The sequence below is a fragment of the Streptomyces sp. NPDC055140 genome (genome assembly GCF_053607285.1).
Genome location: NZ_JBSGTG010000035.1, coordinates 23,866 through 72,762, shown reverse-complemented (window position 1 = coordinate 72,762; position 48,897 = coordinate 23,866). Strand labels below are relative to the sequence as shown.

At 72.2% G+C, this 48,897-nt stretch carries 48 protein-coding genes and 4 pseudogenes; 26 read left to right on the top strand and 26 right to left on the bottom strand.

The features are described 5' to 3' along the window. From ACWFR4_RS40930 to ACWFR4_RS40920, 3 genes and pseudogenes are all read right to left on the bottom strand, one after another. Nucleotides 1-81 (bottom strand): annotated as a pseudogene (locus ACWFR4_RS40930) (electron transfer flavoprotein subunit beta); the annotation flags it as partial. 168 nt (nt 82-249) lie between these two features. Further along, nucleotides 250-756, bottom strand: a complete 507-nt coding sequence (locus ACWFR4_RS40925) for a flavin reductase family protein (protein ID WP_405483234.1) — start codon at nt 754-756, stop codon at nt 250-252. Between the two features lie 210 nt (nt 757-966). Then, entirely contained in the window at nt 967-1,374 is a 408-nt protein-coding gene (locus tag ACWFR4_RS40920) for a TlpA family protein disulfide reductase (RefSeq protein ID WP_453466716.1), read from the bottom strand. A gap of 76 nt (nt 1,375-1,450) precedes the next feature. On the opposite strand from ACWFR4_RS40920, the gene ACWFR4_RS40915 reads away from it, so the two are divergent. Beyond that, nucleotides 1,451-1,867: a DUF4395 domain-containing protein gene (locus ACWFR4_RS40915; RefSeq protein ID WP_453466714.1), complete on the top strand. Its 417-nt coding sequence runs from the start codon at nt 1,451-1,453 to the stop codon at nt 1,865-1,867. Nucleotides 1,868-2,042: 175 nt separating this feature from the next. Further along, on the top strand, nt 2,043-2,771 hold the full coding sequence (locus ACWFR4_RS40910; protein WP_453466712.1) for a lysophospholipid acyltransferase family protein: 729 nt from the start codon (nt 2,043-2,045) through the stop codon (nt 2,769-2,771). Nucleotides 2,772-2,811: 40 nt separating this feature from the next. Here ACWFR4_RS40910 and ACWFR4_RS40905 read toward each other — a convergent pair whose 3' ends face one another. The 7 genes from ACWFR4_RS40905 to ACWFR4_RS40875 form a co-directional block, all read right to left on the bottom strand. Beyond that, nucleotides 2,812-3,498, bottom strand: a complete 687-nt coding sequence (locus tag ACWFR4_RS40905; RefSeq protein ID WP_453656645.1) for a B3/B4 domain-containing protein — start codon at nt 3,496-3,498, stop codon at nt 2,812-2,814. A 34-nt stretch (nt 3,499-3,532) separates the two neighbouring features. Then, nucleotides 3,533-4,126 (bottom strand): transglutaminase-like domain-containing protein, encoded by a 594-nt coding sequence (locus tag ACWFR4_RS40900; protein WP_453656644.1) that lies wholly within the window; start codon nt 4,124-4,126, stop codon nt 3,533-3,535. A 105-nt stretch (nt 4,127-4,231) separates the two neighbouring features. Next, nucleotides 4,232-5,302, bottom strand: a complete 1,071-nt coding sequence (locus ACWFR4_RS40895) for a threonine aldolase family protein (protein ID WP_326716188.1) — start codon at nt 5,300-5,302, stop codon at nt 4,232-4,234. Next, nucleotides 5,299-6,057, bottom strand: coding sequence for an SDR family NAD(P)-dependent oxidoreductase (locus ACWFR4_RS40890; protein WP_453466706.1), 759 nt, complete (start codon nt 6,055-6,057; stop codon nt 5,299-5,301). Before ACWFR4_RS40890 ends, ACWFR4_RS40895 begins: the two co-directional genes overlap by 4 nt. A gap of 26 nt (nt 6,058-6,083) precedes the next feature. Continuing rightward, nucleotides 6,084-7,502, bottom strand: a complete 1,419-nt coding sequence (locus ACWFR4_RS40885; RefSeq protein WP_382713455.1) for a DUF6421 family protein — start codon at nt 7,500-7,502, stop codon at nt 6,084-6,086. Nucleotides 7,503-7,584: 82 nt separating this feature from the next. Beyond that, nucleotides 7,585-8,586 carry an alpha/beta hydrolase gene (locus ACWFR4_RS40880; protein WP_453466704.1) on the bottom strand — a complete coding sequence of 334 codons (1,002 nt, stop codon included), beginning with the start codon at nt 8,584-8,586 and terminating at the stop codon, nt 7,585-7,587. Further along, a complete protein-coding gene (locus ACWFR4_RS40875) occupies nt 8,583-9,725 on the bottom strand; it encodes an LLM class flavin-dependent oxidoreductase (RefSeq protein ID WP_453466702.1) in 1,143 nt (380 codons plus the stop codon). Before ACWFR4_RS40875 ends, ACWFR4_RS40880 begins: the two co-directional genes overlap by 4 nt. A gap of 154 nt (nt 9,726-9,879) precedes the next feature. Here ACWFR4_RS40875 and ACWFR4_RS40870 point away from each other — a divergent pair, with 154 nt between their 5' ends. After that, nucleotides 9,880-10,464, top strand: a complete 585-nt coding sequence (locus tag ACWFR4_RS40870; protein ID WP_453466700.1) for a PadR family transcriptional regulator — start codon at nt 9,880-9,882, stop codon at nt 10,462-10,464. Between the two features lie 292 nt (nt 10,465-10,756). Next, nucleotides 10,757-11,440 carry a glycerophosphodiester phosphodiesterase gene (locus ACWFR4_RS40865; RefSeq protein WP_453466698.1) on the top strand — a complete coding sequence of 228 codons (684 nt, stop codon included), beginning with the start codon at nt 10,757-10,759 and terminating at the stop codon, nt 11,438-11,440. A gap of 109 nt (nt 11,441-11,549) precedes the next feature. Here the strand turns inward: ACWFR4_RS40865 and ACWFR4_RS40860 are convergent, their stop codons facing one another. Continuing rightward, nucleotides 11,550-12,101 (bottom strand): GNAT family N-acetyltransferase, encoded by a 552-nt coding sequence (locus ACWFR4_RS40860; RefSeq protein ID WP_453466696.1) that lies wholly within the window; start codon nt 12,099-12,101, stop codon nt 11,550-11,552. Between the two features lie 79 nt (nt 12,102-12,180). Between ACWFR4_RS40860 and ACWFR4_RS40855 the strand changes: the two genes are divergently transcribed. Further along, on the top strand, nt 12,181-12,567 hold the full coding sequence (locus tag ACWFR4_RS40855; protein WP_453466694.1) for a VOC family protein: 387 nt from the start codon (nt 12,181-12,183) through the stop codon (nt 12,565-12,567). A gap of 136 nt (nt 12,568-12,703) precedes the next feature. Then, entirely contained in the window at nt 12,704-14,095 is a 1,392-nt protein-coding gene (locus tag ACWFR4_RS40850; protein WP_453466693.1) for an NAD(P)/FAD-dependent oxidoreductase, read from the top strand. A 9-nt stretch (nt 14,096-14,104) separates the two neighbouring features. On the opposite strand, the gene ACWFR4_RS40845 is transcribed toward ACWFR4_RS40850, so the two are convergent. After that, the gene (locus ACWFR4_RS40845; RefSeq protein ID WP_453656643.1) at nt 14,105-15,571 is read right to left on the bottom strand and encodes a PucR family transcriptional regulator; all 1,467 of its coding nucleotides are present in this window, start codon (nt 15,569-15,571) and stop codon (nt 14,105-14,107) included. 89 nt (nt 15,572-15,660) lie between these two features. Between ACWFR4_RS40845 and ACWFR4_RS40840 the strand changes: the two genes are divergently transcribed. The 5 genes from ACWFR4_RS40840 to ACWFR4_RS40820 all read left to right on the top strand — a co-directional run bounded on the left by ACWFR4_RS40840 (nt 15,661) and on the right by ACWFR4_RS40820 (nt 22,232). Next, a complete protein-coding gene (locus ACWFR4_RS40840; protein WP_453466019.1) occupies nt 15,661-16,668 on the top strand; it encodes a DUF917 domain-containing protein in 1,008 nt (335 codons plus the stop codon). Continuing rightward, a complete protein-coding gene (locus ACWFR4_RS40835) occupies nt 16,665-18,020 on the top strand; it encodes a hydantoinase/oxoprolinase N-terminal domain-containing protein (protein ID WP_453466017.1) in 1,356 nt (451 codons plus the stop codon). The genes ACWFR4_RS40840 and ACWFR4_RS40835 overlap by 4 nt, the downstream gene beginning before the upstream one ends. Before the next feature lie 91 nt (nt 18,021-18,111). Next, nucleotides 18,112-19,527: a purine-cytosine permease family protein gene (locus tag ACWFR4_RS40830; protein ID WP_453466015.1), complete on the top strand. Its 1,416-nt coding sequence runs from the start codon at nt 18,112-18,114 to the stop codon at nt 19,525-19,527. Nucleotides 19,528-19,597: 70 nt separating this feature from the next. Beyond that, a complete protein-coding gene (locus tag ACWFR4_RS40825) occupies nt 19,598-21,169 on the top strand; it encodes a hydantoinase/oxoprolinase N-terminal domain-containing protein (protein WP_453466014.1) in 1,572 nt (523 codons plus the stop codon). Continuing rightward, nucleotides 21,162-22,232: a DUF917 domain-containing protein gene (locus ACWFR4_RS40820; protein WP_453656642.1), complete on the top strand. Its 1,071-nt coding sequence runs from the start codon at nt 21,162-21,164 to the stop codon at nt 22,230-22,232. The genes ACWFR4_RS40825 and ACWFR4_RS40820 overlap by 8 nt, the downstream gene beginning before the upstream one ends. Here ACWFR4_RS40820 and ACWFR4_RS40815 read toward each other — a convergent pair. Further along, on the bottom strand, nt 22,211-22,780 hold the full coding sequence (locus tag ACWFR4_RS40815; protein ID WP_453656647.1) for a penicillin acylase family protein: 570 nt from the start codon (nt 22,778-22,780) through the stop codon (nt 22,211-22,213). The genes ACWFR4_RS40820 and ACWFR4_RS40815 overlap by 22 nt on opposite strands. 37 nt (nt 22,781-22,817) lie before the next feature. After that, a pseudogene (locus ACWFR4_RS40810) lies at nt 22,818-24,548 on the bottom strand (penicillin acylase family protein); the annotation flags it as partial. Between the two features lie 148 nt (nt 24,549-24,696). Here ACWFR4_RS40810 and ACWFR4_RS40805 point away from each other — a divergent pair. Then, a pseudogene (locus ACWFR4_RS40805) lies at nt 24,697-24,867 on the top strand (transposase); the annotation flags it as partial. Nucleotides 24,868-24,997: 130 nt separating this feature from the next. On the opposite strand, the gene ACWFR4_RS40800 reads toward ACWFR4_RS40805, so the two are convergent. Genes ACWFR4_RS40800 through ACWFR4_RS40790 form a run of 3 tightly spaced genes read right to left on the bottom strand, consistent with a single transcriptional unit; the run spans nt 24,998 to nt 27,076 of the window. Then, a complete protein-coding gene (locus tag ACWFR4_RS40800) occupies nt 24,998-26,518 on the bottom strand; it encodes a sodium:solute symporter family protein (protein ID WP_453466009.1) in 1,521 nt (506 codons plus the stop codon). Beyond that, nucleotides 26,515-26,838 (bottom strand): DUF3311 domain-containing protein, encoded by a 324-nt coding sequence (locus ACWFR4_RS40795; RefSeq protein WP_453466007.1) that lies wholly within the window; start codon nt 26,836-26,838, stop codon nt 26,515-26,517. The genes ACWFR4_RS40800 and ACWFR4_RS40795 overlap by 4 nt, the downstream gene beginning before the upstream one ends. A gap of 37 nt (nt 26,839-26,875) precedes the next feature. Next, entirely contained in the window at nt 26,876-27,076 is a 201-nt protein-coding gene (locus ACWFR4_RS40790) for a M20/M25/M40 family metallo-hydrolase (RefSeq protein ID WP_453466005.1), read from the bottom strand. A 141-nt stretch (nt 27,077-27,217) separates the two neighbouring features. Here ACWFR4_RS40790 and ACWFR4_RS40785 point away from each other — a divergent pair, with 141 nt between their 5' ends. Continuing rightward, nucleotides 27,218-27,415, top strand: coding sequence for a hypothetical protein (locus ACWFR4_RS40785; RefSeq protein WP_453466003.1), 198 nt, complete (start codon nt 27,218-27,220; stop codon nt 27,413-27,415). A 179-nt stretch (nt 27,416-27,594) separates the two neighbouring features. Here ACWFR4_RS40785 and ACWFR4_RS40780 read toward each other — a convergent pair whose 3' ends face one another. After that, entirely contained in the window at nt 27,595-28,125 is a 531-nt protein-coding gene (locus ACWFR4_RS40780; RefSeq protein ID WP_453466001.1) for a MarR family winged helix-turn-helix transcriptional regulator, read from the bottom strand. After that, nucleotides 28,122-29,852 (bottom strand): FUSC family protein, encoded by a 1,731-nt coding sequence (locus ACWFR4_RS40775; protein ID WP_453465999.1) that lies wholly within the window; start codon nt 29,850-29,852, stop codon nt 28,122-28,124. Before ACWFR4_RS40775 ends, ACWFR4_RS40780 begins: the two co-directional genes overlap by 4 nt. A gap of 216 nt (nt 29,853-30,068) precedes the next feature. Between ACWFR4_RS40775 and ACWFR4_RS40770 the strand changes: the two genes are divergently transcribed. The 3 genes from ACWFR4_RS40770 to ACWFR4_RS40760 all read left to right on the top strand — a co-directional run bounded on the left by ACWFR4_RS40770 (nt 30,069) and on the right by ACWFR4_RS40760 (nt 32,463). Continuing rightward, nucleotides 30,069-30,617 carry a DUF5134 domain-containing protein gene (locus ACWFR4_RS40770; RefSeq protein ID WP_453465998.1) on the top strand — a complete coding sequence of 183 codons (549 nt, stop codon included), beginning with the start codon at nt 30,069-30,071 and terminating at the stop codon, nt 30,615-30,617. 160 nt (nt 30,618-30,777) lie between these two features. Beyond that, nucleotides 30,778-31,713, top strand: coding sequence for a M56 family metallopeptidase (locus tag ACWFR4_RS40765; protein WP_453465996.1), 936 nt, complete (start codon nt 30,778-30,780; stop codon nt 31,711-31,713). Between the two features lie 75 nt (nt 31,714-31,788). Further along, nucleotides 31,789-32,463, top strand: coding sequence for a phosphatase PAP2 family protein (locus ACWFR4_RS40760; RefSeq protein WP_453656641.1), 675 nt, complete (start codon nt 31,789-31,791; stop codon nt 32,461-32,463). A 102-nt stretch (nt 32,464-32,565) separates the two neighbouring features. Here the strand turns inward: ACWFR4_RS40760 and ACWFR4_RS40755 are convergent, their stop codons facing one another. After that, nucleotides 32,566-32,811 carry a DUF2630 family protein gene (locus ACWFR4_RS40755; protein ID WP_356288891.1) on the bottom strand — a complete coding sequence of 82 codons (246 nt, stop codon included), beginning with the start codon at nt 32,809-32,811 and terminating at the stop codon, nt 32,566-32,568. A gap of 29 nt (nt 32,812-32,840) precedes the next feature. Next, a complete protein-coding gene (locus ACWFR4_RS40750) occupies nt 32,841-33,425 on the bottom strand; it encodes a GNAT family N-acetyltransferase (protein WP_453465992.1) in 585 nt (194 codons plus the stop codon). A 210-nt stretch (nt 33,426-33,635) separates the two neighbouring features. Here ACWFR4_RS40750 and ACWFR4_RS40745 point away from each other — a divergent pair, with 210 nt between their 5' ends. Then, entirely contained in the window at nt 33,636-34,331 is a 696-nt protein-coding gene (locus ACWFR4_RS40745; protein WP_453467175.1) for a TetR/AcrR family transcriptional regulator, read from the top strand. Here ACWFR4_RS40745 and ACWFR4_RS40740 read toward each other — a convergent pair. Next, entirely contained in the window at nt 34,319-35,821 is a 1,503-nt protein-coding gene (locus ACWFR4_RS40740) for an LVIVD repeat-containing protein (protein WP_453467173.1), read from the bottom strand. The genes ACWFR4_RS40745 and ACWFR4_RS40740 overlap by 13 nt on opposite strands. Before the next feature lie 117 nt (nt 35,822-35,938). Between ACWFR4_RS40740 and ACWFR4_RS40735 the strand changes: the two genes are divergently transcribed. From ACWFR4_RS40735 to ACWFR4_RS40725, 3 genes are all read left to right on the top strand, one after another. After that, a complete protein-coding gene (locus ACWFR4_RS40735; RefSeq protein ID WP_453467171.1) occupies nt 35,939-36,583 on the top strand; it encodes a DUF305 domain-containing protein in 645 nt (214 codons plus the stop codon). A gap of 95 nt (nt 36,584-36,678) precedes the next feature. Continuing rightward, nucleotides 36,679-38,028, top strand: coding sequence for an FAD-dependent oxidoreductase (locus ACWFR4_RS40730; protein WP_453656640.1), 1,350 nt, complete (start codon nt 36,679-36,681; stop codon nt 38,026-38,028). 161 nt (nt 38,029-38,189) lie between these two features. Continuing rightward, complete coding sequence (locus tag ACWFR4_RS40725; protein ID WP_453467167.1) at nt 38,190-39,551, top strand: nucleobase:cation symporter-2 family protein; 1,362 nt, start codon at nt 38,190-38,192, stop codon at nt 39,549-39,551. Here ACWFR4_RS40725 and ACWFR4_RS40720 read toward each other — a convergent pair. Beyond that, entirely contained in the window at nt 39,507-39,896 is a 390-nt protein-coding gene (locus tag ACWFR4_RS40720; RefSeq protein WP_453467165.1) for an ArsR/SmtB family transcription factor, read from the bottom strand. The genes ACWFR4_RS40725 and ACWFR4_RS40720 overlap by 45 nt on opposite strands. A gap of 163 nt (nt 39,897-40,059) precedes the next feature. Here ACWFR4_RS40720 and ACWFR4_RS40715 point away from each other — a divergent pair, with 163 nt between their 5' ends. Further along, on the top strand, nt 40,060-41,139 hold the full coding sequence (locus ACWFR4_RS40715) for an NADH:flavin oxidoreductase/NADH oxidase (RefSeq protein WP_453467163.1): 1,080 nt from the start codon (nt 40,060-40,062) through the stop codon (nt 41,137-41,139). A gap of 50 nt (nt 41,140-41,189) precedes the next feature. Here the strand turns inward: ACWFR4_RS40715 and ACWFR4_RS40710 are convergent, their stop codons facing one another. The 3 genes from ACWFR4_RS40710 to ACWFR4_RS40700 form a co-directional block, all read right to left on the bottom strand. Continuing rightward, nucleotides 41,190-41,444 (bottom strand): type B 50S ribosomal protein L31, encoded by a 255-nt coding sequence (locus tag ACWFR4_RS40710; RefSeq protein ID WP_116500281.1) that lies wholly within the window; start codon nt 41,442-41,444, stop codon nt 41,190-41,192. Between the two features lie 136 nt (nt 41,445-41,580). Next, a complete protein-coding gene (locus ACWFR4_RS40705) occupies nt 41,581-43,128 on the bottom strand; it encodes a M81 family metallopeptidase (RefSeq protein WP_453467161.1) in 1,548 nt (515 codons plus the stop codon). Next, complete coding sequence (locus ACWFR4_RS40700; protein WP_453467159.1) at nt 43,125-44,306, bottom strand: ROK family protein; 1,182 nt, start codon at nt 44,304-44,306, stop codon at nt 43,125-43,127. Before ACWFR4_RS40700 ends, ACWFR4_RS40705 begins: the two co-directional genes overlap by 4 nt. A 225-nt stretch (nt 44,307-44,531) precedes the next feature. Between ACWFR4_RS40700 and ACWFR4_RS40695 the strand changes: the two are divergent. The 5 genes and pseudogenes from ACWFR4_RS40695 to ACWFR4_RS40675 all read left to right on the top strand — a co-directional run. Continuing rightward, a pseudogene (locus ACWFR4_RS40695) lies at nt 44,532-44,747 on the top strand (oligopeptide/dipeptide ABC transporter ATP-binding protein); the annotation flags it as partial. Between the two features lie 92 nt (nt 44,748-44,839). Continuing rightward, nucleotides 44,840-45,928, top strand: a complete 1,089-nt coding sequence (locus ACWFR4_RS40690; protein ID WP_453467157.1) for a WD40/YVTN/BNR-like repeat-containing protein — start codon at nt 44,840-44,842, stop codon at nt 45,926-45,928. 34 nt (nt 45,929-45,962) lie between these two features. Then, the gene (locus tag ACWFR4_RS40685; protein WP_453467155.1) at nt 45,963-46,640 is read left to right on the top strand and encodes a uracil-DNA glycosylase; all 678 of its coding nucleotides are present in this window, start codon (nt 45,963-45,965) and stop codon (nt 46,638-46,640) included. Further along, the gene (locus ACWFR4_RS40680; RefSeq protein WP_453656639.1) at nt 46,637-47,689 is read left to right on the top strand and encodes an N-acetylglucosamine kinase; all 1,053 of its coding nucleotides are present in this window, start codon (nt 46,637-46,639) and stop codon (nt 47,687-47,689) included. The genes ACWFR4_RS40685 and ACWFR4_RS40680 overlap by 4 nt, the downstream gene beginning before the upstream one ends. A gap of 132 nt (nt 47,690-47,821) precedes the next feature. Beyond that, a complete protein-coding gene (locus ACWFR4_RS40675) occupies nt 47,822-48,772 on the top strand; it encodes a sirohydrochlorin chelatase (RefSeq protein WP_116500265.1) in 951 nt (316 codons plus the stop codon). Nucleotides 48,773-48,897 lie beyond the last annotated feature (125 nt).

Below are 48,897 nucleotides of genomic sequence, written 5' to 3'. Positions count from 1 at the left end.
CACCGTCAGGTCATCAGCGAAATGCCGGTCCCCCGTCGCATCCGGCACATACTTCACGGTGACAACGATCCTCAAGCTCACGCCGGCTCTCCTACTGCAATCGTCTTTACTGGGCGGCCTTGCTCCCTGCAGGCAGCATAGGCGTCCGAAGCGGACTCTCCCGGTCGGGGCGGCCCGCGCCCCGAACGAAATATTACTCGTCAGTACACCCAGCATCTGCCCGCTAAGCAAGCGCTTTGAACTGTGATCCTAGTCGCGCAGACCGTTGAAGCGGCCCTGGTGGTAGACGAGCGGCCGGCCGGTCCCCGCGGGGTCCCCGACGACGGCCTCGGCGAGCACGATGCGGTGGTCTCCGGCGGGCACGCGCGCGATCACCCGGCACACCAACCAGGCCAGGACGCCGTCGAGTACGGGCACGCCCTCCGGGCCCTCGTACCAACGCGTGGGCTCCCCGAAGCGGTCGGCGCCGCTCTTCGCGAACGTGGCGGCCAGATCCTGCTGGTGCTCGCCGAGTATGTGCACGCCGATGTGTTCGGCTTCGGAGACGACGGGCCAACTGGAGGCGCCCAGGCCGATGCCGAACGAGATGACGGGAGGTTCGGCCGACACCGACGTCAGGGAGGTGGCGGTGAAGCCCACGGGTGCGGCGCCCCGGGCGGTGATCACCGCGACTCCGGCCGCGTGCTGCCGGAAGACCGAGCGCAGCAGGTCGGGCGATGCGGTCGTGGCGGTGCGGAGATCGGGCGTGGCCGTCATGGAGTTGTCCTTCTGCCGGAGGGGTGCGAGCGGGATCCGTGGCTGCTCAGGAGCCGGGACAGCGCGCACTCGCGCAGCGGGCGAGGTCCACATGGACACGCTCGAAGAGAAGGAGTTCCGTGGGCATACAGTCAGGCTGACGATAGGTGGTGCGTGCAGTCAAGTGCGTCCCGCCATCTGGGAGAAGCGTCACCACGAAGTCACCACCCGTCAGACCGCCTCCCCGAGCGCGGCGATGACGTCGGCCTTGCGCGGCTGGCCGGAGGCGCGGCGCACGATGTGTCCGGCCGCGTCGAGGACGAGCACGGTGGGCGTCTTGAGGATGCCGAATTCCCGTACGAGGTCGAGCCGGTCCTCGGCGTCGATCTCCACGTGGGCCACACCGGGAACCATTTCGGCCACTTCGCCGAGCACGCGCCGGGTGGCCCGGCACGGGGCGCAGAAGGCGCTGGAGAACTGCACGAGCGTGGCCCGCTCCCCCAGCTCCTCGCCCAACTGCGCCGCTCCGAGAGCCGCTTCGCCCTGCCGCACCTTCATCCTCCCGCTCCGCCACCGTTGCATCAGCCCGAAGGCGCTCGCCACGGCGAGCACGGCCACACACACCACAAGTCCGGTCATCGTTCCAGTGCAGCATTCACGAGATCGCAAAGATTCCCCGGGTCCGCGTAGCGCGCCGTTGCGGAATGCTGGGTTCATGGACATCGATGTGAGAGGGCCGCGGTTCGGCGCCGCGGTCACGACGGTCGTACTGGCCCTGGTGCTCGTCACGGGCAGCGCCTGGCTCCTGGCGTGGCAGACGCTGTGTTTCGCGCTCGGCGCGGCGGGCGGGGTGGGGCGTTCTCCCTATGCGTGGCTCTTCCGTACGGCGGTGCGGCCGCGGCTCGGGCCGCCCACGGAGTTCGAGGCTCCGCAGCCGCCGCGGTTCGCGCAGGTCGTCGGACTCGTCTTCGCGTTGGCGGGTCTGGTGGGTCTGGTGTGGGGGCCGGGCTGGCTGGGGCTCGGGGCGACGGCCTGCGCACTGGCGGCGGCGTTCCTCAACTCGGTGTTCGGCTACTGCCTGGGGTGCGAGATGTACCTGCTCCTGCGGCGTGGCGCGGCACGATTTGGCTGATCAACGGGTTGCGGGGAGCGCGTGGGAGTGACGAGGATCTCGCGCCCTGCCGGAACCAGGACTGGCTACTCAGCCGTTGATGGGGCACGATCTGCGCAAGCCACAAAACCTACGGCTGCGTAACTTCCCGCCGGGAGCCCCCTCCCCAGGCAGAGATGAAGGGTCCTCCCCCTCCATGGCAGAGCTCGTCTACCGTCCGGTCATCGGCGCGGCCCGCACGATGTTCAAGGCGCTCGATCTGAAGATCGACGTCAAGGGTGCGGAGAACATCCCGCGCTCCGGCGGCGCGGTCCTGGTCAGCAATCACATCAGCTACCTGGACTTCATCTTCGACGGTCTCGCAGCGCTGCCGCAGAAGCGCCTGGTGCGCTTCATGGCGAAGGAGTCGGTCTTCCGGCACAGGATCTCCGGTCCGCTGATGCGCAGCATGAAGCACATCCCCGTGGACCGGAAGCAGGGCGAGGACGCGTATGCGCACGCCCTCGACTCGCTGCGCTCCGGTGAGGTCATCGGGGTGTTCCCCGAGGCGACGATCTCGCAGTCGTTCACGCTGAAGAGCTTCAAGTCGGGCGCCGCGCGCCTGGCCCAGGAGGCCGGTGTGCCGCTGATCCCCATGGCGCTGTGGGGTACCCAGCGCGTGTGGACGAAGGGCCACCCGAAGAACTTCAAGCGTCAGCACATCCCGATCACGATCCGGGTCGGCGAGCCGATGGAGGCCCCGCGCGACCAGTTCGCCGGTGCGATCACGCGGCGACTGCGCGAGCGTGTGCAGGAGCTCCTCGAAGCGGCGCAGCGCGCGTACCCCGTACGCCCCAAGGGTCCGGACGACACCTGGTGGATGCCCGCTCACCTCGGCGGCACCGCGCCCACCGCGGCAGAGGTGAAGGCCGCCGAGGCGAGCTGAATCGGTACTGCAGACGTGCCGCGGGCCCGCCGCGGTGCGTCTACTCCGGCGCGTGGACGGTGATCCGCGCGCCGGGGCTGAACTTCTCCAGGAGTTCGGCGAGTTCGGTGCCGGCGGCCGCCACGTCGCAGTGCGGCCCCATCGCCTCCAGCAGGAAGAGCGCGTTGACCGATTCCTCGGTGAGGCGCGTGCGCGTGCCCTGGCGCCAGTTCCAGCGGCGGCAGGTCACGCCGTCGTCGTCGCACCAGACGACCTCGCCCGCATCGGGGTGTTCCACGAGTTCCGCTCCCCCGGCCACGGTGGCGAAGCCCTCTTCGCCGGTGGCCCTGACGAGGCGCATCCCTCCCTTGATGTGGTCCAGGTCCTCGCCGCCGACCGGGATCAGATGGGCCACGCTGATCGCGTTGTAGACGTCGACCAGGGTGTTGATCCGCGGCAGTCCGCCGTCCGCGAGGGCTCTCTTGGCCAGTGCCTCCGCGGAGTTGCGGGTGCGGGAGGGCTTGGCGCCGAAGGCCGTGTAGGCGGCGCGCCAGGCCACCATGTGCGGGTCCTCGTGCGGGGCGCGTCCGTCGAGGCGTGCGGCGAGGCGGCGTGCGGCGTCATCGAGAAGGGCCGAAGGCCCTTCCCCGCTCGGGCCGTTGACCAGCCCGTACGCCTCGATGGCGACGTGCCGGAACTGGGGTGCGAGGCTCCGTACCTCGTCGGACACGGTGAGATGGAGGGTCATCGTCCGCCTTGCTGTTCGGGGTGCGCTTGCTGTTTCAGAGTGCGTCGGGGAGGTGTTCCCACAGGTACGGCCGGTCGGGGGCGTCTCGCAGGGCGCGCAGAACGGCCGGGTTCGGTACATCAAAGAGTACCGGATAGTCCACCTCATTGGACTTCACGTCCACTGCGAAGGCCAGCCGCTCGCCGTCGAGGGAGAACTGGGCGTCGACCCCGGGCTTGTTCCCGCGGCAGTCCTGCCGATGCCAGGCCCCGTGGAAGCGCACGGCGACCATGCCGTGCAGCACGTGCCCGGCCCCGGCGTCATGCGTCAGCCTCTGATAGCAGAGCGCGGCAGGGATGTCCTCGGCACGCAGGAGCGCGGCCAGCGCGTGGGACTTGGCGTGACAGATGCCCGTGCCCTGCTCCAGGACGTCCGAGGCGCGCCAGGTGACGCGGAGATCCCCGCTGTCGGCGGAGTGCGGAATGGTGTCACGCACGAACTCGTAGGCGACCTGCGCGTATGAATATGAGTCGGAGGCCTGGGAGGCGAGGCGCTCGGCAGTCTTCCGTACCAGCGGGTGGTGATGGTCGATGGCCTCGTCGGCCGCCAAATAGGCGGACAGGTCAAGGTTCTTCTGGATCAGCCGCATGGACCGGGAGCATAGAAATGCGACCGACCGCGCGTCAATGACTTTACGGTCGATCGCATATCTATGCAGCGTGCGGGAGTCAGGTGAGTCCGGAGGGGCGGCCGCCTAGCGGGCCATTTCCTCCTTGAGGGCGGCGACGAAACCGTCGACGTCCTCCTCGCGGGTGTCGAAGGCGCACATCCAGCGGACGTCGCCGGCCGCCTCGTTCCAGAAGTAGAACCGGTAGCGCTTCTGGAGGCGCTCGCTGACGTCGTGCGGCAGCCGTGCGAAGACGGCGTTGGCCTGCACCGGATAGAGGATCTCCACGCCGTGCACGGCGCGGACCCCCTCGGCGAGGCGCTGGGCCATCTCGTTGGCGTGCCGCGCGTTGCGCAGCCACAGGTCCTTGGCGAGCAGGGCCTCCAACTGCACCGATACGAAGCGCATCTTGGAGGCGAGCTGCATCGACAGCTTGCGCAGATGCTTCATGTGGCTGACGGCGTCCTGGTTGAGGACGACGACGGCCTCGCCGAACAGGGCGCCGTTCTTCGTGCCGCCCAGCGACAGGATGTCGACGCCGACCGCGTTCGTGAACGTGCGCATCGGCACGTCGAGGGAGGCGGCCGCATTGGCTATGCGGGAGCCGTCGAGGTGCACCTTCATGCCGCGCTCGTGAGCGTGGTCGCAGATCGCGCGGATCTCGTCGGGCGTGTAGAGCGTGCCCAGTTCGGTGTTCTGCGTGATCGAGACGACCTGCGGCATCGCGCGGTGCTCGTCGTCCCAGCCGAAGGCCTGCCGGTCGATGAGCTCGGGCGTGAGCTTGCCGTCCGGGGTCGGCACGGTGAGCAGCTTGAGGCCGCCCATGCGCTCCGGGGCCCCGCCCTCGTCCACGTTGATGTGCGCGGACTCGGCACAGATCACCGCGCCCCAGCGGTCGGTGACCGCCTGGAGCGCGACGACGTTGGCACCGGTGCCGTTGAAGACCGGAAACGCCTCGGCCGTGGGGCCGAAGTGGGCGCGGATGATCTGCTGGAGGTTCGCCGTGTAGTCGTCCTCGCCGTACGCGATCTGGTGACCGCCGTTGGCGAGGGCGAGGGCGGCGAGGATCTCCGGGTGCGCGCCCGCGTAGTTGTCGCTCGCGAAGCCGCGGACGTCCGGGTCGTGATGCCTGCGGGCGTCGGTCTTGGGCGGATTCACGGCTTCTCGGTCAGCCACAGACGGGTCCCGTTCAATTCCTTGGCGGGCCGGTCCCAGACGCCGGCGATGGCATCCGCCAGGTCCGTGACGTCCGTGAAGCCCGCGAACTTCGCGTTGGGTCGCTCGGCGCGCATCGCGTCGTGCACCAGCGCCTTCACCACCAGGATCGCAGCCGCCTGCTGCGGGCCCGCGTCACCCCCCGCCTTGCGGAAGGCGTCACCGAGGGCGAGCGTCCAGGCCTCGGCGGCGGCCTTCGAGGCCGCGTACGCCGCGTTGCCCGCGGTCGGCTTGCTGGCGCCCGCGGCGCTGATCAGCAGGAAGCGTCCACGGTCGCTGCGCAGCAGGGCGTCGTGGAACGCGAGGGAGGTGTGCTGGACCGTGCGGATCAGGAGCTTCTCGAGCAGCTCCCAGTCGGCGAGGTCGGTCTCGGCGAAGGAGGCACTGCCGCGCCAGCCGCCGACGAGGTGGACCACGCCGTCGACGCGCCCGAAGTCCTTCTCCACGTGGTCCGCCCAGGCGCGGGTCGCGTGCAGGTCGAGCAGGTCGACGGTGTCGCCGATGACGGTGGCGCCGCCGTGCGCATAGCGCGCCGCGTCCACGGCCTCCGCCAGGCGTGCGGCGTCCGCGTCCGCTCCGACGACCGTCGCGCCCGCCTCGGCGAGGCGCTGCAGGGTCGCGCGGCCCGCGGGTCCCCCCGCGCCCGCGACCGCGATGACCGCTCCGTCCAGCGTGCCGTTCCCGTTTCCTTCGGCCATGGCTGTCGCCTCCTCGTCGCGAGCGCTCACGCGGCGGCCTGCTCGGCGCCCGCAGCGGTGATCCCCTTGGTGGAGGCGATCACGTTCTTCAGCTTCTTGGACAGTGCCTCATAGAACATGCTCAGGGGAAACTCGTCCGGAAGCACGTCGTCGACGAGCTTGCGCGGCGGCAGGCTCAGGTCGAGGGCGTCGGGGCCCTTGGCCCAGCGGGAGCCGGGGTGCGGGGCCAGGTACTGGGACACCAGGTCGTACGCGGCGAACCAGTGCACCAGCTTCGGGCGGTCGATGCCGTCGCGGTACAGCTTCTCGATCTCGGCGCACAGCTGGTTGGTGACCTGCGGGGCGCGCTCCCAGTCGATCTGGAGCTTGTTGTCGGTCCAGCGCACCACGTCGTGCTTGTGCAGGTACGCGAAGAGGAGCTGGCCGCCGAGTCCGTCGTAGTTGCGCACGCGCTCGCCGGTGACCGGGAAGCGGAACATGCGGTCGAAGAGGACGGCGTACTGCACGTCGCGGCCCTGCGGGAAGCCGTCGGCCTCCAGCTTCACGGCCTCCTTGAAGGCGGTGAGGTCGCAGCGCAGCTCTTCGAGGCCGTACATCCAGAACGGCTGGCGCTGCTTGATCATGAACGGGTCGAACGGAAGGTCGCCGTGGCTGTGGGTGCGGTCGTGCACCATGTCCCACAGTACGAAGGCCTGCTGGCAGCGGTCCTGGTCGGAGACCATCTCGCGGATGTCCTCGGGGAGCTCGAGCCCGAGGATGCCGACGGACGCCTCGGTGACGGCGCGAAAGCGGGCCGCCTCGCGGTCGCAGAAGATGCCGCCCCAGGAGAAGCGCTCGGGAGCCTCGCGCACGGCGATGGTCTCCGGGAAGAGCACGGCCGAGTTGGTGTCGTAGCCGGCGGTGAAGTCCTCGAACGTGATCCCGCAGAACAGCGGGTTGTCGTAGCGCGTCGCCTCCAGCTCGGCGAGCCACTCGGGCCACACCATGCGCAGGACGACTGCCTCCAGATTGCGGTCCGGGTTGCCGTTCTGCGTGTACATCGGGAAGACGACCAGGTGCTGCAGTCCGTCCTCGCGGTGCGCGGCGGGCTGGAAGGCCAGCAGCGAGTCGAGGAAGTCGGGGACCTGGAAGCCCTCCTCCGCCCAGCGGCGCAGGTCGGCGACGAGCGCCGAGTGGTACGCGGCGTCGTGCGGCAGCAGCGGGGAGAGCTGCTCGACGGCGGATATCGCGCGGTCGAGCGTCAGCTCGGCGACGGCCTTGGACGGGGCGCCGTCGGCGGCGAAGTCGATGGAGCCGTCCTTCTGCTGCCAGGGCCGGACCTCTTCCACGGCGGCCTTGAGCAGGGGCCACGCCGGGTGTTCCACCACCCTGCTTTCGGGGCTTCCCCCGACCTTCTCCGGAGGAACCTTCCCCTCCACGCCCGACTGCACAAGAATTTCCGTCATTACCCATCCTCCACGGGAGAACCTCGCGTACAGACACCGTAAACGGGCGAGGTTCTCCACCACAAGGGGAGCCGGGAGGAAGTTATCCTGCGTGACCCCCTGGTTCACCGTCGTTTTTCCTGCCCGACACGGTTGAAACGATGGCCTTCGCCACATCCGCCACGGCAGTACGGGCGTCGCCGAGCAGCTCGGGGAAGCCGAAGAAGCCGTGGAACATCCCCGGGAAGTGGCTCTCGGTGACCTCCACGCCCACCTCCCGCAGGGCCGTCGCGTACGCGAGCCCCTCGTCGCACAGCGGGTCGCAGCCCGCGGTCACGATGTGGGCGGGCGGCAGCGAGGCGAGGTCGGCGAGGAGCGGCGAGACGTGCGGGTGGGACCGGTCGCCGTCCGGGCCGAGGTACTGCTCGACGAACCAGCGGCAGTGCGCGGCCGTCAGGAAATAGCGGTCGGCGTTCCGCGCGAACGACTCCGTCGACTGATGGGCGTCGGTGGCCGGATAGACGAGGGCCTGGAGCGCGATGTGCGGGCCGCCCCGGTCCCGGGCCAGAAGGCAGACGACGGCCGCGAGGTTGCCGCCCGCGCTGTCGCCCGCCACGACGAGGGCGTCCGCGTCGCCGCCCAGCGCGGCGTGATGATCGGCCGCCCAGCACAGTGCCGCGTACGCGTCGTCGACGGCGGCCGGGAACGGCGACTCCGGGGCCAGGCGGTAGTCGACGGAGACGACCACGGCCCCCGCCTCGCGGCACAGCCCGCGGGCGGTGGAGTCATGGCTGTCCAAGCCGCAGATCGCCCACCCCCCGCCATGGAGGAAGACGACGGTCGGGCGCGGGCCCGGCGCGTCGTCGGGGTCCGGGCGGTAGATGCGTACGGGGATCCGGGGCGCTCCGGCCGGGCCGGGGATGTCGCGGTCCTCGACCGAGCCGACGACCGGCGGCGGAAGCGGCGACGCGGGCGCCGCGGCCAGTATGCGGCGGGCCTCGGCGGCGTCGGTGACGGCGCCGCCGAGGTCGGGGAAGAACGCGGTCATCGCGTCGACCAGGGCGCGGACGTCGGGTGCGAGGCGGTCCTCGGGCGCGGGGCTCATGCGGAAACCGCTTGCTGCTCCTGGGCGCGGAAGTGCGGGATGACCTTCTCGCCCCACTGCCGCAGCGTCTCCAGACAGGCCTCCTGGGGAACGGTCCCCATCTGGACGAGGCACATGATCTCGTCGGCGCCCGCGTCGCGCAGGCGCTCGACATAGGCGATGGCGTCGTCGGCGGTGCCGTAGGCGTGGTCGGCGTTGAAGGTGGCCGTGGCGGTGGGGCGAACCGGGATCCGGTGTTCGTGGAGGCGGGCCACGACCTGTTCCGCGGCCCTGCGCATGTCGGCCGCCTCGTCGGCGCCCTCCACCACCGCCTCGTCGGGGACACCCGCGCCGCCGTACCAGTGCCCGATGGACTGCGCGAAGAACCGCTGCCCGCGGATGCCGATGTTCCGGGCCGTCTCCCGGTCGTCCAGGACGATGGTCGGGCACAGGACGGAGAAGTGGTCGTTGACGACGCCGGACACGAAGCGGTCGGGAGTTCGGGCGGCGATCGCGTCGTCGTAGGCGCACCGCATGCCGGCGATGGACTCGGGGCCCGCGAAGCCCATCACCAGGGCGCCGATGCCGAGTTCGGCGGCCTGGGTGAGCGTCTCGGTCCGGCTGCACGCGAGGAAGAGGGGCGGGTGGGGCGTCTGTTTCGGGCGGGGCAGGACGGGGTGCGGGTCGATGTCGAGGAGCTCCCCGTGGTGTTCGAGCTCGTCCTTCTCCCATGCCTTCCCGATGATCCGCAGCGCCTCCTCGACCTCTTGCGTCGTGCGGTCCTTGTCGACTCCGCACAGGGAGGTCTCCTGCTTGGTGCCGCCCCGGCCGGCCCCGAGGTCGAGGCGGCCCCCGGAGAGCAGGTCGAGCATGGCGGCCCGCTCGGCGACCCGCACCGGATGGTTGAAGTTGAAGGGCATACAGACGACGCCATGCCCGATCCGGATGGTGCTGGTGCGGGCGGCGACCCAGGTCAGGAAGATCTCCGGGGCCGACATGTGCGCGTACCACTTGAGGGAGTGGTGCTCGACGGCCCAGATCCGGTCGAAGCCCATCTCCTCGGCGAGGACCGCCTGTTCCACGCAGTCATGGATGACCTGGTGTTCGTGTTCGACGGTGGGGTCGGCGAGCTGCGCCTCGAAGATGACGGAGAATTCCACGTTGCCTCCAGCGAGTTGAGCCACACGCACTATTCCGGTTAGGTATATGACTAACCGTCAGATGATGCGGCGGCAAGACCGGGGACGAGATTCGGCGACAAGGACGGCGCCGGGGGCTTGCGGTGACCGGCTCCCGGTCACTTCAATGCGGCGCATGGCTGACGACCTGCCACCGACCGCCTGGGCCGTCCTCGGGCTGCTGTCCTTCCCCGGGGAACGGACCGGATACGAGCTGAAGAAGTGGGCCGACGCCTCCCTGCGGTTCTTCTACTGGTCGCCCGCCATCAGCCAGATCTACGCCGAACTGCGCCGCCTCGAATCACTGGGCTACGTCACGTCGCTGCACTCCGGAGCCGAGGAACCGCGGGCCAAGCGGACGTACGCGATCACCGAGGAGGGGCGCGGGGCGCTCGCGGTGTGGGCCGGGGGCGGGCAGGGCCTCGGCGCGCCCGTGCTCAAGCACCCCGTACTCCTGCGCGTCTGGCTCGGGCATCTCGCCGCGCCGGAGCACCTGCGGGGCCTCGTGACGGAACACGTGGCCCGCACGAAGGGCGAGCTGAAGGAGGTCAGGGACGCGCTCGGGCGGACCGACGGGGTCGAGGCGTGGGCCCATCCGCAGATCGCGCTGCGCTGGAGCGAACGGCGGCTCGCGGCCGAAGTCGAACTGGCCGAGGCCATGCTGGACGACCTGGACGCGGTGCCCGGTCAACCTCCGGGGAACTCGCCCACCCAGGGGTGATGCTTCCCGCGGCAGGCTGCCAATGGCGGTAGGACGGACCGGTCCCCGTCCTTCCCCTGTCCCTCAGCCCGTCTGGAGCCCCGACCGTGAGCATCCGTGCCGTCCTGGTCGCCGCCGTCATCACTGGACTGGTCCTAGGAATCACCGTAACCAGAGCGGACCACTCCACTCCCTCGCGTCGGACCGGTCCCATCGTGGAGACGGGCCGTTAGGCTTCGGCCGTGCCGCGCGGGCGAGCCCGTCCGTGACCTCGCGCGGGTGCCGAGCCGCCGTCGACGGAAGCGAGACGATCTTGAACTTCCTCACCATCGGGCATCGCGGAGTCATGGGTGTCGAACCCGAGAACACCCTCCGGTCCTTCGTCGCCGCGCAGGGCGCGGGCCTCGACCTCATCGAACTCGATCTGCATCTGAGCAAGGACGGCGCCCTCGTCGTCATGCACGACGCCGACGTCGACCGCACGACGGACGGCCGGGGCCCCATCGCCGACAAGACCCTCGCCGAGCTGCGCGCCCTGGACGCGGGGCGCGGCGAGCGGGTGCCGGTCTTCGAGGAGGTGCTCGACGCCGTCTCCAAGCCGCTCCAGGCCGAGATCAAGGACGTCGCCGCGGCGCGCGCCCTCGCCGACGTCATGCTGCGCCGGGATCTGGTGAGCCGCGTCGAGGTGATCTCGTTCCACGACGCGGCCATCGCCGAGATCGCCCGGCTGGTGCCGGGCGTCCGTACGGCGCTGGTGGCCAGCCGCTACGGCACCGACGTGGTGGAGCGTGCCACCGCCGTCGGGGCCACGTCCCTCGTCCTCAACATCCGGCGCCTGACGCAGGAGATCGTCGAGCGGGCCCGCAAGGCGGACCTGCGGATCATCGGCTGGGTCGTCAACACCCAGGACGATCTGCGCCTGGTGCGGGCGCTCGGCCTGGACGGCGCGACGACCGACTACCCGGAGATCAAACGGACCGGCCGCTTCACGGCCTGAGCCGGCCGAGGGGCCCGAGTCATCCCCGGGCCCCGAGCCGGCCGAGCGACCCGCGTCAGCCGAGCGACCCGCATCAGCCGAGCGGCCCGCATCAGCCGAGGGTTCTGCGTCAGCCAAGAGGCTTGACCAGCAGCTCGAACTGGAGGTCGTCCCGCTGCGGGATGCCGAAGCGCTCGTCGCCGTACGGGAAGGGGGTCATCTCTCCCGTACGGCGGTAGCCCCGGCGCTCGTACCAGGCGATGAGGTCCCCGCGTACGGAGATCACCGTCATGTGCATCTCGCGCACGCCCCACGCCTCGCGGGCCGTGCGCTCCGCCTCCCCGATGATCACCTTGCCGAGCCCCCCGCCCTGGAGGGCCGGGCTCACGGCGAACATGCCGAAGTAGGCGTGCTCCCCGCGGTGCTCCAACTGACAGCAGGCGACGACCGCGCCGTCGCGCTCGACGGTGAGCAGTCGGCTGTCCGGCGACTTGATGACGTCGACGACGCCCTGCGGGTCGGTTCGCTGCCCCTCCAGGATGTCCGCCTCCGTGGTCCAGCCGGTGCGGCTGGAGTCCCCGCGGTACGCCGACTCGATCAGCGCGACGAGCACGTCGACATCGGCGTCGGTGGCGTCCCGGAAGGTGAGGTCGCCGGTCGTGGGGCGGGGAGCGATGGACATGGGACGGTCTCCGATCTCGTGCGCGGCTGTCGGCGCGGGCGCCGTCGAGCCTAACGCCGAGCCTCTACGCTGCGTTGGCATGGTTCACGTACTGAGCAGCAGGACGCTTCTTCGCCCCACCGATCCGGAGCGGTCGCGGGCCTTTTACGGTGAGGCGCTCGGCCTTGCCGTGTACCGGGAGTTCGGGACGGGGCCCGAGCGCGGGACCGTCTACTTCCTGGGGGGCGGCTTCCTGGAGGTGTCCGGCCACTCGGAGGCACCGCCGTCGCCCGGGCTCCAGCTGTGGCTCCAGGTCGCGGACGCGGCGACCGCACACGAGGAGTTGGCGGCGCGCGGCGTCGAGGTGCTCCGGCCTCCGGTCAGGGAGCCGTGGGGGCTGATCGAGATGTGGATCTCGGATCCGGACGGCGTGCGCATCGTGATCACCGAAGTACCCGAGGACCATCCGTTGCGCTACCGGCCTTGAGGGAGCGGGTTTCGGGGTACGCGAGTGGAACGACCCGTTCAGCGTGCGCGGCACCTGCGCGCGGAAGAGTATGGGCGGGACGGCCGGAGGCCGGCCCTTTCGCGTCCGGATGAGCCCGACCCTGGAGAGACATCACATGGCAGCTCCTCGGATCCTGATCGTCGGCGGCGGATTCGCCGGCATGGAGTGCGCGCACAAGCTGGAGAAGATCCTCAAGCCGGGCGAGGCGCAGCTGAGGCTGGTCAGTCCGTTCGACCATCAGCTGTACCTGCCGCTGCTCCCGCAAGTCGCCTCGGGCGTGCTCACGCCGCAGTCGGTGGCCGTTCCGCTGCGCCGCATGCTGCGGCACACCGGCATCGTGCCGGGCGGCGCGGTGGGCGTGGACCCCGAGGCGAAGGCCGTCGTCGTACGGAAGATCAACGGCGAGACGGTGGTGGAGCGCTACGACTACCTGGTCCTCACGCCGGGCAGCGTCACGCGGCAGTTCGACATCCCCGGTGTGGACCAGTACGCGGTCGGCGTGAAGACGCTGGCGGAGGCGGCCTGGATCCGCGACCACGTCATCTCGCAGCTCGACCTGGCCGCGGCCAGCACCGACCCCGCCGAGCGGGAGTCGCGGCTGCAGTTCGTGGTGGTGGGCGGCGGGTACGCCGGCACGGAGACGGCCGCTTATCTGCAGCGGCTGACCACCGCCGCCGCCAAGCGTCTTCGAGGGCTCGATCCGGCACAGATCAAGTGGCATCTCGTCGACATCGCGCCCAAGCTGATGCCCGAACTCGGCGACCGGCTCGGCGAGAAGGCCCTGTCGATCGTGGAGCGGCGCGGGCTGCATGTGTCGCTCGGGGTGTCCGTGGCGAAGGTGACCGAGGACACGGTGACGCTCACGGACGGCCGGGTGCTGCCGTGCCGCACGCTGATCTGGACGGCGGGTGTCGCGCCGAGTCCGCTCATCGCGACGCTCGGTGCGGAGACGAACCGGGGCCGGCTCGTGGTCGAGCCCGATCTGACGGTGCCGGGCCTCGACGGCGTGTTCGCGCTCGGTGACGCGGCCGCCGTGCCGGACCTCGAGAAGGGCGCCGACGCGATCTGCCCGCCGACCGCGCAGCACGCCATGCGGCAGGGCTGGGCCGCCGCGAAGAACGTGGCCGCCGCGCTGCACGGGCTGCCGCTGAAGCCGTACCGGCACAAGGACCTGGGGCTCGTGGTGGACCTTGGCGGTATTCAGGCCGTGTCCAAGCCGTTGGGCGTGCAGCTGACCGGGCTGCCCGCCCAGGTCGTCGCGCGGGCCTACCACCTGGGTGCGCTGCGTACCGGGACGGCCCGGTTCCGTACGGCGGCGAACTGGGGGCTCAACGCGGTCGCCGGCGACGACTTCGTGCGTACGGGGTTCCAGGCGGAGCGGCCCGCGACGCTGAAGGACTTCGAGAAGACGGACGCGTATCTGACGCCGGAGGAAGTGCACGAGATGGTGACGGCGCATGTCGAGGGCCGTTCGACGGCGTCTCCGGTGGAGCCCAAGATCCCGTAGAGACGGCGGTTACGCGGGTCCGGGCGGGGCCGACAGGCGTGCGCGGCAGGCCAGTTGGAGGGCCAGCCTGGTTTCGGGATCGGTGAGGTCGGCGCCCGTGAGGTCCGTGATGCGGCGGATGCGGGCGCCGACGGCGTTGCGGTGCAGATGGAGCTCCTCGGCGGCGCGGGCCGGGGAGTTGTTGTGGTCGAGGTAGGCCTGAAGGGTGCGCAGCAGCGGGTCGGCGCGGTCCGGGCCCAAATCCGTGACGGGCGCGAGGAGTTCGTCCACGGCTTCGCGGGCGGTGTCCGAGGCGTACCACTCCAGGAGCATGCGGTCGAGGCCCGCGGCGTCGTGCGCGGTCACGGGGGCGGTGTCGGCGGTGGCGGGCTTGAGGAGGGCGGCCCTGGCCTCGCGGGCCGAGGTGCGGATGCCCAGGGGGCCGCGGTGGGGGGCGCCGACGCCGCCGCGCAGGTCCGCCTCGGGGTGCAGTCGGCGCAGCCGGTCGACGGCGCGGCGGGCCAGTGCGAGCGCGGTGCGGCGGCCCGGGGCGCCGGGGTCGGTGGGCCAGGTGCCGAGCAGGACGAGCGCGTCGTCGACGAGGGCGGCGTTCCAGTGGACGCCGTCGGGGACATGGCCGTCGGCGTGCTGCCGTATGTCGGTCAGTGTCCTGGGCAGGACGGTGTCGAGGAGCCGGTAGCGGTCCGCGGCGGGCAGCGCCGCGGCCTCGATCCGCAGGGCGATGTGGCGGCCGTCGACGGGGAGGCCGATGGTCCGGCCGCGGGCGGCCAGGCGGGCGGTCCGGTCCTGCGGGGCGACGAGGAGTTCGGCCAGGAGGTGGCCGCGGGAGCGCACGGGGACGTCGCCGTGTCCGCCGCCGGCCGCCGTGAGCGCGGCCAGCGCCAGGACGGAGCGGATCGCGGTGCCCGGGTGACCGGGCCGGGCGGCCGCGGCGAGGCGGACCTCGCCGTCGGGTCCGGCGGCCGATGCGCCCTCCTCCCCGGGGCCGGCGGCGCGGCGCTCGACGGGTGTGCCGAGCAGGCGGGCGGCAATCGCGGCGGCCCGTTCCGGGTCGCCCGCGGCGGAGGGCAGTTCCCGGGCGGCGGCCCCGATCCGGGCGAGGGCGTCGGCGGAGTCCCCCGCGACGGCGCGGTCGACGGCCACGACCAGGGCCGCGAGGTCTCCGTCCGTGGTCAGGACGGCGATCCGGCCGCGCTCTGCGAGGGCGTGTACGGCGATGTCACCCGTCACCTGATCGCCGCCCGGGAGCACGAGTGCCGCGGCGCCGGCCGCCGCGGCGTCCCGTACGGCCACGTCAAGGAGGTGGTCCGGCACGGGCGCGAGGAGTACCGCGACCGTGCCCGCGGGGACGGCCGCGAGCTCGTCGGCGCGGGGTTCGAGGCGGATGCCGGTGACCTCGGTGGCGTCGAGGGGGCCCGCGAGCGGGCGGAGCGTGTCGAGGCCGGGTGCGCTGAGCAGGTCGACGAGGTGCGGCATACGACCATTGTGCTGGAGGCACATCTTGGTGCCAAGGTGTGGGCTTCCAGCCCATTGGTGGACGCGTCCGGGCTCGTACTCTGAGCCGTATGCAGATGGACGCCGGAGTGCTCGCCGACTTCGCGCGGGGCTGTGCCGTCCTGGGTTCGGGAGGCGGCGGTGGCCCCGCCGCCGTGACGTGCCCCGTGGCCGAGCAGGCCATCGAGGAGTGCGGGCCCGTGCAGGTCGTGGCGGCCGGCGAGCTGCCTGAGGACGCGTTCGTCATGCCGGTCGGCCTGATCGGCTCGCCCGCCGTCGCCGAGGAGCGCATCGGCAGCCGGGCCGAGCCCGCGCGGATGCGGGAGCGGGTCGAGGCGCTGCACGGTGTGCCGGTCGCCGCCGTCCTCATCTCGGAGATCGGCGGGCTCAACGGCTGCACGGCCGTCGCCTGGGCGGCCCGGCTGGGGCTGCCGCTGCTCGACGCCGACGCCATGGGCCGGGCGTTCCCGCGTATGGACCAGAACGTCCTCGAACTGGCCGGGCTCCGGCCGGGCCCGACCGTACTCGCGGACGAGTACGGCCGCACCGTCGTCCTCGACCATGTCGACGGCCCCTGGCTGGAGGAACTGGCGCGGGCCGTGGTCGCGACGTTCGGCGGGCACGCCGCGTCGTCCGAGTACCCGCTGACAGCCGGGCAGGCCGCCCGGCACGCGGTCGCGGGCTCGGTGACGCGGGCCGTCGCCGTCGGACGCGGCGAGGGGCCGCCGCCGGTCCTGACCGGCAAGGTGTCGTTCGTGCGGCGGGCCGACGAGGACGCGACGCGCGTGCTCCTGGAGGGCACCGGAGCCGACGCGGGACGCCTCGTACGGATCGAGGCCCGCAGCGAGTTCGTCGCGGCGGTCGAGGACGGCAGGGCGCTGGCGCTGGTGCCCGACGTGATCGCTCTCGTCGACGTGCGGACCGGCTGGGCGGTGCCCGTGGAAGAGGTCAGGTACGGGCTGCGGGTGCACCTCGTCACCCTGCCGTCGGCGCCGATCTGGTACTCGGAGGCCGGCCTGCGCCTCGCCGGACCCGCCGCGTTCGGGGTGCACGGGCTGACGAGGGGGGCCACGCCATGATCATCGGTGTGGATGTGGGGCCCACCAGCACGGATGCCGTCCTGCTGGACGGGGACGGTACGGGTGGCGGTCGGGCGGTCCGGTCCGTGAAGGTGCCGTCGGTGCCCGGCGACGCCGTCGGTTCGCTCGTCGCCGCCGTCGAGGCGCTGCCCCGCGAGCCGCGGGCACGCGCCACGCAGCTCGCCGTGGGGCTGCGGGTCGCCGACCGGGCCCTGGCGGAGCGCGCGGGCCTCGCCCACGTGGGGGTGCTGCGCATCGGGGGCGAGGCCGCCGACACCGTGCGGCCGCTGTTCGGGTGGCCCGCCGAGCTGCGCGACGCCGTGTGTGCCGGGACCGCGAACGTGGCCGGTGGCGGCGGGCTCGGCCCGCACGACGGGGCGCCGCTCGACCGGGACGCCGTGGCCCGTTTCGGAGCCGAACTCGCGGGCCGGGCCGAGGCGTTCGCGGTCAGCGCCGTGTTCGCGCCCGCCGACGGGACGCAGGAGCGGGAGGCCGCCGAGATCCTGCGGGCCGAGGCGGGGGCCGACGTGCCGGTGGTCCTGTCGGGCGAGATCGGCTCGCTCGGGCTGCTGCGGCGCGAGAACGCGACGGTCCTCGACGCCGCGCTGTGCCTCCTGGTGGCGCGCGTCGCCGACGAACTGACGGCCGCGCTCCCCCGGCTCGGGCTCGCGCCGGGCGCCGCCGCGCTCGTGACACGGCACGACGGCACCCTGATGAGCCTGGACTACCTGCGCCGCCAGCCCGGTCTGAGCCTCGGCTCCGGCCCGGCGTGCACGATCCGCGGCGCGGGGCTGCTCGGCGGCGTCCGGGACGCCGTCGTCGCGGACATCGGCGAACGCCTGGCCCGTGTCGGCGCGTTGACCGCCGGATATCCCCAAGAGGCCGGACCGGGAGGGCGCATCGGCGGCGTACCCGTCAGCCTGCGCGTCCCCGAACTGCTCACCGTCGGCGCCGCGGCACACCGCGACCTGGCGGAGGCGGTGGACCGCATGCAGCCGGCCGCAGGCCGGCTCCCCGTCGTCCTGGTCGGCGGTGGCGCGGCCGCGGTGCCCGGCCGTGCGCTTCCCGGATGCGATGTCGTTCGACCCGAACACGGCGGTGTCGCGGGCGCGTTCGGCGCGGCCGCGAGCCCGGTGGGCGGCCACCACGAGCGCATCGTGCGGGCCGGTCCCGGCCGGCGTCTCGACGCCGTACGGGACGAGGTGCGCGACCTCGCCCGGGCCGGGGCCGTGCGCGCCGGGGCGGATCCCCGTCGTGTGCGCACGCTCCTCGAACCGGATCTCACCGTGCCCTACCTGCCGGGCGCGCTGCTCCTGAGGGCCAGGGCCTTCGGGCCGCCGCTACCGCTCTGACCTGCTCCATCAACACCCTTTCCCTGCACGGCAGTTCAGCTTCGCCCTGCCGTGATCCCGCCCATCCCCCTTCGATGCGAGGACCGTCCCCATGCCCAAGCCATCCGACGTGCCGACGCCCGGCCAGAACGACCGGGCCGATGAGGACTACCCCCTGGAGCGGGTGCCGCGCGCGGCCCGCTACTCCTGGTTCAACGTCGCCGTGCAGCGGTTCGGCCAGCTCTCCGACCTCACGCAGTTCCTCCTCGGCGCGACGCTCGGCGCCGGGCTGTCCTTCTGGGGCGCCTTCTGGGCGTTCACACTCGGCTCGGTGATCCTGGAGGTCGTCTGCATCTTCGTCGGCATCGCCGGGATGCGCGAGGGCCTCGCCACATCGATGCTGGTGCGCTGGACCGGCTTCGGGCGGTACGGCTCGACGCTCATCGGGCTCGTCATCGCGGTCAGCCTGTTCGGCTGGTTCGGGGTGCAGACCGCCGTGTTCGCCGCCGGCCTCCAGTCGATCGTGCCGTCCATACCGCTGTGGGCCTGGTGCCTGATCTGCGGACTCGCCGTCACCGCGCTGGTGCTGCGCGGGTTCCGGGCCATGGGCTGGACGGCGTTCGTGACCGTCCCGGCGTTCCTGGGCCTCGCCGGGTGGGCGATGACCGTGCAGATCTCCCGGCACAGCTTCACCGACCTGGTCGCGTCGCCGCCGTTCGGCGCACACATCTCCATCGCGACGGGGGCGACGATCGTCGCGGGCTCGTACATCGTCGGCGCCGTCACGACGCCCGACATGACGCGCTTCAACCGCACCACCGGCGACGTCGTCAAGCAGACCCTGGTCGGCATCTCCCTCGGCGAGTACGTCCTCGGCCTCGCCGGGGTGCTCCTCGCCTACGCCGTGAAGTCCTCCGACCTGATCGCGATCATCACGTCCAGCTCCGGCGTGGTCGGGGTGATCGTCCTCGTGTCTGCCACCGTGAAGATCAACAACTGGAACCTCTACTCGTCCGCGCTCGGCCTGATCACCGCCGTCGAGTCGGTGTTCAAGGTGCGCCTCGGCCGGGTGGGGACGACCGTCGTCATCGGTGTCCTCGGCAGCCTCGCCGCGGCGGCCGGGATCCTGGACCACTTCACGGACTTCCTCACGATCCTTGGCGTCCTCACCCCGCCCATCGCCGGGATCATGGTCGCCGAGTACTTCGTCGTGAAGAAGTGGCGGCCCCAGCTCGACGCCTCCCGTGCCCTCGGCCGGCTTCCGGAGAGCGAGCCGAGCTGGGTGCCGGCCACGGTCGCCCTGTGGACCGCCGCCTCACTGGTCGGCTGGTTCAGCGACCACTACGCCTGGTGGGGCATCCCGGCGCTCAACTCGTTGATCCTCGCGGGCCTCGGCTACGTAATCCTCGGCAGGCTCGGCCTCGTGCGCGGCGTCCGTGAGCTGCCCTTCACCCAGCCCACCCGGCCGGCGGCCCAGATCGAGGCCGAGTCCGGCGTGGCGGACCCCCTGCCCGCCCCCGCCCACTGAACCCCGTACCGATCCACGGACGCACCATCCACGGACGCACCGTCCACGTACGCACGAAGGAAGCCACCACATGCGCATCGGCATCGACGTCGGAGGAACCAATACCGACGCCGCCCTGCTCGGGGACGACGACCGGGTCCTCGCGGCGGCCAAGTCGCCGACGACGCCGGACATCACGTCCGGGGTCACGGCGGCGGTCCGGGCCCTCGACCCGCCCGTCGAGTCCATCACCGCGGTGATGATCGGCACGACCCACTTCCTCAACGCCCTCATCGAAGGCGCCCGGCTGGCGCCCGTCGCCGCCGTGCGCCTCGGCCTGCCCGCTACGGCGGCCCTGCCGCCGATGACGGACTGGCCCGACCGGCAGCGGGCCGCGGTCGGCGGGCACGGCTATCTGTGCCACGGCGGCCGCGAGTTCGACGGCCGGGTGCTGTCCCCTCTCGACCCGGACGAGCTGAAACGGACCGCCGCGGACATCGCCGCGCGCGGGATCGGTTCCGTTGCCGTCTCCTCGGTGTTCTCACCGGTCGCCGAGGACGACGAGCGGCGCGCCGCGGAGATTCTGCGCGGCGAGCTGGGCGACGGCGTGCACTTCTCGCTCTCGCACGAGCTAGGCCGGATCGGCCTGCTCGCCCGCGAGAACGCCACGATCATCAACGCGGCACTGCGGGACCTGGCGGCGGTCATCGTCGAGTCGTTCGGCAAGGCGCTCGCGGAGGTGTCGATCACGGCGCCGTTCTTCCTGTCGCAGAACGACGGGACGCTGATGGACGTGGACTTCGCCCGTACGTATCCGGTGGCGACGTTCGCGTCGGGCCCCACCAACTCGATGCGCGGCGCGGCCTTCCTGTCCGGGCTCGGGGACTGCGCGGTGGTGGACGTGGGCGGCACGACCGCCGACGTGGGGATCCTCGCGGGCGGCTTCCCGCGTGAGGCCGCGGGCGAGAGCGAGGCGGCGGGAATCCGCACCAACTTCCGTATTCCTGACGTCCTTTCGCTCGGCATCGGCGGCGGTTCGCTGGTGTCGCCGGACGGGGAGACCGGGCCGCGCTCGGTCGGCTACCGGCTGACGGAGGAGGCGCTCGTCTTCGGCGGTACGACACTGACGGCGACGGACCTGGCCGTGGCGGCCGGCCGCGCGGACGTCGGGGACGCGGCGCGGGTCGCGCACCTCGACGCGGGCTTCGTGGCGCGCGCCCTGGACCGGATCGCCGACCGGCTCGCGGAGAGCGTGGACCGGATGCGGACCTCGGCCGCCCCGCTGCCCGTGGTGGCCGTCGGAGGCGGTTCGATCCTGGTACCCGAGTCGCTGCCCGGCTTCGACGACGTGCGGCGGCCCGGCAACTTCGGTGTCGCGAACGCGGTCGGCGCGGCCATCGCGCAGGTCGGCGGCGAGGTCGACCGGGTCTTCCACATCCCCGAAGGGCGCAGGGACGCGGTGCTTGCCGAGGCGCGCGACGAAGCCGTGGGGCGGGCCGAGGACGCGGGCGCGCGGCGCGGCACCGTACACGTCGTGGACATCGAGGAGGTGCCGCTCGCCTATCTGCCGGGCGGCGCGACCCGGATCCGCGTCAAGGCGGTCGGCGACCTCGACCTGCACCGCATCGGAACCCAGCAGCACGGAGCGACGGCACATGCGTGAGATCAACCTGGACAACCTCGACGACATCGCCCGCGGCGCCGGGATCCTCGGCACCGGCGGCGGCGGCGACCCGTACATCGGCAAGCTCCTTGCGCGTGAGGCCATCCGCAAGCACGGCCCGGTGCGGGTGGTGGACATCGACGAGGTGGCGCCGGACGCGACCGTCGTGCCGGTGTCGGGGATGGGGGCGCCGACCGTCCTCCTGGAGCGGGTCCCGAACGGCGGCGAGGAACTGGCCGCCCTGCGCGCCCTGGAGAAGCACATCGGGCGTCCCGCCACGCACATCGCGCCCATCGAGGTCGGCGGCGTCAACTCCATGCTGCCCATCGCGTGCGCCGCGGAGGCGGGCCTCCCGATCGTGGACGGCGACGCGATGGGGCGGGCCTTCCCCGAGGCGCAGATGGTGCTGCCGGGCCTGATCGGCGTGACCAACTCGCCGATGGCGCTCGCGGACGACAAGGGCAACACGATCATCGTGGAGGCCGTCGACAACCATGCGGCCGAGCGGATCGCTCGCGCCGTGTGCGTGGAGCTCGGCTGCCAGATCTCGTGCGCGGACACGGTCATGCGCGGCGACCAGCTCGCCGACGGACTCGTGCCCGCGACGCTGACCCTGGCCGAGCAGCTCGGCGCGGCGGTGCGCGAGGCGCGGGCCGCGCACAGCGACCCGGTGGCCGCGGCCCGCGCGATGCTCGCCGGTGTCCATCTGCTGACCGGCAAGGTCGTCGACGTGAGCCGGCGGACCGAGGGCGGCTTCGCGCGGGGCCGGGCCCGCATCGAGGGCGTCGCCGACGAGGCGGGGCAGGTGCTCGAACTCGACTTCCAGAACGAGCACCTGCTGGCCACGCGTGACGGCGTGACCGTCGCCACGACGCCCGACCTGATCTGTGTCCTGGACAGCGAGTCAGGCGATCCGGTGACCACCGAGGGGCTGCGCTACGGGCTGCGCGTCAGCGTGCTGGCCGCGCGTTGCGACCCCCGGTGGACCTCGCCGGGCGGCCTGGCGCTGGCCGGGCCGCGGTACTTCGGGTACGACGTGGACTATCTGCCGTTCGGGTCCTGAGCGATGGTCGGCGCGGACGGTCGCAAAGTGATCGTCCGCGCCGTGTGCTTCTCCACCTGCTCACGGCTGTAGAGGAGCGGGAAGGAGCCGTCGGCGGCCCAGGTGGCGAACAGGTCGCTGTAGTGCTCGCTGTCCGGATTCCCTGACTGGCCGGGCGAGTTCATGGCCACGGAGTCGTCCCAGGAGCCGACGTCGACGACCAGGCGGAAGGTGGCGCCGGTCGTCTGGCGGAAGTCGGGGCCGTACGGCGCGACGCCCACCGTGTCCCCGCTGCCGCCGCGCGGGGCGGGACCGACGGACGCCCACGGCGGCTGCGGTCCGTCGTGGAGCGCGGTCACCGGGTGGTACACGCGGGCGTGGTGGAGCGCGCCCCAGGTCCATGCGGCCGGGTCGGGGCCGAGGAGTGCGGAGAGTTCGCCGACCGCGGCCGACAGGGTGGCGAGCAGGGTGCCGGAGTCGAGGCCCGTCTCCGCGCCGGTGAGCAGATCCAGGTCGACGCTCGGAGGCCGGGTCGTCGGGCGGCAGGATCCGGGCGAGGGCCGCCGCACGGTCGGCCTCGGGAACGAGCTCCCGCAGCGCCTTGCCGTGGACGGCGGGGCGCAGATGGCGGCGGTACCAGATCTCGAAGAGCGCGGCGGCCGCCGAGTCCGCCGTGACGTCGGCGTCCCACTCCCGCAGCAGGCCGATGGCCCGCGCCGTCAGCGGGTCGTCGCCGGTCAGCTCGGCCAGCAGCGGCAGAAGGCGGCGTGCGGGCAGGCTGACGGTGTCGGTCTGGAGCCGCACGCAGTCCTCGACGGTCCAGTCCGCGCGCGCGTCGAGCTCCTCGGCGATGCGTTGGTGGCGGGTGGGGGCGTACCAGTCGTACGTGACCGTGTCGCGGTCGTTCGGGTAGCCGGGCGGCAGGTTCATCTGGTTGGCGGTGGCGAACCAGCCCTGGTCCGGGTCGCGTTCGGCGGGCAGCGCGTCGGCGTCGAGGAAGCCGTCCCATTCGTAGCGGCCGTCGCCGGGCACAGGCAGGGTGCCGTCCCAGTTCGGGCGGACCGGGACGCGGCCCGCGGGGCGCCAGCCGACGGTGCCGTCGGGCGCCGCGTACACCTGGTTCTCGCCGGGCGCGCCCCAGCGGCGCAGCGCGGCGAGGAACGCGTCGGGACCCTCGGCGCGCATGTAGCCGGTGCTGCCGAGGTAGGGCGCCATGCCCGGGCCGAGCCAGGCGGCGCGCACGGCGAACGCGGCGTCCCGCGTGGGGTGTTCGTGGATGACGGGGCCGTGCCGGGTGAACCACAGCTCGACCTCGACCGGCTCCCCGTCCTTGACCCGGATGATCTCGGTCACGCGGGTCATCGCTTCCCAGCGGCCTTCGTAGCGGTAGGCGCGCGGGTTGCCGGGGTCGGTCTCGTAGACGTACAGGTCCTCCTGGTCGATCGGGAAGATCGTGAAGCCGAACGCGATGTTCCCGTTGTGGCCGATGGAGAGGCCGGGCAGGGCGGGCTCGCCCGCGCCGATGACGTCGATGCCGGGTGCGGTCAGGTGCGCGATGTAGCGGAGGGCCGGCAGGGTGACCGCGCGGTGCGGGTCGTTGGCGAGGATGGGGCGGCCCGTCGCGGTCCTGGAGGGCGCGAGCACCCAGTTGTTGGAGCCGTCGATGCCCTGGAGGGCGGCGGCATCCGGCCAGGGCGGGACCGTCGCGAGGTCGTACACGCGCAGGACGTCGTCCGGGATGACGCCCAGGTCGAGGCCCTCGGGGACGGTGAGGTGGTGCGGGGCGGGTTCGCGGCGCCGGCGCAGATCCTCGACGTCCGTGCCGTGATCGCGCAGGGTGAGGGCGCGGGCGACCTCGTCGTGGAGGTTGTACTGGAGGCCGTGGCTGCGGATACGGGCGACGTCCGAGGGGTCCCAGTACGTCGGTTCGTAGTCCAACACGGCACATTCCGGCGGGAGTTGGGAGGGATCGCGGTGGCACAGGGACACGTAGGCGTTGATGCCGTTCACGAACGCCGTGGTGATCCGTTCGGTGTCCTCGCCGTACGCGCTCCACTCCTCGGCCATGTCACCTCGGTAGAGGAACAGGCGGGCAGCGCGGTCGTGTTCGACGTACTGCTCGCCGAACACCTCGGACAGCAGGCCGAGTCCGCGGCGACGCCACAGATCGAGCTGGAAGAGGCGGTCGCGGGCCGCGTTGAAGCCCTGCGCCAGGAACAGGTCGTCCTGGGAGTCCGCGTAGAGGTGGGGCACGCCCCACCGGTCGACGAGGATCTCGACCGGGCCGGCGAGGCCGGGGACTTCGAAGTCCGTGACTGTTCGTGTGTTCACCGGCATGTCACCGTCGTCATCGGAGTCCTCTCGTGGGTACTCCCGGCTTCAGCCGGGGTAGGAAACGAAACCCTGCGGAGCAGGGCAGGGAGTGAGGTTTCGCCGCCAAGGGCGAAAGGCCGTGCTCCGACCCGCAGGTCTGGCCTTCACGTGTGGCTCCACTAGCCTGCTGCCCCTGTCCGCCGGCGAGAAGATCGCCAACCCGCGCCATGGGCGCCGCGACCGCGCCCGTCTCGCGCCGGCCCAACGCCGTCCGGCGGAGAAGAAGAAGGGGTCGGCGAACCGGGCCGAGGCCCGACGCAAGGTCGCCAAGATCCACGCCCGGCCCCCCTGTCGAGCCGGTGTAAGACCTCAACGGAGAACTCGGGGCGGACAGTCGGCGACGAAGCAGGAAACCCCACGGCGCGAGCCGTAGGAATCCCCCTCGTCAAGGACGGGCGCGGCCTCATGGATCATCAGGACTCCTTCGCCTGGGCCGCCGAGGTGGCCGGGGCGGTGGGCCGTTGCGGAGTGGGGAGGCTCGGGGCCGGTGTGGCGCGGGTGACCACGAACGTCACCACGAGGTTCGCGGCCAGCGCGATGATGCCGCCGTTGACCCCGTGCCACGGGTCGTTGTCGGTGGCCCACAGCGCCGTCATCACGACGAGCCCGGCGAGCATGCCGAAGATCCCGGCGCGTGCCGTCATCCGCCGCCAGAACAAGGAGAGCAGCACGACGGGCACGAGCTGGGCCAGGCCCTCGTACGACAGGACGGACAGCTGGACGAGCGTGTTGGGGTAGAAGAGGCTGCCGCCGAGCGCGACCAGGCCGGCGAGGACGCAGACCGCCTGCGAGAGGCGCTTGGTGCGCAGGTCGTGGTCGTGGGTGACGTCCGGCCGGGGGTGGCGCGGGTCGGAGCCGTTGCCGCCGCCGAGAACGGTCTTGCCCCACAGGGTGCCGATGGACAGCATGAAGACGCTCATCGGCACGATCGCCGACAGGGCACCCGCGACGCCGATGACCGCCACGACGGGCGACGGCAGCGAGTCGGTGACCAGGCTGAACAGGGCGAGGTCGGGGTTGCCGAGGGTCGGCAGCACGAACAGCGCCGTGGCGCCGACCATCATCGGCACGAACAGGAGCAGCTGGTACCAGGGCAGCAGCAGGGCGTTGCGCCGCAGCGCGTTGGGGCTCTTCGCGCTGAGGTAACCGGCCACGGTGGTCGGGAAGATGGTGATGGTGACGGCGTTCAGGACGACGGTGCTCAGGAACCACGCGGCGTTGCGTCCGCCGGACGCGTGCCCGGGGAACGTGAGCCACTCGGGCTTCTCGGTGACCATGCGCTGCATGAAGTCCGAGAATCCGCCGAGGTAGTGCATCGGGATGTAGACCGCGAGGAAGACGACCGCGAGGATCACCAGTACGTCCTTGAGCGCGCTCACCCAGGCGGAGCCGCGCAGCCCCGACACGAGGATGAACACCTCGGCGACGACGAACGAGATCACGGCGGCGACGTGCAGGTCGACGCTCCCGTACGTCATCGCGTTGACGACGACGCCCATGCCCTGGATCTGCACCTGGATGTACGGCACGAGGAACACGGTCCCGACGACGGCGACGAGAATCCCCAACGGCCTTGAACGGAAACGGAATTCGGCGATGTCGGCGATCGAGATGAGGCTGTGCCGCGAGGCGTACGTCCACAGGGCGGGGCCGACGATGTAGGCGACGGCGAAGCCGACGGTGAGGTAGGCGACGAGGTAGAGGATCGGCGCGCCGAAGGAGTACGACCAGCCGGCGGTCCCCAGGAACGAGAAGCTGGTGTACGTCTCGCCGGCCATCAGGAGCCAGATGAACATGACGCCGAGGCCGCGGCTGGACACGGACCACTCGGCGAGGCCCTTGGACCGGCCGCGCGCGCTGAGCACGCCGATCAGGATGGTGGCGACCATGGCCAGGCCGAACACGGTCGTCGCGACGGCTGCGGAGCCGCTCATCGGGTGCCTCCCTCGTCGGCGGGGACGGGTTCGACGGCGCCGGTGCGGTACGCCGGGTCGAAGCGGGCGACGAGCCATATGGCGACGGGGCTGATGACCGTGGCCGCGATGACCCAGGCCAGCAGGAACGGGACGCCCAGGATGCGGGGTTCGATGCGGTTGGCGACGAAGGGCGCGGCGCCGTAGAGGACGACGGGCACGAGCAGCATCCAGAGGGAGCGGCGGGCCTGGCCGCCGAGGGTGGGGAGTCCTTCGAGGGGGTCGGCCTCGCTCGGGTCCGGCTCCGGGGAGCGGCCGACGGCTTCGCCTGTGGGGGACATGACGTTCCTTGGGGAGGGGGGAAGGGCGACGGGTTGTTCAGAGTGCGGCGGCCGCGTACACGCGGGTGTACTCGGCGATCTCTCGGACCTCGACGTACTCGTCGGCCCGGTGGGCGATCCATTTGCCGCCGGGGCCGTACACGACGGTGGCGAGGCCGGCGTCGCGGGTCAGGATCGTGCCGTCGGTCGCACCGGGCACGGCTCCGAACGGCGGTGCCTCGCCGTGCAAGGAAGGCATGGAACCTCCAAGTCGGTTGGTCACGAGGCCAGTCGACTGGTCAGACCAGTTGATTTCCCGTACTCTGCCCCCCGTTCACGCCCGGGTCAATGGTCGGATCATGGATCCACTCCGGCGCAACCGGCCGACACGGAGAGGCGCGTGGCGCCCGACGACGATCTCTTCCAGCCGGCGAAGCCGGTCCGCGCCCACCAGCGGGTGGCCCAGCAGATCGAGGAGCGCAGCCTCAGCGGCGACCTGCCGCCAGGCGCCCGGTGGAGCGCGAACTCGCCGCGCGCTCCGACGTGGGCCGCTCCACGGCCCGCGAGGCCCCGCGCGTACTCCAGACTGCGGGCCTGATCCGCTCACGCCCCGGCGACCCGCTCGGCGACGAGGTCCTCGGCGCCTCCCCAGACAACCTCAGCCAGGCACTGAGCCGCCCGACCCGTTCCCGTATCGCCTCCCTCGGCGAACTGGTGCAGTTCCGCATGGTGCTCGACACCGAGAGCAACCGGCTCACGGCACGCCTGCCGCCCGGATCAGGCGCGCGGACCACCCGGGCGCCCCTCGAGCTGACCGAGCAACTCGCCCAGCAGGACACTGAGTTGCCCCTGTCCGGCGCCGCCGAGGCCGGACAGCACCGTTTTCTCGTACGCGAGCTGGTCGGGCAGCAGCGCGTCGACCAGGTCGCGGCCGGCCTCGGTCAGGCTGAGGTGGGAGACGCGCCGGTCGCGGGTGTCGCCGCGCCGGCCGACCAGACCGCGCTCCTGGAGCTGCTTGAGCCGCTTGGTGACGGCGGCGCCCGAGGAGAACGTCTCCCGCGCGAGGTCACCCGGGGTGAGTTCGTGGCCGGTACGGCGCAGCGCGCCGAGCAGGTCGAACTCGGCGCGGGTCAGCCCGGCGCGGCGCAGCGGCGCGTCCTCGGCCTGCTGGAGGAGGGCGGCGCAGCGGTTGATCCGCCCGATGACCTCCATGGGCCCGGTGTCGATGTCGGGGCGGACCGTCTGCCACTGCCGCACCACCACGGCGACGGTGTCGTCCGCCGCGCCCCTGCCGTTCCGTGTCGTCATGCTCGCGTGTTCTCCCGGGCGTCCGTGCCGCCCCTGTGCTCGTCGGTCTCCTGGACGGTCCGCCGCGTGCGGCGTCGGACCGTCGCCGCGAGCGTACGGTGTCCGGCCTGCTCGGCGGCGACCACACGCTCCTCGGGCAGGGCGCGCTGCCACCATTCGCCGGCCGCGGTGTCGTCGGCGGCGCGCAGTTCGACGAGGGCGGTGGCGAGCCTGCGGCGCGTGGTCTCCAGGTCGCCGGGCTCGGGACGCGGGGCGGCGAGGGTGCGCTCCGCGGCCTCGCGCGCGCGGTCGGTCGCCTCGAGGGCGAGCTCCATGTGGTCGGCGGCGCGCCGGTTGGTGACGATCACGGCGGCGACGATGCCGAGCAGCGCCCCGACGAGGGTGTCCACGACCCGGTCCGTGATGAGCTCGCCTGCCTCCTGCGTCCTGGCGAACTCGGTGATCAGCAGTGCCATGGGCGTCACGCACACGCTGCCGAGCCAGTAGTTGCGGGAGATGAACGCCTCCGCGCCGAAGCTGAACAGCAGGCAGAACAGGACAACGAAGATCTGGCCGACGTGAGCGAGGGGCACCACGGCGGCGAAGACGAGTACTCCGGCGAGGTTGCCGGCCACGCGCTGCACGGTGCGGTTCCAGGTGAGGGTGACGTTGGCCTGGTAGAGCGAGGCGGCGGTGACCAGGGCCCAGTACGGGCGGCCGATACCGAGGGCGAGGGACCCGTATCCGGCTAGGGCGCAGCCGACGGCGGTGCGCAGGGCGACCGGCAGGAGAGGCGAGCCGGGGGCGAGCCTGCGCCACAACGACGGCTTGCCGAAGGCGAGTTCGGCCTCGATGCCGAGGACTTCGTCGTCGACTTCACCGGCGTGGGCGTGGTTGACGCGCGGGACGGGGCCCGTGCCGCTCAGGCCGGCGGCCCATTCGCGCAGGAGCGCCGGGTCGGTGTCGGCGGGCGCGGCGAGGGCGACCTCGGCGCGCACGACGAGGCGCTCCAGGGCGCTGCGGGCGGCGCCGCGGCCGCCGGTGGCGAGGAGGGACTGCCAGGCGGCGTGGACGGCGGCGGCAGCACCGGCCCTGGCCCGCTCCCGCGCGCCGTCCTCGGCGCTCACGTACGCGGCGACGGCGTTCAGCGCGCGGGCGGTGGCGCGCCGCTCCGGGCCGTGCGGGCGTACGAGGGCGGGGGCCATGCCGACGAGCCAGGCCACGGCGCCCGCACCGGCGGTCAGGGCGAGGTGGCCGGGTATCTGCCCCAGGGTCTGCGGGGCGAAGAGGCCGGCGGAGCTGATGAAGGTGAGGATCAGATGGCCGGGCGGTCCGATGCGGGTCGCGTCGCACAGGGTCTTCTGGGCCGCGGCGAGGAGCGCGCCGACCGCCACGAGCACGGCGGCCGACGAGGTGAGCGAGGCGCTGAGCAGGGCCACGGCGAGGCTCGCGAGCATGCCGAGGACGATCCAGGCGAGGGCACGGGCGCGCGCCGCGTACGGGAGGTTGTGGGCGTAGAGGGCGCACAGCGACCCGGCCATCGTGTACATCGCGAGGTCTAGGCGGCCGAGGGCGAGCAGCGTCAGGTTCGGCACCGCCGCGGACACGACGACGCTCGTCGCGGGCTTGAACCAGATGTCGGACGGCTTGTTGAGGCGCAGCACCCCCGCGATCGGGAGCCGCCGGACCGGCCTGGACGGGGACGGGGACGGGATGGGGGTCGAGGTTGGGGTTTCCGCGCTGCTCATACAGAGAAGCTTAGCAAGTGTTTTACCTGAAAACTTTCTAGCCGACCTGCACCCGGCCGCCGCCCCGCTCACCGACCGGCGGACCACTGGCCGCGCACCACCCGCGCACGGCCGCACTGCCGAACGCGCCCAGTGCTCCCCTGCGCTCGATTGCGCCCCGCCCCGCACGGGCATCTCGTCCCCGACGCGGTACGGCGTCCGACTGGGGAGGTTCGCGTGCACGGACCGGGCTCGGCCGCCTGGCTGCTCGTCGCGCTGTGCGCGGCGACGGGGGCGTACTGCCTGCTGCGGATGCGCAGCGGAGTCGAGGAGCAGCGCCGCACGGCGGGCAGCGAGGCCCTCATGGGGTTCGGCATGGCGCTCATGGCGATACCCGCCGCGGCGATCACGCCGCCGCGCGCCGCCTGGGCGTTGTACGCGGTCGTGTTCGGGGCGGCGGCGCTGCACGCGCTGTGGGCGGCCCGTTCCAGCGCGCACCACCTGCACCACCTGGTGGGCACGTTCGCCATGGCGTACATGGCGGTGGGGATGGCCGCGGCGCCGAGCGGGCACGCCGGTCACGGAGGGGCGGGCGCACCTCTGGTGACCGGACTGCTTCTGCTCTATTTCGCGGGGTACGTGCTGTGGTCGGGGGCGCGGCTGGTGCCGGTGGCGACGTCCGGGGGCGGCCCGCCGGCGTCCGGGTGGGGGGACCGCCCTGAGCTGGCGCGGGCCTGCCGCCTCTCGATGGGCATCGGGATGGTCGCGATGCTGCTGACCATGTAGACGCGGGGACGGGGCCGTGGAGGTGCCGGCGCGAGCCCGCACGGACAGGGGGCCTGGGAAACTGCTCCATTGCGGACAACTGCCCGCTCAAAACCGTGGCGTACGTCACTTGACGCGACAGCCCGTACCCTCCGGTAGCCCCGGCTCATAGGCTGAGGCCATGACGGTCCCCGTAGCACTGCTGCTGCTCGGCACCCTCGCCGCTGTCGTCGCCCCGCGCCTTCTCGCGCGGGCCGACTGGCCGGAGCGCGAGCCGGTGGTCGCCCTGTGGGTGTGGCAGTGCGTGGTGGCCGGTGTCCTCCTGTGCTGCGCGCTGTCGATGACGCTGAGCGCGGCCGCCGCCTGGCAGGCCGTCCGCGGCCATGTGTTCGCGTCCGCCCCGCACGCCGTCGTCGACGCGTACGCGCTGCGGGCGGCCGGCGGATGGGCGGCGACGCTGGCCGTGACGCTCGCGCTCGGCGGGCTGTGGACCGCGGCGATGCTCGCCCGGGAGATCTTCCGTTCGCGGGCCAGGCGCAGGCAGCGGCGCGTCGAACTCCTGGTGCGTTCCCCTTTGTTGCCGGGCGAGGAGCCGGGCAGCGACCGACTCGTCGTCCTCGAGGGCGAGCGTCCCGACGCCTGGTGGCTGCCGGGCGCCGCGCCTCAACTGGTCATCACGACGGCTGCCCTGCGCCGCCTCAAGGGCCGTCAGCTGGACGCGGTCCTCGCGCACGAGATGGGCCACGCGCAGTGGCGGCACGACTGGCTGCTGCACTGCTCGGGGGCGCTGGCCACGGGCTTCCCGCAGGTTCCGGTCTTCGCCGCGTTCCGTGACGAGATGCACCGGCTCGTCGAACTGGCCGCCGACGACATGGCGTCACGCCGCTTCGGGCGCCTGACCATCGCCCTCGCCCTGGTCGAACTCAACGAGGACCGCGGGGTGTTCGGCCCCTGCCCCACGCCGCAGGCCCATGTGCCACAGCGCGTGAACCGGTTGCTGACCCCGCCGCGGCGGCTCACCCCGGCCCGTCGTCTGCGCCTGACCGCGGCGGCCGCCCTCGTACCGGTCGTGCCGCTCCTGGTGACCTTCGTGCCGGGCCTGCGCGCGCTGGGCTGACCCGACGGCCGGATGCCGGACGCGTCCGCTCCGCCTGATGGCCACCGGCGCCGTCCATGGGTGAGGATCTTCCCCATGCACCCGGCACCGGTCGACTCCCCGCCCCGCCCCCGGCATCCGCGGCGCGCACGCGCGACGGCGGTGCTCGCCGCCCTCAGCGCGCTGCTGCTGATCGCGGTGGCGATGCGCTGGGAACCACTGATGTCGCTGGACGGCGAGCTGGCACGCACCGCCCACCGCTGGGCCGTCGACGATCCCGGACTGACGCAGGTGAACCGGGTTCTGACGGACTGGTTCTGGGATCCGTGGACGATGCGCGCCCTGTGCGTCGTGGTCGTCGTCTGGCTTGTGTGGAGACACGACGCCTGGTGGCTCGCGCTGTGGGTGGCCGCCACATGTGCGGTGGGCACACTGATCCAGCAGGGCCTCAAGGCGGCCGTCGGCCGTGACCGCCCGGTGTGGACGGACCCCGTGGACTCCGCTCACTATGCGGCCTTCCCCTCCGGGCACGCGATGACGGCGACGGTGGTGTGGGGGCTGGTCCTCTGGCTGCTCCGCCGCTACGGCGCAGGCCGCGTCCTGTGGCGCACGGCGTGCACGCTCGCGGTGGTGTCGGTCGTCGGCGTCGGCCTCACGCGGCTGTGGCTCGGCGTGCACTGGCCCTCGGACGTACTCGGCGGCTGGCTGCTCGGGGCACTGACGGTGACCGTGTCCGTGACGGCCTACGAGCGGCTCACCGCGAGCAGGTGACCTGTCAGCCTGTCAGGGCAAGACCGTCAGGGTGTGCCGTCACGACCGGCCGTCGCGACTGGACAACTGGGCTGTCACTACTGGGCCGTCGCTACTGGGCCGTCACGACTCATAGCCCTCGACCTGGGACTCGGGCCTGGCCCTCGCCTCGTCGGGGTTCTCGCCGAACTCCGTCTTGGCCCGGCGCTGGCGCAGCAGGTCCCAGCACTGGTCGAGTTCGCGTTCCACGGCCGCAAGGCGCTCGTGCTCGGTCGCCCCGTCGATCTCACCGGAGGCGAGCGACGCGCGGAGCCGCTTCTCGTCGTCGACCATCGCCGTGATCCGGGCCAGGATCTGCTCTTGGTCCATGTCGGTACGCCTCCTAGCCGGCCTGCCCGTCACCCCTTGCCCACTCTAGGGAGGGTTCGCCCGGTGTGCGATCCGGCTCCGGTGGACGCCCAGTACCGCAGCACCCCGTCGTCCTCGCCCGCTTCGTCCCGTACTCCACCGCAGGCCTCGATGACGCGGCGGGAGGCGGCGTTGTCCGTGTCGCAGGTGATCAGCGCCGGATCGACGCCCAGTCGCGCGGCGAGCGGGAGAGCGGCGCGGAGCATCGCGGTGGCGTGTCCGCGGCCGCGGGCGCCGGACCGTACGTCGTAGCCGATGTGCCCGTCGCGCAGCCAGGCCTCGGTGAGGCGGTGGCGGATCGCGAGGCGGCCGAGGTAGGCGTCCCCGTCGACGTACCAGAGGGTCGTGCACTCGACGTCGTACTGCAGGATGCTGCGCGGTCCGTGGGTGAGCCGCATGCGGGCGACGTATTGCGCGAAGACCGCCGGGTCCTGCCAGGTGTCTCCGTACGCGCGCAGGCTGAGCCCCGCGGTGGAGTCGTCGTCGGGTCCGCCGTAGCCCTCGGCGCGGGCCTCGTCCATGGCGGCGAGGAAGGAGGCGTGGACGCGGACGTCGGGTGCTATCAGCTGCGGCATCGGCCCAGTGTGCCCCTGGAGGAGTCCGCCGCGGCGGGGATTTCCGGCGCCGGCTGCCGGACCGGAATCCCGAACCGGGCGGGCGTATCCGACGATCCCCCGCGTCGCCGGATACGCCCAGGAGCCCAGGCCAGAGGTTCCGCAAAGGGGCCTCTGTCAGGGACGCGCTGAGTATACTGGCCAAGAGCCAGTCAACGCAGGAGTTACAGGATGTCCCCGCGCAGCGCATCGGTCAACGAGGAGTTGCGACGGCGATCCCGCGAGCGACTTCTGCAGGCGACGGTCGAGCTCGTCGGGGAGCGCGGGTACGACGCGACGACACTCGGCGACATCGCGGACCGCGCCGGCTCGGCGCGGGGCCTGGTGTCGTACTACTTCCCCGGCAAGCGGCAGCTGCTCCAGTCCGCGGTGCACCGGCTGATGCACCGGACGCTGGAGGCGGCACTGGAGCGCGAGCCGCACACCGAGGACGGGCCGGAGCGGCTGGCACGGGCCGTCGACGCGATCCTTGGCCTGGCCGTCGACCACCCCGTCCTCATGCGGACGCACATGGCGGGGATCCTCCAGGCCGAGGGCTTCGTGGAGTGCCCCGAGCAGCAGCGGCTCGCCGCGCTGCTGCGCGACACCGTCCTGCGGAACGGCTCGCTCAGCGTCGAGCGCGACTATCCGCTGCTGCGCTCCCAGCTGATGGGGGCGGTGTTCGCGGCGCTGGTCCCGGGGGCGCCGATGCCGTTGCCGGCCCTTCGGGCGGAGCTGTTCGCCCGGTACGGGCTCGCGTGGGAGCTCGGAACCCCGCCGGACGACGCGGCGCCCGGCGGGAGAAGCCCGGGGAGTGCCCCGGACTTCTCCCAGTACTTCGAGCCCGGCGGTCCCGGGTCCCGGTCGAACGGCTCTCAGTCGAAGTAGTCCGGCTGCGTCTGGACGTTCAGCTCGCCCACGCGGACCCGCGCGGCCGGGTCGGTGCGCCGGTCGCTGAGCTTCAGGACGTCGAAGCCCTTGGCGATGTCGTTCGAGTAGATGTAGCCGTTGTAGTAGTACGCGGACCAGGAACCGCCCACCTGGAGGGTGTCCGTGGTGAGCGGACCGCGCTCGAAGTAGCCGATCTCCTTGGGCTTCGAGGAGTCGGTGAAGTCCCAGACCGAGACGCCGCCCTGGTACCAGGCCTGGACCATGATGTCCTTGCCCTTGACGGGGATCAGCGAGCCGTTGTGGGCCACGCAGTTCTCGGTGTCCGCCTGGTGGCGGGGGATCTTGAAGTAGTTCTTGAAGACCAGCTTGCGGTGGTCGCCCTTGCCGACGATGGCGTAGATGCCGTCGGCGCCGCGGTTCGGCCCGACGGCCTCGTTGCAGGTGGCCGCCCCGCCGCCGCCCAGCTCGTCCGTGAAGACGACCTTGTCGGCTTTCTGGTTGAACGTCGCCGAGTGCCAGAACGCGAAGTTGGTGTTGTCCTCGACCTGGTCGATGACCTTCGGGTTCTCGGGGTCCTTGATGGAGAACAGGATGCCGTCGCCCATGCAGGCGCCGGCGGCCAGGTCCTTCGAGGGCAGGACCGTGATGTCGTGGCAGCCGGTGGTCTTGGAGACGCCCGGGTTGGTGGGCCCGCCGGGGTTGCCGCCGCCGTCGGGTCCCTCACCGGGGAACAGGACGGGGAAGTTGACCATCGCGGCCTTCTCGGGCGCCTTGCGCGGCACCTTGATGACGGAGATCCCGTCGTGCGGCGGCTGGCAGTCCGGGAACGTCGCGCTCGGCGAGTACGAGGAGACGTACACGTAGACGTTCTTCTTCTCCGGGACCAGCGTGTGCGTGTGGGAGCCGCAGGCGGTCTCGACGGCTGCGACGTACTTCGGGTTCTTCTTGTCGCTGATGTCGAAGACCTTCATGCCCTCCCAGGAGGACTTCTCCGTGGCGGGCTGCGTGGTGCTGGCACAGGAGTTGTCGCTGCGCGACGAGTCTGTCGACAGGAAGAGCAGGTCACCGGAGACGGAGATGTCGTTCTGCGATCCGGGGCACAGGACCTGCGCGACGGTCTTCGGGGCCTTCGGGTTGCTGAGGTCGAAGATGCGGAAGCCGTCGTAGTTGCCCGCGAAGGCGTACTTGCCCTGGAACGCGAGGTCCGAGTTGATGCCGGGCAGCACGTCCTTGGGGATGTTGGCAAGATGTTCGATGTTGTCGGAGTGGACGACCTCGTCCTGGGCGGGTATGTCGCCGTTCGCGATCGCCGCCCGGGTGTCGGCCGCCGTGCTCTTCGAGAGCCGCTCGGCCTTGGCCGGGGCGTCGCCCGGGTCGGGGGTCGCCGCCGCCGGACCGGCCATGAGCAGCGCGGCCAGCAGCCCGGCCGCGGTCGCGGCAACTCCCAGGCGTCTGCGGCGCGTTCGGGACTCGTTCAACAGGGTCACTGCTGTCTCCCTCGTCGATGACTTCCCCGCTTCCCCCGTTCATGCGGGAGCGGAGCACGGACCCCCACGAGTATCGTCTTCATCATGCACAGATCAACAGATGGCAACGTACTCGTCATGAAAGTTGTTCTGCCGTTGACGGTCGCGGTCGCCGCGCTCGTACTCGGCGGCTGTGACGCGACGTCGGACGGCGGGGGTGCTGACGCCAACTCCCGTGCGCAGCCCGGGCCTTCGGTGATCGCGCCGGGCAAGCCGGGCGAGGGCGCCGAGACGCTGTCGACCGAGGACGCGCAGAAGCGCAAGCCGGACGACAGTCCCAACTCGGCCGACTTCAGCTACGTGCAGATGATGATCGCGCATCACACGCAGGCCCTCCAGATGACCGAACTCGCCCCGAAGCGGGCCGAGTCGGGCCAGGTCAAGCGGCTCGCGGAGCGCATCGCCGCGGCGCAGGGCCCGGAGGTCGGGGCCATGGAGGGCTGGCTCAACTCCCATGGCAGGGAACGCGAGAGCGGCGGGCACCACGAGCACGAGGCGATGCCGGGAATGGCGACCGAGGCACAGCTGAAGACATTGCGCGCGGCGCACGGCGCGGCCTTCGACGAGCTCTTCCTGAAGCTGATGATCACGCATCACACCGGGGCGGTCACCATGGCGACGGACGTGCTGTCCGGGGGGAACAACGTCCAGATCGAGGAGATGGCGAACGACGTGATCGCGCAGCAGACGGCCGAGATCGGGCGCATGCGGAAGATGTCGTGACGCCCGGCGGGTGAGCTCCGTGCGCGTCATACCCTCCCGGCCCGGCCCTCTCGGTGTCATGCTGGAAGTCCGTCGGCCTGCGGAAGGAGTCCGCCGTGCTGCGCGTCGCCGTTGTGGGGTCGGGTCCGAGCGGGGTGTACACCGCGCAGAGCCTGGTCCAGCAGGAGCGGGTGCCGGACGTCCATGTGGATGTCCTGGACCGGCTTCCCTGCCCGTACGGCCTGGTGCGCTACGGCGTGGCACCGGACCACGAGAAGATCAAGTCGCTGCAGAACAATCTGCGCACGGTCCTGGAGCACGAGCGCGTCCGCTTCGTCGGCGGCGTCGAGATCGGCCCCGGTCTGCCGCCCGACCGGCTCCTGGAGATGTACCACGCGGTCGTGTACTGCGTGGGCGCCGCCACCGACCGCCATCTGGGCGTACCGGGCGAGGAGCTGCCGGGCAGCTGGTCGGCGACCGACTTCGTCTCCTGGTACAGCGCGCATCCCGACGCGGTGGCCGAGGCGTTCGTACGGGACGTGGAGTCGGCCGTCGTCATCGGCGTGGGGAACGTCGCCGTGGACGTCACCCGGATCCTGGCCCGCGGCGCGGCCGAGCTGGCGCCCACCGACATGCCGCAGGCGGCGCTCGGCGCACTGGCCGACAGCCGGGTGCGGGACGTGTACATGGTGGGGCGGCGCGGCCCCTCGCAGGCACGCTTCACGACCAAGGAGCTGCGAGAGCTCGGCACGCTTCCCGGGGTCGAAGTGGTCGTGGATCCGGCCGAGTTGGCGCTCGATCCCGCTTATCTCGACCCCGCGGGACTGCCGGCGGCGAACCGGCGGAACGTCGAGGTGCTGCGCGGCTGGGCCGAGCGCCCCTCGCCGGGTCTCCCCCGCCGCATCCATCTGCGTTTCTTCCAGCGGCCGGTGGCGCTCCTGGAGGGGGCGGCGGGCCGGGTGTCGGGCGTGCGGTTCGAGCACACCGCGCCGGACGGCTCGGGCGGCGTGAGCGGCACCGGCCGGTTCGACGACATCGACGCGCAGCTCGTCCTGCGGTCGGTGGGATACCGCGGAGTGCCCCTGGACGGGCTGCCGTTCGACGCGGCCACCGCAACCGTGCCGCATCACGAGGGACGCATCCTGCGGGCGGGCGAGGTCTCGCCCGGCGAGTACGTCGCGGGCTGGATCAAGCGCGGCCCGACGGGCGTGATCGGCACCAACCGCCCGTGCGCCAAGGAGACCGCGCGGTCACTGCTCGACGACGCCGCCGCGCTGGCCGCCCGGGACGTTCCCGGTGACGCGCTCCGCGAGCTTCGCGCGGCGGGCTGCGCGGCCGTCGAGTGGTCCGGGTGGCTCGCGATCGAGCGCGCGGAGGCGGAGCTGGGCCGGTCCCTGGGGCGCGGCCCGGTGAAGATCCCGGACTGGGCGGGCCTGCTGGCGGCGGCCCGCGACGGGACGACGTAGCGGCTGAACAGCGATAAGCGTCGACGCAGGACGCCCGGGAGGCGCGACACATCCCGGCAACAGACGCGAAATCAACAAATCGTTTAAGCCCCCTACGGTCTCGTGCTGTCCACCCCGCCCCCGCACCCACGTTCGCGTTCCGACATCCCCTTGGAGTGCCCATGGCAGCCCCGGCCGCCCCACCGCCCGTCCACCCCGTCGACGAGGTGCCGCCCGTGCGGCAGCTGGCCGCGTTCGGGCTTCAGCACGTGCTCGCCATGTACGCGGGCGCGGTGGCCGTGCCGCTGATCGTGGGCGGCGCGATGAACCTGTCGCCCGCCGACCTCGCGTATCTCATCACCGCGGACCTGCTGGTGTGCGGCATCGCGACGCTCATCCAGTGCATCGGGGTGTGGCGGTTCGGCGTCCGGCTGCCGATCGTCCAGGGCTGTACGTTCGCCGCCGTCTCGCCGATGGTGATCATCGGCACGACGGGCGGCGGGCTTCCCGCGATCTACGGGGCGGTGATCGTCGCCGGGCTCGCGATGATGCTGCTCGCGCCGGTCTTCGGCAGGCTGCTGCGCTTCTTCCCGCCGCTGGTCACCGGCACGGTCATCCTGATCATCGGCGTCTCGCTGCTGCCGGTGGCGGGCAACTGGGTTGCGGGCGGCGCGGGTTCGAAGGACTTCGGCGCCCCGAAGAACGTCGCACTGGCGGCGTTCGTCCTCGTGGTGGTCCTGTCGGTGCAGCGGTTCGCGCCGCCGTTCCTGAGCCGCGTCGCCGTGCTCGTCGGCATCGTCGTCGGCACGGCCGTCGCCGTGCCCACCGGTTTCACGGACTTCGGCGGTGTCGGGGACGCGCACTGGGTGGGCGTCAGTACGCCGTTCCACTTCGGTACGCCGACGTTCCACGGCGCGGCGATCGTGTCGATGCTGATCGTGGCCCTGGTGACGATGACCGAGACCACGGGCGACTTCATCGCGGTGGGCGAGATGACGGGGCGGCCCGTCCAGCCGCACTCACTGGCGGACGGCCTGCGCGCGGACGGACTCTCCACGGTCCTCGGCGGCGTGTTCAACACGTTCCCGTACACCGCGTTCGCGCAGAACGTCGGGCTCGTGGGCATGACGCGGGTGCGCAGCCGCTGGGTGGTCGCCACGGCGGGCGGGATCCTGGTGCTGCTGGGCCTGCTGCCCAAGTTGGGCGCGGTCGTCGCCGCGATCCCGGCGCCGGTGCTCGGCGGCGCGGGTCTGGTCATGTTCGGCACGGTCGCGGCGAGCGGCGTGCGGACGCTGGCCCGGGTCGACTTCGCCGGCAACCACAACCTGACGGTTGTCGCCGTGTCGGTGGCGATCGGCGTGCTTCCGGTGGGCGTGCCCGGGATCTACGCCAAGTTCCCCCACTGGTTCCAGACCGTCATGGACAGCGGGATCAGCGCGGGCTGCATCACGGCGATCACACTCAACCTGCTGTTCAACCACCTTCGGGGAAGCGGGAGTTCAGCCCCCGAGGCCGCCGGCACCGTCGGATCCCCCGTCGCCTAGCCGGTCGTCCTGCCGGGCGGCCGCCGCGAGGACGCTGTCGAGAAGGCCGGGGAAGAGCACGTCCAGGTCGGCGCGGCGCAGCACGCTCATCTTGGCGGTGCCCCGGTAGATCTGCCGGATCACGCCGCTCTCGCGCAGGACGCGGAAGTGGTGCGTGGTGGTCGACTTCGTGACCGGGAGGACGAAGTGCGAACAGGAGAGCTCACTGTTCTCGCCCTCCTCCGCCAGCTCCCGCACCACCCGCAGGCGCATCGGGTCGGCGAGCGCGTGCAGCACCGACTCCAGGCGGATCTCGTCACGCGTGGGATGAGCAAGCGCCCTGCTGCTCGGTGCGGCGGTCGTCACGGCGGCTCCACTTCGTTCGGCCCGGTGTGCGGATGGGGGTGGCGGGTGCGTTGCGGTTGCATCGCCCATTGTACGAGACCCGTCGTAGTTTGACAGGTGCCGTACTACGAGGCCTATCGTACGAGGACCCGCCACGCCCGTCGTGAACGTATAGGAGTCTGCCGTGAGCGCGCTGTTCGAGCCCTACACCCTTCGGTCGCTGACCATCCCCAACCGGGTCTGGATGCCGCCGATGTGCCAGTACAGCGCCGCTCCCGAGGGCCCGGACACCGGCGCCCCGAACGACTGGCACTTCGCGCACTACGCCGCCCGTGCCGCCGGCGGCACGGGCCTCATCATCGTCGAGGCCACCGGTGTCAGCCCCGAGGGCCGCATCAGCCCGTACGACCTCGGGATCTGGAACGACACGCAGGTCGAGGCGTTCCGCCGGATCACCGCCTTCCTCAAGGCGCACGGCACCGTCCCGGGCATCCAGCTCGGGCACGCGGGCCGCAAGGCGTCGACCGACCGGCCCTGGAAGGGCGGCGGCCCCGTCGGCGCCGACGCGCACGGCTGGGACTCGGTCGCGCCGAGCCCGCTCGCCTTCGACGACAAGCACCCCGCCCCGGCCGAGCTCACCGTGGAGCGGATCCGCGAGATCGTCGCCCAGTTCGCCGACGGCGCCCGCCGCGCCCTGGACGCGGGCTTCGAGGTCGCCGAGATCCACGGCGCGCACGGCTACCTGATCGGCCAGTTCCTCTCGCCGCACTCCAACGTCCGCACGGACGAGTACGGCGGCTCCTTCGACAACCGGGTGCGCTTCGCCCTCGAGGTCGTCGACGCGGTGCGCGAGGTGTGGCCCGACGACAAGCCCCTCTTCTTCCGTATCTCCGCCACCGACTGGCTGGAGGAGAACGGCTGGACGCCCGAGGAGACCGTGCGCCTCGCCGCCCTCCTCAAGGAGCACGGCGTCGATCTGCTCGACGTCTCGACCGGCGGCAACGCGTCCGGCGTCCGCATCCCGGTCGGCCCCGGCTACCAGGTTCCGTTCGCCGCGCGCGTGAAGGCCGAGACGGAGCTGGCCGTGGCCGCCGTCGGCCTCATCACCGACGTGGAGCAGGCCGAGAAGATCCTCGCCAACGGCGAGGCCGACGCCGTCCTGCTCGGCCGTGAGCTGCTGCGCAGCCCGTCGTGGGCGCGCTCGGCGGCGCGTGAGCTCGGCGGGGACGTGCACGTGCCGGACCAGTACCTGCGCTCGGTCTGATCCCCGGCGGTACGGCGCTCAGGCAGTCAGGCGCTCAGGCAGTCGGACGGTCAGCCCTTGTCCTGCTCGCCGTACCGCTTCTCGAACTTGGCGACCTGCCCCTCGGCGTCGACCACCCGCGCCTTGCCCGTGTAGAAGGGGTGCGACTCGGAGGAGATCTCCACGTCGACGACGGGGTAGGTCTCGCCGTCGTCCCACTCGATCGTCTCTTCGCTGGCGGCCGTCGAGCGAGTCAGAAAGGCATAGCCCGCCGACCGGTCACGGAACACCACGGGGCCGTAGGCGGGCTGTTTGTCCTGCTGCATCGTGTCTCCTTCAGCGCGCGGTTCAGCGCACCGGCTCGTCGACGGCCGGTACGGGCCTCTCAAGCCTCACCCGGAAGCGGCCGCGCCGCGACTCCGTCCGCTGCCGGTTCACAGAAGCGCGCCGGCCGAAGCGCGCCTACAGGAGCGTGGCCGTGAGGTCGGGGCCCGCCCCGTCCGCGTACGCGTCGTCGTCGAACGGGTACAGCGGCCGCTCGACACGGTGATGGCCCAGGCGCAGGAGGTCCTGGTCGACGCCACCCGGGGTGAGGGCGAGCAGCCAGTCGGCGGCCATGTCGTGGAGTTCGGGCTCCAGGTAGCCGATCTTGACGACGACCAGGTCGTACGTGCGCGGGTCGACGCCGAGGCCGCCCTCTGCGGGGCCCGTGAAGTCGGCGAGCGTGTGGAAGGGCTTGCGGCGCTCCACGAGGACGACGGTGAGTCCGCCGACGCGCACGGCCGCCATGTCGACGCCGCGGTCGTACGCGCCGCCCTCGGCCCGGTCCTTCTGCTCGGTGGCGCGCTGCAACGCCGTGACGGTGCCGGTGAGTTCGTACGGTCCGCCGTGACCGGCGTCGACCTTGCCGCCGACACCGAGCGTGACCTCGCCGCCCACTCCCGCCTCGAAGCAGCGGGCCACGGCGACCGGGTCGGTGATGCCGGGGTGCACGGCCGTGACCTCGCCCGTGCGGATGGCGTCGTTGGCGAGGAGCTTGCCCAGCATGTACGCGAGGTCGCCGGCGCCGCCCGCGGTCGGGTTGTCGCCGGAGTCACTGATGAGGAACGGGCGCCTGTCGGAGGCGACCGCCTTCTCGATGCACTCCTCGGCGCTGCCGGTCGGGCCGACGAAGACGAAGTCCCTGCGGGCGTCCCAGTACCGCCGGGCGAGCTTCTCGGCCTCCGCGGCGGCGAGTTGGGCGTCGTCGCCGGTGACGACGATGGCGGCCTTGCAGCGCGGCTCGTCCGCCCAGGCGTAGCCGACCCACATCGCCGCGTCGAGGATGCCGTCCTTCCGCTCGATGCCGGCGAGCGAGGCGTAGAGGGACTTGGCGGGTTCCAGGCGGGTGCTGGTCTTCTCGCCGGGCAGCAGGACGGGGACCTGGACCCAGGCGCGGTGCGGGCGCGTGCCGTCGAGCAGGCAGCGTACGAGGTTGCGGGCGGCGCGCTCGCGGGTGTCCCAGGCGTCCTCGTGCGGGGCGAGACGGTGGGCCGTGAGCAGGTCGCAGGGGCCGGCGAAGCGGCGCGAGACATTGCCGTGCAGGTCCATCGCGGCGGACAGCAGCGGACGGGTGCCGTGCACGTCGAGGGCGGCGCGGACCGCGTCCGTCAGGTCGCCCTCGGCGTCGGTGAGGCCGATGACGCTCATGGCGCCGTGGATGTCGTAGACCATGCCGTCGAGGGGGCCCGCCTCGCGTATGCGGGTGACGAGCTCGTCCTTGAGGACCAGGTAGGACTCCGCCTCGACCGGACCGCCGGGCAGCGAGGTCGCGTGCAGCAGCGGCACCCACTCGACCACGTCGGCGAGGTCGGAGTCGGGCCGGGTCCAGGTGTAGCGGTCGAGGAGGTCCTGGCCGCGGGTCTGCCGGAAATCGTCCGTGGTGGAGCGGTGCGGGCAGAACGTGGAGGACTCGATGCCGATGCCGCCGATGCCGATGCGCAGGCGGCGTGCGGGGGCCGTGCTGGTCATGCTGAGGCGCTCTCTTCCTGGGGGACGGGTGCGGTGGGGAGGTTGTGGCGCAGGGCTGTGAGGCCCGCGCCGAGCAGTCCCGCGTCGGGGCCCGTGACCGTCGTGGTGATCTCCAGGTCCGCGGTCGCGAGCGGCAGGCAGCGCTCGTACAGGACTCCGCGGACGGCGGCGACCAGCGGTTCGGCGGCGGCGAGTGCGCCGCCGAGGGCCACGGCCTGCGGGTTGAAGAAGTTCACGACGACGGACAGGACCGTGCCGATGTGCCGGCCCGCGGTGCGGACCAGGGTGGTGGCCTGCGGGTCGCCGTCGGCGACGAGCTGGAGGAGCTCGGTGGTGGACGCCACCTCGACGCCCTGCCCGGCGAGTTCGCGCATCAGCGCGGCGCCACTGGCGACCGTCTCCAGGCAGCCGATGTTGCCGCAGCTGCACGGCCGGTCCTGCGCGGCCTCCACGCGTACGTGGCTGATGTCGCCGGCGCAGCCGTTGGCTCCGTCGTGCGGGCGGCCCGCGGAGATGATGCCGCTGCCGATGCCGCGGCCCGCCTTCACGACCACCATGTGGTCGAGGTCGGGGCGGGCGGCGCGGTGCTCGCCGACGGCCATCATCGTGGCGTCGTTCTCCACGGTGACGGGCAGGCCGAGGCGTTCGGCGAGGACGTCGCGCAGCGGGTAACGGTGCCAGCCGGGCATGCGGGACGGGCTCAGGACGATGCCCTCGCCGGGCTTGACCGGGCCGGGGAAACCGACGCCGAGCGCGCGCACGGTGCGGCCCGCCTCCCGCTGCCGTGCGGCGAGTTCGGTGACCTGACCGCAGAGCCAGTCGACGGCCGACTCCGGCCCCACGGTGATGTCGTGCGGCAGGTCGACGGCGTCGAGGACGGTCCCGTCGAGGCCGACCACTCCGAGCCGCGCGTGATGGCTGCCGAGGTCGGCGGCGAGCGCGACACCGCCCTGGGCCCGCACGCGCAGCAGACGGGGGCGCCGTCCGCCGCGCGAGGCGCCCTCGCCGGACTCGGTGAGCACGCCTGCGGCCACGAGTTCCTGCACGCGCAGCGAGACGGTGGAGGGGGCGAGGCCCAGCTCCCGTACGAGGTCGGCCCGGGAGGTGGCTGCGCGCGAGGAGACCAGGTGCAGGATGTGCTGCGCCGACCCCGGTTCGCCCTGAGGTGTGTCGGACATACCGCCCTCTTGATTGCTCGGTTGCTGGGTTGCCTGGTTCAGCGCGTGGGGTTCGATGAGCTCGTTCGGCGCGTTAGTTCGATGAATTTCTTCGATGAATGATCGAAGCCTAGACCGAGCCGAACCAAGATGGTCATGCCCTTCGAACGAAGAACTAGTTGCCGAATGAAGCTATTGACTTGTTTTCGCCGACCGGCCTAGCGTCCGGGCGCCACCCCGTCGCACTCCGGAACTTGGCCGTTCCCCGTCCCCTTGACGGGCGAGACGCCGTCCGCGGCGAAGCCGCCGTCGGGGTGCCGGTTCCGCACCCGCTGCCCACTCGCGCAGGACGTCTGCGCCGAGGTCGAGCCGCCGGCAGCGGCGCCGCGCGGGGCCGGCCACCAGGTGGCCTGTCGCTTTCCGCTGCCGGTGCCGGAGGAGGTGGCCGCCCAGCCGGTGTGACCTGCGGTGATGCCGCCGCCGGGGGTGACTGTCAGTGGTCGGGTGCAGACTGGGCCGTACCTGAGACAAAGGCGTCCTCGGAGGTGTCCGGCATGACCGAAGTGCTACTGACGGTTGGCACGCGCAAGGGACTTTTCATCGGCCGCAGGCGGGGCGGCGGCGCGTGGGAGTTCGACGAAGGCCCGTACTTCAACTCCCAGGCCGTGTACTCGGTGGCGATCGACACGCGGGGCGCTGTCCCGCGGCTCCTTGCGGGCGGGGACAGTGCGCACTTCGGTCCGTCGGTCTTCCACTCCGACGACCTGGGCCGTACGTGGACGGAGCCGTCGCACCCCGCCGTCAAGTTCCCCAAGGACACGGGGGCCTCGCTGGAGCGCGTGTGGCAGCTGCACCCGGCCGCCGCCGAGCGGGACGTGGTGTACGCGGGCACCGAGCCGGCGGCGCTCTACCGCTCGGAGGACCGGGGCGAGACGTTCGACCTGGTGCGTCCGCTGTGGGAGCACCCGACGCGGTCGAAGTGGGTCCCCGGCGGCGGTGGTGAGGGCCTGCACACGGTGGTCACCGATCCGCGTGACGCGCGCGCGGTGACGGTCGCGGTGTCCACGGCCGGGGTGTTCCGCACCCGGGACGGCGGACAGAGCTGGGAGCCCGCCAACTCCGGGGTCTCCGCGGTATTCCTGCCGGACCCGAACCCCGAGTTCGGCCAGTGCGTCCACAAGGTCACGCAGGACGCGGCCGACCCGGATCGCCTCTACCTCCAGAACCACTGGGGCGTGTACCGCAGCGACGACGGCGGTACGCGGTGGAACGACATCGGGGCGGGCCTCCCCTCGACGTTCGGCTTCGCCGCGGCCGCGCATCCGCACCGCGGGGACACGGCGTACGTGTTCCCGATCAATGCCGACTCGGACCGCGTGCCCGCGGAGCGGCACTGCCGCGTCTTCCGTACGGAGGACGCGGGCAGGAGCTGGGAGCCGCTGACGGCGGGGCTCCCCGAGGGCGATCACTACGGGACGGTGCTGCGCGACGCGATGTGCACGGACGACTCCGACCCGGCGGGCGTCTACTTCGGCAATCGCAACGGCGAGGTGTACGCGTCGGCCGACGACGGGGACAGCTGGCGGCAGTTGGCCTCCCATCTGCCGGACGTGCTGTGTGTGCGAGCGGCCGTGGTCGGTTGATCGGCCCGTCCGTCACGGCAGTAGGGTGACGCCCGTGGCACCACGACCCTTGCACGAAATCGTAGAAGCCGGCTGGGCCAAGGCCCTCGAACCCGTCGCGGGACAGATCACCGCCATGGGCGAGTTCCTGCGCGCGGAGATCGCCGCGGGACGCACCTACCTCCCGGCCGGGGCGAACGTGCTGCGCGCGTTCCAGCAGCCGTTCGACGAGGTGCGGGTCCTGATCGTCGGTCAGGACCCCTATCCCACGCCGGGACATGCCGTCGGGCTCTCGTTCTCGGTCGCGCCCGAGGTGCGGCCGCTGCCCGGCAGCCTCATCAACATCTATCGCGAGCTGAACACGGACCTGGGCCTGCCGCAGCCGTCGAACGGTGACCTGACGCCCTGGACGCGGCAGGGCGTACTCCTGCTGAACAGGGCACTCACCACAGCCCCCCGCCGCCCCGCCGCACACCGCGGCAAGGGCTGGGAAGAGGTGACCGAGCAGGCGATCAGGGCGCTGGCCGCGCGCGACCGTCCGCTCGTGTCCGTCCTGTGGGGCCGCGACGCCCGCAATCTGCGGCCCCTCCTCGGCGACCTGCCGTCCGTGGAGTCCGCGCACCCCTCCCCCATGTCGGCCGACCGCGGTTTCTTCGGCTCACGCCCGTTCAGCCGGGCCAACGACCTGCTGGCGCGGCAGGGCGGGCAGCCGGTGGACTGGCGGCTGCCGTGACGCGCGAGCCCGCCGCTGCCGAGCCCGGTCCGGGCCATGACGGGGACGATCCTGCCGACCCCCGGTGGGTTCTCGGCGTCGACTCCGGCGGTTCCGGTCTGCGCGTGGCGCTCGCGTCGGCCGGGGACCTCACACGCCCCGAGACGACGGTGTCCCGCGAACCCGTACGGACCGGCGCGGCGGGCATCGACGCCGGGCATCTGCTCGAACAGATGCTTCCGATGGCCCGGGAGCTGCTCGCCCGCGTCGGCGACCGCGGCCCTGGCGTGCCGCGGCTGAGCGCGGTCGCCGTCGGCGCGGCCGGCATGGCCACGCTCGGCGACGGACTACGGGCCGAACTCCCGGACGCGCTCGCGGCCGAACTGGGCGTACGGCGGCTCGCGTTGGCCGCGGACGGTGTCACCGCCTACGCGGGCGCGCTCGGCCAGCGGCCCGGCGCGGTCGTCGCCGCGGGCACGGGCATGATCGCGCTCGGCACGGACCTCACCTCCTGGCACCGGGCCGACGGCTGGGGACATCTCCTCGGCGACTGCGGTGGCGGTGCGTGGATCGGGCGTGCGGGCCTGGACGCGGCGATGCGGGCGTACGACGGGCGGCGGGGGGGCTCCGCCGCGCTGCTCTCCCTCGCCGAGGAGCGGTTCGGCCCGGCGGCCGGACTGCCGGCCCGGATCTACCCGCGCACGGACCGTCCCGCCGTCCTCGCCGCCTTCGCGCCCGACGTGGCCCGCGCCGCACTCCACGACTCCGTCGCCGCCGGCATCCTGCGCGCGGCGGCCGGACATATCGCCGAGGCGGCGGCCGCGGTGTGCCCGGCCGGTGGCGGCAGTGAAGTGGCGCTCACCGGTGGCCTGTTCAAGATGGGCGAACCGCTGCTCGCCCCGCTCCGCGCCGAGCTCGCGGAGCAACTCCCGTACGCGGGCGCGGCGTCGGCGACCGGCGACCCCCTGCATGGTGCGCTGGTGATCGCCGCCGCGCTCGCTGTCGACGGTCTGCGCCTGCCGTGCGACGGCCGCCTCCTCCACGTCCCTCAGGAGGCCGCCGACCGCTGACGGCGACCCTCGCGCCCCTTCTGACCTGGACAGTTGAGCCATTCGTAACCGAAAGGATAAATACGGACGGATACCGCTCAGCTGCCCCCTCCCCGAACAAGGGAGACCCGTGAGCCAGTAGCATGCGGCGGCATGAGCTCCCCCACTGGGCCTGCATCCGGCCTGCCTGTACGAATGCCGCGACCCCGTCAGCCCGGTCGGCACCGCCGCCCGGAACCCGTGGCCGCTCCCGAGGGCGCACCCGCACTCGTCCTCGCGGTGCCCGGCACGCCCAGCAACGCCTCGCGCAGCCTCGCCGAAGAAGTCGTCAGCATCGCCCGCTCCGAGCTGCCGGGCCTCGACGCCCGCATCGGATACCTCGACGGTGACGACTCGGAGGCCGCCGAGGCCTCGGCATTCGCCGAGTTCCCCTCCCTGCGGGCCGTGCTCTCGCGCGCCGCCAAGGAGCGCACCGCCCGTTTCGAGCAGGCCCGTGCCGCGGGCGCCGACGTCGCGGAGCCCGACGGACCGGTCGCCGTGGTCGTGCCCCTGCTCGCGGGCCCGGACAGCGCGCTCACGCGCCGCATCCGGCAGGCCGTGATCGACAGCCGCACGGCCGCCGAGCTGACGGATGTCCTCGGCCCGCACCCGCTGCTCGCGGAGGGCCTGCACGTGCGTCTGTCGGAGGCGGGCCTGGCCCGTGCCGACCGCGCCCGGCTGTTCACGGTGGCGACCGCCGCCGACGGCATCATCCTCGCCTCGGTCGGCGGCGACGAGGCCGTCCAGGCGGCCGGGATCACCGGCATGCTCCTGGCCGCGCGCCTCGCGGTGCCGGTCATGGCGGCCGCGCTCGACGAGGAGGGTGCCATCGCGGCGACCGCCGAGCAGCTGCGCGGATCCGGCTCGCAGCAGCTGGCGCTCGCCCCGTACCTGATCGGCCCGGAGATAGACGCCAGCCTCCTCGAGGCGGCGGCGAACGAGGCGGGCTGCGCGTCCGCCGAGTCGCTGGGCGCCTACCCGGCGATCGGCAAGCTGGCCTTGTCGAAGTACACGACGGCGTTGGGCATCGCCCCGCAGCAGCCGCAGGGCGCGCCGGTCCTCTAGCGGACCCGGACCGTACCCAGGCACCGGCGACGGGGCCCGAACCCCCGGGGGGGGGGCCGGGGCGGGCCCCCGCCGGGGCGGTGTGCGGCGCGGAAAACGCCCGACGCGGGGGGGGCCCGGCTGGT

What these genes read in the sequence shown, in the direction of transcription:
- ACWFR4_RS40925 (WP_405483234.1), bottom strand. Translation starts at nt 756, where the DNA reads ATGACGGCCACGCCCGATCTCCGCACCGCCACGACCGCATCGCCCGAC.
- ACWFR4_RS40920 (WP_453466716.1), bottom strand. Translation starts at nt 1,374, where the DNA reads ATGACCGGACTTGTGGTGTGTGTGGCCGTGCTCGCCGTGGCGAGCGCC.
- ACWFR4_RS40915 (WP_453466714.1), top strand. Translation starts at nt 1,451, where the DNA reads ATGGACATCGATGTGAGAGGGCCGCGGTTCGGCGCCGCGGTCACGACG.
- ACWFR4_RS40910 (WP_453466712.1), top strand. Translation starts at nt 2,043, where the DNA reads ATGGCAGAGCTCGTCTACCGTCCGGTCATCGGCGCGGCCCGCACGATG.
- ACWFR4_RS40905 (WP_453656645.1), bottom strand. Translation starts at nt 3,498, where the DNA reads ATGACCCTCCATCTCACCGTGTCCGACGAGGTACGGAGCCTCGCACCC.
- ACWFR4_RS40900 (WP_453656644.1), bottom strand. Translation starts at nt 4,126, where the DNA reads ATGCGGCTGATCCAGAAGAACCTTGACCTGTCCGCCTATTTGGCGGCC.
- ACWFR4_RS40890 (WP_453466706.1), bottom strand. Translation starts at nt 6,057, where the DNA reads ATGGCCGAAGGAAACGGGAACGGCACGCTGGACGGAGCGGTCATCGCG.
- ACWFR4_RS40885 (WP_382713455.1), bottom strand. Translation starts at nt 7,502, where the DNA reads ATGACGGAAATTCTTGTGCAGTCGGGCGTGGAGGGGAAGGTTCCTCCG.
- ACWFR4_RS40880 (WP_453466704.1), bottom strand. Translation starts at nt 8,586, where the DNA reads ATGAGCCCCGCGCCCGAGGACCGCCTCGCACCCGACGTCCGCGCCCTG.
- ACWFR4_RS40870 (WP_453466700.1), top strand. Translation starts at nt 9,880, where the DNA reads ATGGCTGACGACCTGCCACCGACCGCCTGGGCCGTCCTCGGGCTGCTG.
- ACWFR4_RS40860 (WP_453466696.1), bottom strand. Translation starts at nt 12,101, where the DNA reads ATGTCCATCGCTCCCCGCCCCACGACCGGCGACCTCACCTTCCGGGAC.
- ACWFR4_RS40855 (WP_453466694.1), top strand. Translation starts at nt 12,181, where the DNA reads ATGGTTCACGTACTGAGCAGCAGGACGCTTCTTCGCCCCACCGATCCG.
- ACWFR4_RS40850 (WP_453466693.1), top strand. Translation starts at nt 12,704, where the DNA reads ATGGCAGCTCCTCGGATCCTGATCGTCGGCGGCGGATTCGCCGGCATG.
- ACWFR4_RS40845 (WP_453656643.1), bottom strand. Translation starts at nt 15,571, where the DNA reads ATGCCGCACCTCGTCGACCTGCTCAGCGCACCCGGCCTCGACACGCTC.
- ACWFR4_RS40840 (WP_453466019.1), top strand. Translation starts at nt 15,661, where the DNA reads ATGCAGATGGACGCCGGAGTGCTCGCCGACTTCGCGCGGGGCTGTGCC.
- ACWFR4_RS40835 (WP_453466017.1), top strand. Translation starts at nt 16,665, where the DNA reads ATGATCATCGGTGTGGATGTGGGGCCCACCAGCACGGATGCCGTCCTG.
- ACWFR4_RS40830 (WP_453466015.1), top strand. Translation starts at nt 18,112, where the DNA reads ATGCCCAAGCCATCCGACGTGCCGACGCCCGGCCAGAACGACCGGGCC.
- ACWFR4_RS40825 (WP_453466014.1), top strand. Translation starts at nt 19,598, where the DNA reads ATGCGCATCGGCATCGACGTCGGAGGAACCAATACCGACGCCGCCCTG.
- ACWFR4_RS40820 (WP_453656642.1), top strand. Translation starts at nt 21,162, where the DNA reads ATGCGTGAGATCAACCTGGACAACCTCGACGACATCGCCCGCGGCGCC.
- ACWFR4_RS40800 (WP_453466009.1), bottom strand. Translation starts at nt 26,518, where the DNA reads ATGAGCGGCTCCGCAGCCGTCGCGACGACCGTGTTCGGCCTGGCCATG.
- ACWFR4_RS40795 (WP_453466007.1), bottom strand. Translation starts at nt 26,838, where the DNA reads ATGTCCCCCACAGGCGAAGCCGTCGGCCGCTCCCCGGAGCCGGACCCG.
- ACWFR4_RS40790 (WP_453466005.1), bottom strand. Translation starts at nt 27,076, where the DNA reads ATGCCTTCCTTGCACGGCGAGGCACCGCCGTTCGGAGCCGTGCCCGGT.
- ACWFR4_RS40780 (WP_453466001.1), bottom strand. Translation starts at nt 28,125, where the DNA reads ATGACGACACGGAACGGCAGGGGCGCGGCGGACGACACCGTCGCCGTG.
- ACWFR4_RS40775 (WP_453465999.1), bottom strand. Translation starts at nt 29,852, where the DNA reads ATGAGCAGCGCGGAAACCCCAACCTCGACCCCCATCCCGTCCCCGTCC.
- ACWFR4_RS40765 (WP_453465996.1), top strand. Translation starts at nt 30,778, where the DNA reads ATGACGGTCCCCGTAGCACTGCTGCTGCTCGGCACCCTCGCCGCTGTC.
- ACWFR4_RS40760 (WP_453656641.1), top strand. Translation starts at nt 31,789, where the DNA reads ATGCACCCGGCACCGGTCGACTCCCCGCCCCGCCCCCGGCATCCGCGG.
- ACWFR4_RS40755 (WP_356288891.1), bottom strand. Translation starts at nt 32,811, where the DNA reads ATGGACCAAGAGCAGATCCTGGCCCGGATCACGGCGATGGTCGACGAC.
- ACWFR4_RS40750 (WP_453465992.1), bottom strand. Translation starts at nt 33,425, where the DNA reads ATGCCGCAGCTGATAGCACCCGACGTCCGCGTCCACGCCTCCTTCCTC.
- ACWFR4_RS40745 (WP_453467175.1), top strand. Translation starts at nt 33,636, where the DNA reads ATGTCCCCGCGCAGCGCATCGGTCAACGAGGAGTTGCGACGGCGATCC.
- ACWFR4_RS40735 (WP_453467171.1), top strand. Translation starts at nt 35,939, where the DNA reads ATGAAAGTTGTTCTGCCGTTGACGGTCGCGGTCGCCGCGCTCGTACTC.
- ACWFR4_RS40725 (WP_453467167.1), top strand. Translation starts at nt 38,190, where the DNA reads ATGGCAGCCCCGGCCGCCCCACCGCCCGTCCACCCCGTCGACGAGGTG.
- ACWFR4_RS40710 (WP_116500281.1), bottom strand. Translation starts at nt 41,444, where the DNA reads ATGCAGCAGGACAAACAGCCCGCCTACGGCCCCGTGGTGTTCCGTGAC.
- ACWFR4_RS40705 (WP_453467161.1), bottom strand. Translation starts at nt 43,128, where the DNA reads ATGACCAGCACGGCCCCCGCACGCCGCCTGCGCATCGGCATCGGCGGC.
- ACWFR4_RS40700 (WP_453467159.1), bottom strand. Translation starts at nt 44,306, where the DNA reads ATGTCCGACACACCTCAGGGCGAACCGGGGTCGGCGCAGCACATCCTG.
- ACWFR4_RS40690 (WP_453467157.1), top strand. Translation starts at nt 44,840, where the DNA reads ATGACCGAAGTGCTACTGACGGTTGGCACGCGCAAGGGACTTTTCATC.
- ACWFR4_RS40675 (WP_116500265.1), top strand. Translation starts at nt 47,822, where the DNA reads ATGAGCTCCCCCACTGGGCCTGCATCCGGCCTGCCTGTACGAATGCCG.